36 protein-coding genes, 1 other RNA gene and 1 pseudogene are annotated in these 40591 nt (G+C 51.8%); 14 read left to right on the top strand and 24 right to left on the bottom strand.

The genetic code is table 11. From position 1 onward, the window contains the following. On the top strand, window positions 1–971 hold a 971-nt coding region (gene ygfZ, locus H7A81_RS08665; RefSeq protein WP_182057257.1), incomplete at its 5' end, for a tRNA-modifying protein YgfZ. Between the two features lie 133 nt (window positions 972–1104). Here ygfZ and H7A81_RS08660 read toward each other — a convergent pair. The 9 genes from H7A81_RS08660 to H7A81_RS08620 form a co-directional block, all read right to left on the bottom strand. Continuing rightward, entirely contained in the window at window positions 1105–1758 is a 654-nt protein-coding gene (locus H7A81_RS08660) for a hemolysin III family protein (RefSeq protein WP_034823189.1), read from the bottom strand. Window positions 1759–1935: 177 nt separating this feature from the next. Then, complete coding sequence (locus tag H7A81_RS08655) at window positions 1936–2679, bottom strand: SDR family oxidoreductase (protein ID WP_160868297.1); 744 nt, start codon at window positions 2677–2679, stop codon at window positions 1936–1938. Between the two features lie 186 nt (window positions 2680–2865). Next, a complete protein-coding gene (gene gcvP, locus H7A81_RS08650) occupies window positions 2866–5739 on the bottom strand; it encodes an aminomethyl-transferring glycine dehydrogenase (RefSeq protein WP_182057256.1) in 2874 nt (957 codons plus the stop codon). Window positions 5740–5838: 99 nt separating this feature from the next. Then, window positions 5839–6225: a glycine cleavage system protein GcvH gene (gcvH, locus tag H7A81_RS08645; RefSeq protein WP_034823193.1), complete on the bottom strand. Its 387-nt coding sequence runs from the start codon at window positions 6223–6225 to the stop codon at window positions 5839–5841. Window positions 6226–6244: 19 nt separating this feature from the next. Beyond that, window positions 6245–7342: a glycine cleavage system aminomethyltransferase GcvT gene (gcvT, locus tag H7A81_RS08640; RefSeq protein ID WP_182057255.1), complete on the bottom strand. Its 1098-nt coding sequence runs from the start codon at window positions 7340–7342 to the stop codon at window positions 6245–6247. 532 nt (window positions 7343–7874) lie between these two features. After that, entirely contained in the window at window positions 7875–9077 is a 1203-nt protein-coding gene (gene ubiI / locus H7A81_RS08635; RefSeq protein ID WP_160833073.1) for an FAD-dependent 2-octaprenylphenol hydroxylase, read from the bottom strand. A 20-nt stretch (window positions 9078–9097) separates the two neighbouring features. Further along, the gene (ubiH, locus tag H7A81_RS08630) at window positions 9098–10276 is read right to left on the bottom strand and encodes a 2-octaprenyl-6-methoxyphenyl hydroxylase (protein WP_182057254.1); all 1179 of its coding nucleotides are present in this window, start codon (window positions 10274–10276) and stop codon (window positions 9098–9100) included. After that, window positions 10273–11595 (bottom strand): Xaa-Pro aminopeptidase, encoded by a 1323-nt coding sequence (gene pepP, locus H7A81_RS08625; RefSeq protein ID WP_182057253.1) that lies wholly within the window; start codon window positions 11593–11595, stop codon window positions 10273–10275. Before pepP ends, ubiH begins: the two co-directional genes overlap by 4 nt. Window positions 11596–11643: 48 nt before the next feature. Beyond that, window positions 11644–12225, bottom strand: coding sequence for a YecA family protein (locus H7A81_RS08620; RefSeq protein WP_034823202.1), 582 nt, complete (start codon window positions 12223–12225; stop codon window positions 11644–11646). Window positions 12226–12395: 170 nt separating this feature from the next. Between H7A81_RS08620 and zapA the strand changes: the two genes are divergently transcribed. From zapA to H7A81_RS08605, 3 genes are all read left to right on the top strand, one after another. After that, a complete protein-coding gene (gene zapA / locus H7A81_RS08615; protein WP_034823204.1) occupies window positions 12396–12725 on the top strand; it encodes a cell division protein ZapA in 330 nt (109 codons plus the stop codon). A gap of 39 nt (window positions 12726–12764) precedes the next feature. Continuing rightward, a non-coding RNA gene (gene ssrS / locus H7A81_RS08610) (6S RNA) lies at window positions 12765–12948 on the top strand. Window positions 12949–13137: 189 nt separating this feature from the next. Next, a complete protein-coding gene (locus H7A81_RS08605) occupies window positions 13138–13743 on the top strand; it encodes a 5-formyltetrahydrofolate cyclo-ligase (RefSeq protein ID WP_097118032.1) in 606 nt (201 codons plus the stop codon). A 74-nt stretch (window positions 13744–13817) separates the two neighbouring features. Here H7A81_RS08605 and serA read toward each other — a convergent pair whose 3' ends face one another. The 3 genes from serA to rpiA all read right to left on the bottom strand — a co-directional run bounded on the left by serA (window position 13818) and on the right by rpiA (window position 16006). Next, window positions 13818–15056 (bottom strand): phosphoglycerate dehydrogenase, encoded by a 1239-nt coding sequence (serA, locus tag H7A81_RS08600; protein WP_182057252.1) that lies wholly within the window; start codon window positions 15054–15056, stop codon window positions 13818–13820. A 13-nt stretch (window positions 15057–15069) separates the two neighbouring features. After that, the gene (locus H7A81_RS08595) at window positions 15070–15264 is read right to left on the bottom strand and encodes a hypothetical protein (RefSeq protein ID WP_155287966.1); all 195 of its coding nucleotides are present in this window, start codon (window positions 15262–15264) and stop codon (window positions 15070–15072) included. Window positions 15265–15346: 82 nt separating this feature from the next. Continuing rightward, window positions 15347–16006: a ribose-5-phosphate isomerase RpiA gene (gene rpiA / locus H7A81_RS08590; RefSeq protein WP_058961895.1), complete on the bottom strand. Its 660-nt coding sequence runs from the start codon at window positions 16004–16006 to the stop codon at window positions 15347–15349. A 181-nt stretch (window positions 16007–16187) separates the two neighbouring features. Here rpiA and H7A81_RS08585 point away from each other — a divergent pair, with 181 nt between their 5' ends. Then, window positions 16188–17093 (top strand): LysR family transcriptional regulator ArgP, encoded by a 906-nt coding sequence (locus H7A81_RS08585; RefSeq protein ID WP_034823211.1) that lies wholly within the window; start codon window positions 16188–16190, stop codon window positions 17091–17093. A 106-nt stretch (window positions 17094–17199) separates the two neighbouring features. Here the strand turns inward: H7A81_RS08585 and H7A81_RS08580 are convergent, their stop codons facing one another. After that, entirely contained in the window at window positions 17200–17931 is a 732-nt protein-coding gene (locus H7A81_RS08580; RefSeq protein WP_045814671.1) for an oxidative stress defense protein, read from the bottom strand. 218 nt (window positions 17932–18149) lie between these two features. Here H7A81_RS08580 and H7A81_RS08575 point away from each other — a divergent pair, with 218 nt between their 5' ends. Continuing rightward, the gene (locus H7A81_RS08575) at window positions 18150–19457 is read left to right on the top strand and encodes an MFS transporter (protein WP_182057251.1); all 1308 of its coding nucleotides are present in this window, start codon (window positions 18150–18152) and stop codon (window positions 19455–19457) included. Here H7A81_RS08575 and H7A81_RS08570 read toward each other — a convergent pair. Continuing rightward, complete coding sequence (locus H7A81_RS08570; protein ID WP_034823215.1) at window positions 19444–20142, bottom strand: global regulatory protein; 699 nt, start codon at window positions 20140–20142, stop codon at window positions 19444–19446. The genes H7A81_RS08575 and H7A81_RS08570 overlap by 14 nt on opposite strands. 59 nt (window positions 20143–20201) lie before the next feature. Between H7A81_RS08570 and H7A81_RS08565 the strand changes: the two genes are divergently transcribed. Continuing rightward, complete coding sequence (locus H7A81_RS08565) at window positions 20202–22478, top strand: FAD-dependent oxidoreductase (RefSeq protein WP_370529943.1); 2277 nt, start codon at window positions 20202–20204, stop codon at window positions 22476–22478. Here the strand turns inward: H7A81_RS08565 and argO are convergent. The 6 genes from argO to tkt form a co-directional block, all read right to left on the bottom strand. Then, a complete protein-coding gene (gene argO / locus H7A81_RS08560; protein ID WP_160833069.1) occupies window positions 22457–23080 on the bottom strand; it encodes an arginine exporter ArgO in 624 nt (207 codons plus the stop codon). The genes H7A81_RS08565 and argO overlap by 22 nt on opposite strands. A 171-nt stretch (window positions 23081–23251) precedes the next feature. After that, a complete protein-coding gene (gene mscS / locus H7A81_RS08555) occupies window positions 23252–24121 on the bottom strand; it encodes a small-conductance mechanosensitive channel MscS (protein WP_182057249.1) in 870 nt (289 codons plus the stop codon). A gap of 188 nt (window positions 24122–24309) precedes the next feature. Further along, complete coding sequence (fbaA, locus tag H7A81_RS08550; RefSeq protein ID WP_034823221.1) at window positions 24310–25389, bottom strand: class II fructose-bisphosphate aldolase; 1080 nt, start codon at window positions 25387–25389, stop codon at window positions 24310–24312. A gap of 102 nt (window positions 25390–25491) precedes the next feature. Next, a complete protein-coding gene (gene pgk / locus H7A81_RS08545; protein WP_182057248.1) occupies window positions 25492–26655 on the bottom strand; it encodes a phosphoglycerate kinase in 1164 nt (387 codons plus the stop codon). 51 nt (window positions 26656–26706) lie between these two features. Further along, entirely contained in the window at window positions 26707–27726 is a 1020-nt protein-coding gene (gene epd, locus H7A81_RS08540) for an erythrose-4-phosphate dehydrogenase (protein WP_034823224.1), read from the bottom strand. A 352-nt stretch (window positions 27727–28078) separates the two neighbouring features. Beyond that, window positions 28079–30070: a transketolase gene (gene tkt / locus H7A81_RS08535; RefSeq protein WP_182057247.1), complete on the bottom strand. Its 1992-nt coding sequence runs from the start codon at window positions 30068–30070 to the stop codon at window positions 28079–28081. Window positions 30071–30343: 273 nt separating this feature from the next. Here tkt and H7A81_RS08530 point away from each other — a divergent pair, with 273 nt between their 5' ends. After that, window positions 30344–31099: a M48 family metallopeptidase gene (locus H7A81_RS08530; RefSeq protein ID WP_166932858.1), complete on the top strand. Its 756-nt coding sequence runs from the start codon at window positions 30344–30346 to the stop codon at window positions 31097–31099. Window positions 31100–31149: 50 nt separating this feature from the next. Here H7A81_RS08530 and H7A81_RS08525 read toward each other — a convergent pair whose 3' ends face one another. Beyond that, the gene (locus H7A81_RS08525; RefSeq protein ID WP_160868285.1) at window positions 31150–31560 is read right to left on the bottom strand and encodes a YidB family protein; all 411 of its coding nucleotides are present in this window, start codon (window positions 31558–31560) and stop codon (window positions 31150–31152) included. Between the two features lie 783 nt (window positions 31561–32343). Next, window positions 32344–33264, bottom strand: a complete 921-nt coding sequence (gene speB / locus H7A81_RS08520) for an agmatinase (protein ID WP_034823229.1) — start codon at window positions 33262–33264, stop codon at window positions 32344–32346. A 686-nt stretch (window positions 33265–33950) separates the two neighbouring features. On the opposite strand from speB, the gene H7A81_RS08515 reads away from it, so the two are divergent. Genes H7A81_RS08515 through H7A81_RS08490 form a run of 6 tightly spaced genes read left to right on the top strand, consistent with a single transcriptional unit; the run spans window position 33951 to window position 38963 of the window. Next, window positions 33951–34727: an ABC transporter permease gene (locus tag H7A81_RS08515; RefSeq protein ID WP_182057246.1), complete on the top strand. Its 777-nt coding sequence runs from the start codon at window positions 33951–33953 to the stop codon at window positions 34725–34727. Then, window positions 34724–35392 carry an ABC transporter ATP-binding protein gene (locus H7A81_RS08510; protein ID WP_182057245.1) on the top strand — a complete coding sequence of 223 codons (669 nt, stop codon included), beginning with the start codon at window positions 34724–34726 and terminating at the stop codon, window positions 35390–35392. The genes H7A81_RS08515 and H7A81_RS08510 overlap by 4 nt, the downstream gene beginning before the upstream one ends. 27 nt (window positions 35393–35419) lie before the next feature. Continuing rightward, a complete protein-coding gene (locus H7A81_RS08505; RefSeq protein WP_182057244.1) occupies window positions 35420–35584 on the top strand; it encodes a hypothetical protein in 165 nt (54 codons plus the stop codon). A gap of 14 nt (window positions 35585–35598) precedes the next feature. Further along, complete coding sequence (locus H7A81_RS08500) at window positions 35599–36603, top strand: stealth conserved region 3 domain-containing protein (protein WP_182057243.1); 1005 nt, start codon at window positions 35599–35601, stop codon at window positions 36601–36603. Window positions 36604–36606: 3 nt separating this feature from the next. Then, window positions 36607–37737, top strand: coding sequence for a lipopolysaccharide assembly protein LapB (locus H7A81_RS08495; RefSeq protein WP_182057242.1), 1131 nt, complete (start codon window positions 36607–36609; stop codon window positions 37735–37737). A gap of 50 nt (window positions 37738–37787) precedes the next feature. Then, the gene (locus H7A81_RS08490) at window positions 37788–38963 is read left to right on the top strand and encodes a hypothetical protein (RefSeq protein ID WP_182057241.1); all 1176 of its coding nucleotides are present in this window, start codon (window positions 37788–37790) and stop codon (window positions 38961–38963) included. A gap of 9 nt (window positions 38964–38972) precedes the next feature. On the opposite strand, the gene H7A81_RS08485 is transcribed toward H7A81_RS08490, so the two are convergent. Continuing rightward, window positions 38973–40220 carry a capsule biosynthesis protein gene (locus H7A81_RS08485; protein ID WP_182057240.1) on the bottom strand — a complete coding sequence of 416 codons (1248 nt, stop codon included), beginning with the start codon at window positions 40218–40220 and terminating at the stop codon, window positions 38973–38975. A gap of 21 nt (window positions 40221–40241) precedes the next feature. Continuing rightward, window positions 40242–40591, bottom strand: a pseudogene (locus H7A81_RS08480) (capsular polysaccharide biosynthesis protein); the annotation flags it as partial.

Raw genomic sequence — 40591 nt, 5'->3', positions numbered from 1 at the left:
CCCTTCCGCCACGCCAGCCTGCTGCGGCCTCACGCCTGCCATTAACCCTGATCTCCCTCGACGAGTGGGCGCTGGTGTCGGTGCAGGGCAAAGACAGTACGTCATATCTGCAAGGCCAGGTCACTTTAGATGTTGCTGCAATGGACGCCACCCAGCATCGTCCGGCAGCCCATTGTGATGCCAAAGGTAAAATGTGGAGTAACCTGCGTCTGTTTCATCGCGGCGAAGGTTACGCCTACATCGTCCGCCGCAATCTGCGTGAGCAGCAACTTAACGAACTGAAGAAATATGCGGTGTTCGCCAAAGTCACCATCGCTGCCGATGATGATGCAGTGCTGCTGGGTGTGGCCGGTTTTCAGGCACGCACGGCACTGGCTGATGTGTTTGCCACCCTGCCGGATGCAGAAACACAGGTGGTACAACAAGGCGAGAGCACGCTGCTGTGGTTTGAACACCCCGCCGAACGTTTCCTGCTGGTGACCACGCTGGCTCAGGCAGAAACGTTGAAAGAGAAGTTAGCCGGTGCTGCACAGTTCAATGACAGCACGCAGTGGCTGGCGCTGGATATTGAAGCGGGCATTCCGGTGATTGAAACCGCCACCAGCGCGCAGTTGATTCCGCAGGCAACCAACCTGCAGGCGCTGGATGCGATTAGCTTTAAGAAAGGCTGTTACACCGGTCAGGAGATGGTGGCGCGAGCTAAATTCCGCGGGGCCAACAAGCGTGCGCTTTACTGGCTGGCGGGCAGCGCCAGCAAAGTACCGCAGGCTGACGGATCGATGGAGCTGCAAATGGGCGACAAATGGCGTCGTACCGGCACCGTATTGAGCAGTGTGCAGCTGGATGACGGTAGCGTGTGGGTGCAGGTGGTGATGAACAACGACCTGGAGCCGGACAGTGTGCTGCGCGTGGAAGGTGATGAAGGCGGGAAACTGACGATTCAGCCACTGCCGTATTCATTGGTCGATTGATTTGCATTCCAGGTGCGCATGAATGCGCACCTTAAGTAACCCCGCATGTTTCCCCGTAAGGTCGCCATTTATGGCGACTTTGTCGAAAGTTACACCCGGTGGTGGCACTTTTTATATCAACCGCTCAGTAAGCTCAGGCGACATAAAAATAGATCGCGCAGAAGTGCAACACGCTGCCACCCAGCACAAAGCCGTGCCAGATAGCGTGGTTGTAAGGAATACGCCGCGAGACATAGAAAATCACCCCTAGCGAGTAGACAATCCCACCCGCAGCCAGCAGCCATACGCCACCGGCTGACAGCCTGGTCGCCAGCTGATAAATCACCACCAGCGACAGCCAGCCCATGCTGAGATAAGTGATCAGTGACAGTACTTTGAAACGGTGCGCAATGGTCAGTTTGAAGATGATGCCTGCCAGCGCCAGACTCCAGATCACCACCATCAACCCTTGCGCCAGCGGTGATTTCAGTCCCACCAGCAGGAAAGGGGTATAAGTGCCCGCGATCAGTAAATAGATGGCGCAGTGGTCAAATTTCTTCAGCCAATATTTCGCTTTCTGATGTGGAATGGCGTGATAGAGCGTTGAGGCGAGGAACAGCAAAATCATGCTGCCGCCATACAGGCTGTAGCTGGTAATCGCGATGGTGTCGGCTCGCATTTCAACCGCTTGTGTTAGCAGCAACACCAATCCAACAATGCCGAATATGCAGCCAATTCCGTGGCTAATGCTGTTGGCGATCTCTTCGGCTAGCGAGTAGCCCTGAGCAAGTATACGATTCTGTGCCATGCGCTAACATCCTGGAAAGAGGGTTAAGAACTGTGTTTTTTATCAACATCAGGGTAACCGGGAAAAATTTCAGAGTACACATGTACGCTAAAATAATTCTATGACAGGCGTGTGACAAATGGCCGATGGCAGCGCCGTTGATCACGCTGCCTTACAGTCGGATAGTCAATCAGAAGATTAGCGGCCACCTGCCGCATCAATAAAGGTGCCGGTGACGTAAGAAGCGGCATCGCTTGCCAGCCAGATAATCGCGGCGGCGATCTCTTCAGCCTGCCCCCCGCGCTGCATTGGCAGTGAGCTGGCAACACGATCAACTCTGCCTGGTTCCCCCCCATCCGCGTGCATCTCGGTATAGATTAAGCCCGGCCGCACGCTATTGACGCGAATACCCTGCGCCGCCACTTCCAGTGATAAGCCTTTGGTCAGCGTATCCATGGCCCCTTTTGACGCCGCGTAATCAACATACTCGCCCGGCGCACCGAGACGCGCTGCCGCTGAGGAGACATTGATGATCGAACCGCCCTGACCGCCGTGTGCGGTGCTCATGCGCTTCACCGCTTCACGACAGCAGATAAAGGTGCCCGTAACGTTGGTGGCGAACACGCGCTGAATACGTTCAGCATCGAGATCTTCTACGCGGCACTGCGTAAACAAAATCCCGGCATTATTGACCAGCACGCGCAGGTTGCCTGGCTGCTGATCAAGCTGTTGGAACATGCGCACGACCTGAGCTTCATCGGCGATATCCGCCTGCACGGCAAAGGCGCTGCCGCCCTGTGCTTCGATCTCAGTCACGACCTGCTGAGCTTCAGTGGCGCGCTTACGATAGTTAACCGCAACACGATAACCCGCCTGCGCCAGCATCAAGGCTGTTGCGCGTCCAATGCCACGGCTACCGCCGGTGACTAATGCCAAATCCATGTTGCCTCCAAATAGAAAAAGGGCCGATTTCTCGGCCCTTAGATTAGGGATCAAAATGTGTTTAGCCAAAATAATTTGAGTTGCACAAGGCAGCAGGCTCCACCCTTCCCGCAAGCCCATATAAGTCCGTTAGCGAGGTGAATGAGTGCCGCCAATACAACGGCGGCCCTGAGCATAACGGCTAAATTATTGGTATTCGCTCATTGGAACACAGGAGCAGAACACGTTGCGGTCGCCAAACACATCATCCAGGCGCTTAACCGTTGGCCAGTACTTGTTGGCACTGCCAGCCGGGAACACTGCCAGTTCGCGGGTGTACGGATGCGCCCACTCGCCAACGATCTCCATCTGAGTATGAGGTGCATTTACCAGCGGGTTATCGTCAGCGGGCCATTCGCCGTCGGCTACGCGGTCAATCTCCATGCGAATGGAGAGCATCGCATCGATAAAGCGATCCAGCTCGATTTTGCTTTCGGATTCCGTTGGCTCAACCATCAGTGTTCCAGCCACCGGGAAGGACATGGTTGGCGCGTGGAAGCCATAGTCGATCAAGCGTTTGGCAATATCCAGCTCGCTGATGCCGGTCTGCTCTTTCAGCGGACGAATATCGAGAATACATTCGTGCGCCACACGGCCATCGCGACCGGCATACAGAATCGGATAAGCCGATTGCAGACGGCTGGCAATGTAGTTGGCATTCAGAATGGCTACCGAACTCGCCTGCTTCAGACCCTCCGCGCCCATCATGCGGATGTACATCCAACTGATTGGCAGAATCGAGGCACTACCGAATGGTGCGGCAGAGACTGCGCCTTGCTGCGTCAGCACACCATCAATTTGCACCACGCTGTGACCCGGTACAAACGGAGCCAGATGCGCTTTCACGCCGATTGGGCCCATGCCTGGACCGCCACCGCCGTGCGGAATGCAGAAGGTTTTATGCAGGTTAAGGTGCGAGACATCTGCGCCGATGTAACCTGGCGTGGTGATGCCCACCTGGGCGTTCATGTTGGCGCCATCCAGGTAAACCTGACCGCCATACTGATGTACGATCTGGCACACTTCACGAATGGTTTCTTCGTACACGCCGTGGGTTGAAGGATAGGTCACCATGATGCAAGACAGCTTATCGCCAACCTGGGCGGCTTTCTCACGCAGATCGCCGAGGTCGATGTTGCCTTGTTTATCACAGGCCACCACCACCACTGCCATGCCCGCCATCTGTGCGGAAGCCGGGTTAGTACCGTGCGCAGAACTTGGGATCAGGCAGACATTACGTCCACCTTCGTTGCGGCTCTCGTGATAACGACGAATCGCCAGCAGACCAGCATATTCACCCTGCGCACCGGAGTTTGGCTGCATGCAGAGTGCATCGTAACCGGTGAGCTGTACCAGCCACTGTGACAGCTGGCCAATCATCTGCAGATAGCCTGAAGCCTGTTCTGCCGGGCAGAATGGATGCAGCTCGGCGAATTCTGGCCAGGTAATCGGGATCATTTCGGCAGCGGCGTTAAGTTTCATGGTGCACGAACCGAGCGGGATCATCGCCTGGTTCAGCGCCAGATCCTTTTTCTCCAGGCTGTGCATGTAACGCATCATCTCGGTTTCGCTGTGATGACGGTTGAACACCGGATGGGTCAGGAATTCGCTTTCACGTGACATGCCTGCCGGAATAGCGCTGTTTTCCGCGGCTACGCTGGTATCCAGAGCATCAATCTCCTGACCGTGCGCATCACCCAGCAGAATGGCAAACAGCGTCTGCACATCTTCGCGTGAGGTGGTTTCATCCAGCGTGATACCCACGCCGTTGAGCACGTCACTGCGCAGGTTGACGCCAAAGCTCAGCGCGCGATTCAGCACTTCGGCTTTATCGGCGACTTCAACCGTTAAGGTGTCGAACCAGCTGTTATGACGTAGCTTCAGTCCACCGTTTTTCAGGCCAGCGGCCAGAATACTGGTCAGACGATGAATGCGCGAGGCGATGCGCTTCAGGCCCGCCGGACCATGATAAACCGCATACAGGCCGGCGATGTTTGCCAGCAGCACCTGTGACGTACAGATGTTGGAGTTGGCCTTCTCACGACGGATGTGCTGCTCACGGGTCTGCATCGCCATACGCAGTGCAGTGTTGCCAGCAGCATCACGTGAAACACCAATGATACGACCCGGCATTGAACGTTTGTGCTCATCGCGGCTGGCGAAGAACGCAGCGTGTGGACCGCCGTAACCCATCGGCACACCAAAGCGCTGAGCGGAACCGAAAACGATGTCTGCGCCCTGCTTGCCCGGTGCTTCTAACTGCACCAGCGCCATGAAATCGGCGGCCACGCTCACCACCACTTTGCGGCTTTTCAGCTCGGCAATCAGTGCACGGTAGTCATGCACTTCACCGCTGGTGCCCACTTGCTGCAGCAGCACGCCAAACAGGTCGTCGTGATCCAGCGCTTTGCTGGCGCTGTCGATGATCAGTTCAAAACCAAAGGTTTCTGCACGCGTGCGCACCACATCCAGGGTTTGCGGATGGATGTCTTCGGCGATAAAGAATTTACCGGCATTTTTCAGTTTGCTGACGCGCTTCGCCATCGCCATCGCTTCGGCTGCAGCAGTGGCTTCATCGAGCAGTGAAGCAGAGGCGATATCCAGACCGGTTAAGTCCAGCGTCAGGGTCTGGAAGTTCAGCAGCGCTTCAAGGCGGCCCTGCGAAACTTCTGGCTGATACGGGGTGTACGCGGTGTACCAACCCGGGTTTTCCAGCATGTTTCGCAGGATAACCGGTGGGGTGATCACGGCACTGTAGCCCATGCCGATCCAGGATTTGTAGATTTGGTTCTGACTGGCAATGGCTTTCAGCTCTGCCAGCGCTTGCTGTTCGGTCGCGGCATCACCGACCGCAGGCGGGCCTGGCAATTGGATGTCGGCAGGCACGATGGCGCTGATCAGTGATTCCAGAGAGCTGGCACCAATCGCTTCCAGCATGGTGGCCTGCTGCGCGGGTGTAGGACCGATATGGCGCTCAATGAAGGCACCGTTGTGTTCAAGCTGGCTGAGAGTCTGGGTCATTTGCAGTAAATCCTGAATCGGGCTGGGTTACAAAAATGGCATTAAATCAGGCAGATAAAAAAGAAGGCGCTGCAATGCAGCACCTCCGATGACTACCGGTTACTCGTCGATAGCGCCTTTATAGGCATCGGCGTCGAGCATCGAATCAAGTTCTGAAACGTCGCTGGCTTTAATACGGAATAACCAGCCTGCGGCGTACGGTTCGCTGTTGACCAGCTCCGGTGCGTCGGCCAGCTCTTCGTTCACGGCAACGATTTCACCGCTCAGTGGGGCATAGATGTCTGAGGCGGCTTTCACCGACTCCGCGACGGCACAGTCATCACCGGCAGCGAAAGTGGCGCCCACATCAGGCAGATCCACAAACACCATATCGCCCAGCAGTTCCTGCGCGTGTTCGGTGATACCCACGGTGAAGGTGCCATCGGCTTCTTTACGCACCCACTCGTGACTATCGCGGTATTTCAATTCATTAGGCACATTGCTCATCGCCATTTCTCCTGAAAAATTACTGAGCGACCGGCTTGCCGGCGCGAACAAAAATCGGTTTGGTGACTTTCACCGGCATTTCACGATTGCGGATCTCTACAATCGCTTGCTCACCAATGCCCGCTGGCACACGTGCCAGCGCGATGCTGTAACCCAGCGTCGGGGAGAAGGAACCACTGGTAATAATACCCTGCTGTGGCTGACCTTGTTCATCGGTGAAACGCACCGGCAAGCCGTTTCGTAGCACCCCTTTTTCGGTCATGATCAAACCCACCAGCTTTTCAGTGCCATGTTCACGTTGCGCTTCTAGCGCCTCGCGACCGATGAAATCGCGATCGGCAGGTTCCCAGCTCACCGTCCAACCCATATTGGCCGCCAGCGGTGAAACACCTTCATCCATTTCCTGACCGTAGAGATTCATCCCTGCTTCCAGGCGCAGCGTGTCACGCGCACCCAGGCCAGCCGGTTTGACGTCTGCTGCCAGCAGTTTCTGCCAGAAATCGGCCGCTTCACTGTTCGGCATCGCAATTTCATAACCGGCTTCACCGGTATAACCGGTGGTGGCGATGAACAGGCTTTCGCTTTGCACACCAAAGAACGGTTTCATACCTGCCACCGCTTCACGCTGCGCCGCAGTAAACAACGTCTGTGCTTTCTGCTGCGCTTGCGGGCCTTGTACGGCAATCAGCGCCAGGTCGTCACGCTCGGTGAGTTCGACACCAAACGGCTGAGCGTGCTGTTTGATCCACGCCAAATCCTTCTCACGCGTCGCGGAGTTCACCACTAAGCGGAAAAAGTCTTCGGTCATAAAGTAAACAATCAAATCATCAATGACGCCAGCCGAAGCATTCAGCATGCCGGTGTAGAGGGCTTTGCCGGGTTGCGTCAGTTTGGCGACATCGTTGGCCAGCAGATAACGCAGGAATTCACGGGTGCGGACACCGTGCAGATCGACGATGGTCATGTGGGAAACATCAAACATACCGGCATCGTTGCGCACCACATGATGCTCATCCATTTGCGAGCCGTAATGCAGTGGCATCATCCAGCCATGGAAGTCCACCATGCGCGCACCGCATGCCTGATGCTGTTCGAATAGAGGCGTTTGCTGAGTCATAACCATCCTGTGAAAACAAGTGAGTGTGACGCGCCTGCGCCGCCTGTACAGGCTGACGCAAACGTTCTCTTTGTGCTGAAGTTACCACCGAATGCGGCGATTAACCATAAGGAAAACGAGGGCGAAACAGTACCCCCCTTCAGCACGCACCAAACCCACAGCAGCACAATTCACTGCATTTTTGTGATTAACCGCGCATAAAATACAATTAATAACGATAAACACAGCCTGATAATGGAACACACGCCTCAGTACGGGAAATAGGTCCGGCGACCCCGCGACACCTTCATTAGTTAAAGTAATGCGAATTGGCGAGTAAAATTAGAATAAATCAAACGAGGCGCAATTTGAGTGCAGAGGCGCACCAGAGCAGTGCATAGGGTGAAAAAGCTAATTAAATTGCGCTTGTCCAAACACAGCCTGCAACGTCCCAGTGCAGACGTAACTGTCACTTTAGGAGCGGCTTTTGGTATGACGAGACAGTGATTCATGCAAAAAAATGGCGCCTGAATCGGCGCCATTTAAAGAGAATTTAACGAATCCAACTGGGCATATCATTTAGCCCCATGGCCTGCTTCAGCATCATCGGTTTGACGCCCGGCAATGTGTCAGCCAGTTTCAATCCCACATCCCGCAGCAGTTTTTTCGCCGGATGGGTGCCGGCAAACAGCTCACGGAATCCCTGCATACCCGCCAGCATCATTGCTGCACTGTGCTTGCGGCTGCGCTCATAACGACGCAGATACAGGTGCTGTCCGATATCTTTGCCTTCCTGATGCAGGCGACGAATTTCACCGATCAGTTCTGCGGCATCCATGAAGCCAAGATTAACGCCCTGTCCGGCCAGCGGATGAATGGTGTGCGCGGCATCGCCCACCAGTGCCAGTCGGTGCGCGGCAAAGTTACGGGCATAGCGCGCCATCAGTGGGAAGGTTTTGCGCTCGCTTTCAACATGGCACAAGCCGAGGCGCATATCGAAGGCGACCGACAAATGCTGGTTGAATAACGCTTCTGGCATCGACTGCACGCGGGCCGCTTCCTGCGGTGAGAGCGACCAGACGATAGAGCACAGGTGCGGGTCTTGCATGGGCAGGAACGCCAGAATGCCGTCGCCATGGAACACCTGACGCGCAATCGCATCGTGCGGCATATCGGTGCGGATATTGGCGACCAGCGCGTGATGATCGTAATCCCAGAAGGTAATCGGGATATCAGCTTTGTCGCGCAGCCAGGAGTTTGCGCCATCAGCGGCAATCAGCAGGCGCGCACTCATCATGCTGCCGTCCTGCAAAGTGACAAAGGCTTCGTTGTCGCCAAAGGCCACCTGCTGCAACTGCGCAGGGGCAAATAAGGTGATATCGCTGCACTGACTGGCGCGCTGCCACAGTGCGCTGTGAATCACTTCGTTTTCAATAATATGGCCGAGATGGGATAAGCCTTGCTGCTCATCATCAAAGCTGATGGAACCAAAGCTGTCTTGATCCCACACTTCCATGCCGTGATAGGCACTGGCGCGCAACGCCAGGATGCTGGACCAGACATCCAGCTTTTGCAGCAGACGTTCGCTGGCAGCGTTGATCGCCGAGACGCGAATCGATGCGGCGCTCGCTGGATCAAATTGTGGCTCAGGTGCTTTCTCCAGCACGGCAACGCGCAGGCCGCTGCCCTGTAATCCGCAGGCGACGGCCAGACCTACCATACCGCCACCGGCAATAGCCACATCAAAAGTTTGCATTGCTGCCCCTTAATTCATGCTCAACGCTTCACCCAGCCGAGCGTGCGCGCGGCAAGTGGGTTTCGCAGCCATGGCAGATGGTCCATTGCCACCAGCCCAAGATTTCTTCCCGCCACTAAGGGCGCATAACGATTGGCAAACAGCCGCACCAGACCATCGGTCACGCCGATTGTCGCGGCGCGATCCGGTTGACGGCGTGCAGCGAAGTGCTGCAAAACGCCATAGCTGCCAACATCCTGCTGCTGACGATGCGCGCCTGCCAGCGTTTCCGCCAGCGACATCACATCGCGCAGGCCCAGGTTAAAACCCTGGCCCGCAATAGGATGCAGCGTTTGCGCCGCGTTGCCCATCAACGCCAGGCGATGCGCCACCTGACGCTCTGCGGTTTGCAGCCCCAGCGGATACACTTCGCGCTGGCCGGCATGGGTGAAACGCCCTAAGCGCCAGCCAAACGCTTTTTGAAGCTCGTGCAGGAAGGTCGCATCATCCCACTGTTTAACTATCGCTTCTGCCTCGACGGGATGGCACCACACCAGCGACATGCGATTGCCAGACATCGGTAACAGCGCCAGCGGACCGTGCTCGGTGAAGCGTTCAAAAGCACGCCCCTGATGCGGTTGCTGCGTGGTGATGTTGGCGATCACCGCCAGCTGCTGGTAATCGTCCCGCTGCCAGGTGATGCCACAGGACGCCGCGAGTGACGAACGTGAGCCATCGGCAGCCACCAGCAACGCGCCCTCTAACCGCTCGCCGCTGTTGAGGGTCACGGTGACCGACTCTGCTGTGCGCTCCACCGCCGTGACGTAATCCGGACAGCGCAGCGTTACACCTGGCGCACTTTTCAGACGCTGAAACAGGCGCTGGCCCACATCAAACAGCTCAACCACCTGCCCCAGCGCCGGGACCTGGTAATCCTCCGCCTTTAGCTGCACAAAGCCGGTGTGGCCACGGTCGGAGACGTGGATATCCGTGATCGGCGTACCGCAATCTGCGAGCGAGCGCCACACATCGATATCCGCCAGTTGCTGACAGGTGCCCGCCGCTAACGCAATCGCCCGGCCATCAAAGCCAGGATGTTTGCGGCTATCCGGCAGACTGCGCTCGACCAGCGTGACGGGCAGTTGGCCCTGCGTCAGATGCGAAATCGCCAGCGCCAGGGTTGCACCCGTCATGCCGCCGCCTGCAATCAAAATGCTCATGCGTGGCGTGCCGCTGCCATCAAGGCTTCAATCGCATCAGCATCTTTCACGACGCTGTCGGTCAGGTTTTCGTTGCCGTCAGCGGTGATCACGATGTCATCTTCGATACGGATACCGATACCGCGATACTGCGGTGGGACTTTCGCATCCGGCGCAATGTACAGGCCAGGTTCAATGGTCAGCACCATGCCCGGTTCGAGAATGCGGTCACGGCTTGGTGTACCGTAATGGCCGACGTCATGCACATCCAGCCCCAGCCAGTGACTCAAGCCGTGCATGAAGAACGGGCGGTGCGCCTGCTCTTCGAACAGCGTATCGATATTGCCTTCCAGAATACCGAGATCGACCAGACCGGTGATCATGATGTGCACCACTTCGTCATTGACGTCGTGGATGCTGATGCCAGGGCGGAACATCGACAGCGCTTTGTACAGCGAGGCCAGCACGATGTCGTAAATCTCGCGCTGAGGTTGCGTGAATTTGCCATTAACCGGGAAGGTGCGGGTGATGTCCCCGGCATAACCCTGGAATTCACAACCCGCATCAATCAGCACCAAATCACCATCGCGCATTTCACTTTCGTTTTCGGTGTAATGCAGGATGCAGCCGTTCTCACCCGATCCCACAATGGTGTTGTAAGAAGGGAAACGTGCGCCGTGGCGATTGAATTCATGGTGAATTTCGCCTTCGAGCTGATACTCAAACATCCCCGGACGGCAGGCTTGCATCGCACGAGTATGCGCCAGCGCACTGATTTTTCCCGCACGGCGCAGGATTTCAATCTCAGCTTCGCTTTTGAACAGGCGCATATCGTGCACCCACGGACGCCAGTCGGTGACAGTGGCAGGCGCGCTGAGATTCTGACGGAAGCCGCGACGCAGTTTTTCCAACGCGCTGAACACCCGTTGGTCAGCTTCTGCGTACTCACCCTGAGCGTGATACACCACATCAAGCCCGTTGAGCAGCTGATGCAATTGCTCACCGATGTCATCCCACGGTAAAGCGCGGTCAACGCCAAGCTTAGCGGGTGCGGCATCTTGCCCGAGACGGCGGCCAAACCAGATCTCAGCGGTAAGGTCGCGAACACGATTGAACAGCACGCTGTGGTTATGCTTGTCATCACTTTTGATCAGCACTAGCAGCGCCTGCGGTTCATTGAACCCGGTGAAATACCAGAAGTCGCTGTTTTGGCGGAAGTTGTATTCCGTGTCGTTGCTGCGGGTCACTTCAGGTGCAGCGAAAATCAAAGCGGCGCTGCCAGGTGCCATACGGGCAATCAGCGCCTGACGACGTTGCTGGAAAGTATCCAGTGTAATCATGTTTGCACTCCCTGTTGAAACGGGCACCACGCGCCCGCAATCACGCACTTAGTGTAACGTTGGCTTTTGCACTTCCGGCGCAGTTGGTGTGTGCTGACGAGTGAATGTGTCATGGCAAAGCAAGGCCGCCACGCGCACATACTCAATCACTTCTTCCAGCGACTGCTCCAGCTCTTCCTGATCTTCATCTTCGTCGTAACCGAGCTGCGCGATGGTGCGCAAATCATCAATCGCTTCGCCGGTTTCGCCAGTGACTTTATCCAGCTTCGGCTGCGTAACGCCTAAGCCGAGCAGGAAATGATTGACCCAGCCCGCGAGCGCATCCGCGCGATCGAAGACGGTGATATCATCATCTTCCGGCAGCATCAGCTGGAACATGAAACCCTCGTCTTCCAGCGTATTGCTCAGATTTTCATGCAGCGCCTGCAGCGGCTGTGACAGGCTTTGTGAAAACGCCATGCCTTCGTTGGTGAGGTCATGGACCATGGTTTTCCAGCGGGTGTCTTTGTTGCCACCACACAAAATGCCGGACAGCAATCCGTGCATTTCGGCTGGCGTCATGCCCACGCCCTGCTGAGAAAGGGCTGCGGCTAGCGCGTTGTAACCAGGAGTTTCGTTCTGTAAAGACATAGGCTTTGGTCGTCGTTGGCAGAATAAGTTCGTGTTATGCTACCACCAGGTGCCTCAGGGTTTCCAGAAAAGGGGTTGTAACTTATATCGCGGCTCTATATAGTTGCGCACCTCCCAACCCATTGACAGGTAAGGGAGATGCGAACAGAGTAATCAGTCAGGATGGTGGCATGTCTGCACAACCGGTAGATATTCAGATTTTTGGTCGTTCATTGAGAGTAAATTGTCCTCCCGAACAGCAAGATGCGCTGAATCTGGCTGCTGAGGATCTCAATCAACGGTTGCAAGATTTAAAAGTTCGCACTAGAGTCACCAATACAGAGCAACTGGTGTTCATCGCCGCCTTAAATATCTGCCACGAGCTGGCACAGGAAAAAGGCAAGACGCGCGACTATGCAGCAAACATGGAACAACGTATCCGCATGCTGCAGCAGACCATTGAACAAGCATTAGTTGAGCAAGGTCGCATAACTGATCGCCAGGGACCTAAATTCGAATAACACTTCATGGTACTCGTGTTAGAGTGACGGTGAAGTCAATTTTCTCTGAGATGTTTGCAAGCGGGCCAGTCCCCTGAGCCGATATTTCATACCAACAGAATGTGACGCTCCGTAACCTGTGAGCATGCTCGGTCCGTCCGAGAAGCCTGATGGTTGCGACGGCATATTCACCTTGAACCAAGGGTTCAAGGGTTACAGCCTGCGGCGGCATCTCGGAGATCTCCTCTTTCGTCCCCTTCGCCAGAGACTCATGTTTCATCAAGGCGGCAAGCAAATGAATCCCAATCAGCTTAACAAATTGAGTGATTGGGGTGCATGAGCGCAGTTAACCCCCCTGTACCTGAAGTATGACGCGAATCTCCCGCTTCGCATGATATAGTTGGCCAAATAGCCGACTCTGCCGGGGGGCATCATGACCGCACCTTCCCTACTTGATCGCCAGGACATTCGTCAGCATGTGCGCCATCTGCGTCGCAACCTTACGCCTGAACAGCAGGAACAAGCTGCCGATCTGCTCGCCGAGCACGCTATCAACTTTGCGCCTATCGCTAATGCCCAACGCATCGCGCTGTTTTTATCTGTCGATGGCGAAATCAACACCCGCCCGCTGATTGCCAAGCTGTGGCAGCAGAAAAAGCAGGTTTATTTGCCGGTACTGCATCCTTTCGCTCCCGGCCATCTACTGTTCCTGCGTTATACACCTGAGACCTCACTGACCCCGAACAAATTGCGCATCCCGGAACCGCCGCTGGATATCACGCAGATGGCCACACTCGATCAGTTGGATGTGATGCTGGTGCCATTAGTGGCATTTGACCACCAGGGGCAGCGATTGGGCATGGGGGGAGGTTTTTACGATCGCACCCTGCAGCACTGGCAGCAGCATGGCTTTTTACCGATGGGCATTGCGCACGATTGCCAGCGTGTTGAGGCATTGCCAGTCGCGGCATGGGATGTCCCCTTGCCTGCTATTTTGACGCCGTCAAAGCTGTGGCAGTGGGATAGCGCCGAACGATAAAACAAAGGGCGCCAAACGATGTGGCGCCCTGAGCAATCAGCAAGATGAACGGGCACGCATGGTGCCCTGAATCATCAGTACAGCAGACGGGCGCGAATGGTGCCCGGAATCGCTTTCATCAGCTGCAGCGCTTTTTCCGCCACATCTTCTTCTGCATCGATATCGATAACCACATAACCCATTACCGGCGAGGTCTGCAGATACTGAGCGGCGATGTTGATGCCCTGCTCGGCAAAGATCTGGTTAATCGCGGTCAGCACGCCAGGACGGTTCTCATGGATGTGCAGCAGGCGGCTGACGCTAGCAGCGTGCATCGGCAGAGACACTTCCGGGAAGTTAACCGCAGACAGCGTAGAACCGTTGTCAGAGTATTTCGCCAGCTTGCCCGACACTTCCAGGCCGATGTTTTCCTGCGCTTCCTGAGTCGAGCCCCCGATATGTGGCGTCAGGATCACGTTATCAAACTCGCACAGCGGTGAGTTGAACGGATCGCTGTTGGTCGCTGGTTCAACCGGGAAGACGTCGATGGCCGCGCCGGACAGATGCTTATTCGCCAGGGCGTTGCACAGGGCTGGAATATCAATCACGGTGCCGCGTGCGGCGTTGATCAACAGTGCGCCCGGCTTCATCAGCGCCAGCTCTTCAGCGCCAATCATGTTTTGCGTTGAAGCATTTTCTGGTACGTGCAGGCTGACCACGTCGCTCATATTCAGCAAATCGGACAGGTGGCGAACCTGTGTCGCATTACCCAGCGGCAGTTTGGTTTCGATATCGTAGAAGAACACGTGCATGCCCAGGCCTTCTGCCAGTACGCCCAGCTGCATACCGATATGGCCGTAGCCAATGATGCCCAGTTTCTTACCGCGCGCTTCGAACGAGCCGTTAGCCACTTTGTTCCAGATACCACGATGAGCTTTGGCGTTCGCTTCAGGGATCCCGCGCAGCATCAGCAGCATTTCACCAATCACCAGCTCAGCCACTGAACGGGTGTTAGAGAATGGCGCATTGAAGACCGGCACACCGCGTTTTGCGGCCGCATTCAGGTCAACCTGGTTAGTACCGATACAGAAACAGCCCACTGCGACCAGCTTCTCAGCCGCCGCAAAGATCTCTTCAGTCAGTTGGGTACGGGAACGGATACCAATGAAGTGCGCATCGCGGATGGAGGACTTCAGCGACTCCGCATCCAGTGCCCCTATGTGGAATTCGATGTTGGTGTAACCCGCAGCACGCAGATTATCCAGTGCACTCTGGTGAACGCCTTCCACCAGCAGGAACTTAATCTTGTCTTTTTCCAGTGATACCTTTGCCATTTCCCGACCCTATTCAGAATTCAACGAGGACTACCATAAGGTAGCCTTCTGCCAAAATATCAAAAATTTCGAGCGCGGCAATACAAACGATTGCCTGACCGCCAGCACGCGCCCACGTTGAGGCAGCACAAAGCCGTACAAAATCGTGGGATGCGAGTGCGCCGAAGTACGAACCTGCTGTTGATGAATCTTTTGTGACATAAGTCACCAAATTTCACCCCAGCAAGAAAAGATGTTTTGCAGATGGAAATAACCGGCGCAGCACTCGCGCCGGTGAGTACGCTATCAGATCAATAAGTGATGGTTTTCACACCCTCTGCCGTGCCGATCAACGCCACATCAGCACCACGCGCAGCAAACAAGCCCACGGTGACCACGCCCGGCAGTGCATTGATGGTTTTTTCCAATGCAATCGGGTCGAGAATACGCAGATTATGCACGTCGAGAATAATGTTGCCGTTGTCGGTCACCACGTTCTGACGATACTCCGGCTGGCCCCCCAGCTTCACCAGTTCACGCGCGACAAATGCACGCGCCATCGGAATCACTTCCACCGGCAGCGGGAAGTTACCCAGGATATCCACCTCTTTGGAGGCATCTGCAATGCAGATGAACTTCTTCGCCACCGCTGCGACAATTTTCTCACGCGTCAGCGCTGCGCCGCCGCCTTTGATCATCTGCATCTGTGGATTGATTTCGTCCGCGCCGTCAACGTACACCGACAGCTCATCCACATTATTCAAATCAAAAACCGGAATCCCCAGGGCTTTGAGTTTTTCCGTCGAGGCTTCCGAACTGGAGACCGCGCCTTCAATTTGATCTTTCATGGTGCCGAGCGCATCAATAAAATGCGCCGCTGTTGAACCGGTGCCAACGCCAACAATGGTGCCGGGTTGCACGTATTGCAGTGCTGCCCAACCAACCGCTTTTTTCAGTTCATCCTGGGTCATGGTATGTTTAAAACCTGTGCGACATCGAAGTGCGCGTAGTATAAAACAAGGCGTCGTGAAAATGCGCGGCTGTTAACGCATCGATTTAAGCCTTTGGAAGCCAGCCCGCAAAAATCCGCCGCAGCACAATATGACAGTTTTGTGGCATAGTACTTTCCATCCTGAACGAGAGAGAACAACAATGAAACGCCCGGATTATCGAACGCTTCAGGCGCTGGATGCTGTGATTCGCGAGCGCGGTTTTGAGCGTGCGGCCCAAAAACTCTGCATCACGCAGTCTGCGGTGTCACAGCGCATTAAACAGCTGGAAAATTTATTTGGTCAGCCGCTGCTGGTGCGTACCGTGCCGCCGCGTCCGACCGAACAAGGACAAAAACTGCTGGCACTGTTACATCAAGTCGAGTTGCTGGAAGAAGAGTGGCTGGGTGATGACAACGGCGGCACCACGCCATTGCTGCTGTCACTGGCGGTCAACGCCGACAGTCTGGCGACCTGGCTGCTTCCTGCGCTGAAAGATGTGCTGGCCGATTCACCGGTGCGCCTGAATCTGCAGGTCGAAGATGAAACCCGCACTCAGGAACGCCTGCGTCGTGGTGAAGTGGTTGGTGCTGTCAGTATTCAACCGCAGCCGCTGCCAAGCTGTCTGGTGGATCAATTGGGTGCACTGGATTATCTGTTCTGCGCCTCGCCAGATTTTGCTGCGCGCTACTTCCCGAATGGCGTCACGCGTTCGGCTTTGTTGAAAGCCCCTGCGGTGGCGTTTGACCATCTCGATGATATGCATCAGGCGTTTTTACAGCAGAACTTTGATCTGTCCCCGGGTAGCGTACCGTGCCACATCGTTAACTCGTCGGAAGCCTTCGTGCAGCTGGCGCGTCAGGGTTCGGTGTGCTGTATGATTCCGCACTTACAGATTGAGCGTGAACTGGCACAAGGGGATTTGGTGGATTTGACGCCGGGTCTTTATCAGCGTCGCATGCTTTACTGGCACCGATTTGCGCCAGAGAGCCGCTTAATGCGCAGCGTGACGGATGCGTTAATCGCGCACGGTCATCGCGTATTGCGTCAGGATACGGCGACAGCCTAATCCCAATTACCGATGAGCATAGCGGCGCAGTTTATCGCATGAATGGACAACAGTATTGCTGCCGTTCAGCGCCATAAATCACGCCGCTATGATTCAACACATCAGATTACTGAGCTGTATTCGGCTTAATCTCGAACACGACATCGACCTGATCGTCAAAGTGAATGCTCTGCTGCTCATAGGTCTGCTGCGCGGTGGTATCCGCAGGGGCAGCAGCCGCTTTGTACATGCGCGCCATTGGCATTGGCTGATAGTTCGCCACGTGATAGCGGATGCTGTATACCGGGCCTAATTTCGCATTAAAGCCTTCTGCCAGCGCACCGGCCTGCTGAGTGGCGTTAGCAATCGCCGCTTTGCGTGCCTGATCTTTATAGGCATCGGCATTCGCTACACCCAGCTCTACTGAACGGATTTCATTCAGGCCGGATTTCAGCGCGCCGTCCAGCAACTCATTCAGTTTATCCAGCTGACGCAAGGTCACCTGCACCTGACGCACCGCACGATAACCTTTCAGTACGGACTTCCCTTCTTTGGTGTAGTCATACTCGGGTTGCGTGCTCAGGTTTGCCGCATCAATATCTTTCTTTTCGATACCGTTCTTTTGCAGGAAATCGAAATATTGCGCCACGCGGTCATCAGCTTGTTTTTTCGCATCTGCCGCATCTTTCGAAGAAACATTCACCACGATGGAGAGTGTCGCGATATCCGGACGGGCATCAACGCTTGCCTGACCTGAGGTCACGACATGCGGGCCATTCGGGACTTCACCCGCTTGTACCATCGCTGACATTACGCCCGTGCTCATTACGGCGGCCAGCGCCAGTGCTTTCAGTTTCACGAAAGTCCTCCTTGAAGGTTCAATTTACAGGTCGCCACTATGGCTAAACCTAAAACACATTACTATGCGTGATGGTCTGAGTTTGAAATCACCAAAAAGTTCGGATAACGACGGCATTAACGTATCCGCGATCGCAAAACCAGGTAAACGGATTCGCGGAAATTTTGCCTTAGTGTTTCTATTAAAGAAACAATTCTAGCCTTATGGGGAGTTGTGGTATGACAGAGCAGCCAATTAACCAAAGCGCCATTGCTGTCCGCGCCGGACGGACGCGATTCCTGATGCTGGGTCTGGTGTTTATCAACATCATCATCAACTACATGGATCGTACCAATCTCTCTGTGGCCGCCACGCAAATGGCCGGTGAACTGCGCTTTACGCCAATGGAGATGGGGTTGATCTTCTCAGCATTTGGCTGGATCTATGCGGCGCTGCAGATCCCCGGAGGTTTTCTGATTGATCGTCTCGGCGCGCGACTGGTGTATGGCGTAGGACTGTTTGCCTGGTCATTGATCACCGCTCTGCACGCGCTCGCCAACAGCTTCGGTACGCTGTTTGGCCTGCGCCTGGGCGTTGGTGCTTTTGAAGCGCCGGTGATGCCTTCGAATAACCGCGTAATATCCAGTTGGTTCCCGGAACAGGAGCGTGCCAGCGCCATCGGCATTTACTCCTCGGCCCAGTTCGTTGGACTCGCCTGCATGACGCCACTTCTGTTTCACGTGCAGGATGCCTTTGGCTGGCGCGGACTGTTTCTGATCACCGGTGTGGCCGGGATGATCTGGGCGCTGGTGTGGTATCTGCTTTACCGTGAGCCACATGAGCATAAAGGCGTGTCAGAAGCCGAATTAAACTACCTGCGCAGCAACGGTGCCTTACTCGAGAGCCGTCAGCACACGCTGCAGCCGAAGGCCCGCTGGGCCGATCTGGCACAAATGTTCCGCAGCCGCAAACTGGTGGGTATCTATATCGGCCAGTTCACCATCTCCGCCACCTTTTGGTTCTTCCTCACCTGGTTCCCGACCTATCTGGTGGAGTATCGCCATATGGGCTTCATTAAAAGCGGCTATGTGGCTTCCGTTCCCTACTTCGCCGCTTTCTGTGGCGTACTGCTGGCAGGTTTCGCTTCGGATCGCATGATACGGAGAGGCGTGTCGCCCAGCGTGGCGCGTAAATTGCCGGTGATCCTTGGCCTGTTCCTGACGCTGTTTATTCTTGGCGCCAATTACACCGACGACGCCACGCTCATCGTGCTGTTTATGTCGCTGGCGTTTTTTGGCAACGGCCTCGCGACCATCACCTGGGTGTTTGTCACCGCACTGGCACCTCGCCATCTGATTGGCTTAGCGGGCGGCGTATTCAATTTCACCGGCGCGCTTTCCGCTATTGTGGTGCCGATTACCATTGGCGCGTTGATCGATGGCGACAATTTCGCGCCAGCACTCGGCTTTATTGCCGTGCTGGCCGCGATAGGCATTTGCAGCTATCTGTTCGTGGTCGGGAAAATCGAGCATGTCAGCGCGCACTGATCAGCACTTGCGCCAGCGACTGCAACTGCGTCACCCGCTGCTGCAGATGCGCATCGTCTGCCTGCCAGATTTTGGCAAACGCCAGCGCTGCGCGGTTGTTATTGATTGGCTGCGCCATGCTGATTTCGCCGTCATCACGGTGCCAGATCAAGTGGTTTGCATCACGCTTGCGCGCCAGCAACGGCGCCATCTGCGCCCACTGTTCGTCGGTAAATCGTGGACGCAACTGCTCATCACTCTCTGTCGCCAGCAGCGACACACCAATCACCGACTGCCACGCTGGCAGCATGCGGAAACCGGCCAGTGCCTGACTGGCGCTAGTGCGCTCGCCCGGTTCGGAGTGCCAGATGTAAATCACCTGGTCCTCCCACAACACGCCCAGCGCCACCACGATGTCGCGCGGCGCGTGTGCTTCCAGTTGCGGCAGCGCCTGGGCAAACAGCGAGGAGCCGCGAATCGCCTGCGCCGCCAGCGCATGAATCCCCGGGCCGGGCAAATAGCGGCGATGTTCGTCCTGAATCGTCAGGCCAATCGAGGCCATGGTCATCAGCAGGCGGTTAACGCGTGTGCTGTTCATGTCCATCTGTCGCGCCAGTTCACGGCAGCCCACGGCTTTATCGCTGGAAACCAAATACTGCAAGCAGCGAATCCCATCAATCAGGCTTTGGTTGGGTTGAGAAGACATAGTTCACCCTGTGGCGCTCAAAACACCAATCTTAGCTTCAGCATGACAGGAAGCAAATGATGCAGACTTTCTCTTCGCAAAATGCGCGCCACTTCCCAGAGCAAAAATTACAGGCCGATCTGTTGGTGGCGGGCGGTGGGCTCGCGGGCGTGTGTGCCGCACTGGCCGCCGCGCGTGACGGATTACAGGTGGTGTTGGTTCAGGATCGCCCGGTTCTGGGTGGCAACGCATCGAGTGAAGTGCGCTTGTGGGCCAACGGGGCGACATCGCATATGGGCAACAACAACCGCTGGGCGCGCGAAGGCGGCATCATGGGCGAGATCATGGAGGAGAACCTGTGGCGCAACAAAGAGGGCAATCCGGTGCTGTTCGATATGGTGCTGCTGGATTTGGTGCAGTCGCAGCCCGGATTAACCCTGTTGCTCAATACCGTGGTCACCGATATCGAGAAATCAGACCGTCATTTGCAATCGGTGCAGGCCTTCAACGCCATCAATCAGACCCGCTACCACGTTAAGGCCAGCCAGTTTATTGATGCCAGCGGCGATGGCGTGCTGGGATATCTGGCGGGCGCAGCGCATCGCGTGGGTGCGGAAAGCGTTGAAGAGTTTGGCGAAAAGATGGCGCCAGGCGAACATTTTGGCCACAAACTCGGCCACTCAATCTACTTCTACACCAAACGTACTTCGCAGCCGGTTCGCTTTGTCCCGCCCTCTTTTGCGCTTAAAGAGATTACCGCCATTCCGCGTTACAAACGCCTGACCTCCGATCTTAACGGCTGTGATTTGTGGTGGCTGGAATGGGGCGGACGGCTCGATACGGTGCACGAAAGCGAAACCATCAAATGGGAGCTGTGGAAAATTGTTTGGGGCGTTTGGGATTACATTAAAAACTCCGGCGAGTTCCCGGATGCCGATAACCTGACCATTGAGTGGGTAGGATTAATTCCCGGCAAACGCGAGAGTCGTCGCTTCCTTGGCGACACCCTGCTCTGCCAGCAGGACATCATCGAACAGCGCGATCACTACGACGCCGTCGCCTACGGCGGCTGGTCGATTGACCTGCATCCGGCCGATGGCGTCTACAGCGAACACGATGGCTGTCGCCAGTTTCACAGCAAAGGCACCTATACCATTCCATTCCGTGCGCTATACAGTCAGTCGCTGGATAATCTGCTGCTCACCGGTCGCTTAATTTCAGCCACCCACGTGGCCTTTGGCAGCGCGCGCGTGATGTGCACCTGCGGCGTACTGGGTGAAGTGGTGGGACGTGCGGCGGCAATCTGTCAGCAGCAGCAACTCACGCCAGCACAGTTAGCCCAGCCTGCTCACGTAACGCAACTGCAGCAACGCCTGCTGCGCGAAGGGGCATACATCCCACGCCAGCAGCTTGCGAACCCGGTCAGCGATGCGCAGATCGAGGTCAGTAGCACTCTGCAACTCAGCGCCCTGCCCGCCGATGGCGGTTGGCAGTCGTTGCAATCGCGCTGTGCGTTGCTGCTGCCACTGAAAGCCGGTGAGCGCTTACCGGCAATATCCGTGCAGCTTCGTGCCAAACAGACGCAGAAACTGCAGGTTTCGCTGCTCACCAGTGACAATCCGGCCAACACCTGCGGCGATCAGTACATCGCCAACCAGACAATCACGGTTAACGACCAGGGCAGCTACCGCCTGAGTTTTGATTACCGGGCGGATGTCGATCGCTATTTGTTTATCGCCTTCGAAGAGCAGCCAGAGATTGAAGTGGCACTTACCCGCCAGCGCTTGCCAGGCGTGATGATGGTGTTCAACAGCCTCAATCCGCGCGTTGCCAAACGCACAAGGCAGATCAATGACGGCGATTACGGCGTGGACGAGTTTGATTTCTGGCTGCCGCGCCGTGCGCCAAATCAGGTGCTGCTGGCGTTCGCACTGGAGACGCCGCTAAAACTCTGGCATCGCGATTATTTACTCAACGGCAAATTGCGTCCGGAACAGCACACCAACTGTTGGGTGCCAGCACTGGATGATGCTCAGCCGACGGTCACCTGGCGATGGGAACTACAGCAACACGCACGCCAAATCACCCTGCTGTTTGATAACGACTTCGACCATGCGATGGAGACGGTGCAGATGGGTCATGCACAGGCAGTGACGCCGCACTGCACCACACATTACCGGTTATGGCTGGATGAGATGTTACTGGTGGAAGTGAAGGACAATCATCACTCGCTATGCCATCACGTCGTGCCGCAGGATGTCAGTTTCCGGCAGATACGCTTAGAGCTGATTGCCAGTGCGGGCGCGCTGCCCGCACTGTACGGTTTACATCTGCATCAGAACGCGGCAATGCCCTGACGCGCTAACTGGATGGCGATAAACCACATCACACCGCCCACCAGCAGATTGATGATGCGCTGGGCGCGCACTGTGCGCAGACGCGGTGACAGCCATGCGGCTAACAGCGCCAGACCAAAGAACCAGATAATCGATGCGCTCACTGTGCCCAACGCGAACCACTGGCGCGCGGCGGTAGAAGGCAACTGACTGCCCAGGCTACCGAGCACCACGAAAGTATCGAGATAGACATGCGGGTTGAGCCAGGTCACCGCGACGATGGTGGCAATAATGCGCCAGCGGCCTTGCTTCATCACCGCATCATCGGCCAGCGTCACATCACCCTGCCATGCGCTGCGCAGTGCGCCCCAGCCGTACCACAGCAGAAACGCCACGCCTGCCCAGGTAATCAGCATCAGCATAATGGGGGATTGATTTAGCAGCGCACTGCCGCCGAAGATGCCGCCGCAAATCAGCACGATATCGCTCAGGGTGCACAATCCTGCAGTCATCAAATGGTAGTGGCGTTTAATGCCCTGGTTCATCACGAATGCGTTTTGCGGGCCCAATGGCAGAATGAGTGCAGCCCCAAGAGCAAGCCCTTGTAAATAAACAGATAACACGTTGATAGTCCTGAATAACGAGGTAATGCGATGCAGTATAGTGACGCGAGGATATTAGTGGAAATTGAAAGATTTAATCAGGCATTAGAGAAAATAATAAGGTCGCCATAAATGACGACCTTAATATGATGTTGTGCAGTTTACCGTTCAAAGCACAACGCTACTGAGTGATTACTCGGCTTGTGCAGCCTGCTGCTCACTTTTCACCTGGTGTAGATGCACATCCATCTGCGGATACGGAATGCCAATACCCTTCGCGTCCAGTGCACGTTTGAAGTTTTTCAGCAGATCCCAGTACACGTTTTGCAGGTCACCGCTTTTGCTCCAGCAGCGCACCACAAAGTTCAGTGAAGAGGCGGCCAGTTCGTTCAGACCGATCTGAATCCCCATGTCTTTCAGCACACGCTCATCGGCTTCGACGACTTCACGTAACAGCTCGATCACCTGATCAACGTCCGCATCATAGGCCACACCGATAATAAATTCGTTACGACGAATCGGCTCACGCGAGAAGTTAACGATGTTGGCGGCGATGATTTTACCGTTCGGGATCACCACGATTTTGCCATCCACGGTTTTCAGCGTGGTAGAGAAAATCTGCACGTTTTGCACGGTACCCATCACGCCCAAATCAACGAACTCACCGGTTTTGAACGGACGGAAGGTCACCAACAGCACACCCGCTGCGAGGTTGGACAGAGAGCCTTGCAGTGCCAGGCCGACGGCCAAACCGGCGGCACCCAGTACGGCAATCACCGAGGCGGTTTGCACGCCCACGCGACCCAGCGCCGCGATCAAGGTGAAAGCGATAATGCCGTAGCGCACCAGGGCAGAGAGGAAGTCTGCAACGGTAGCGTCGATGTGACGCGCCTGCAACACGCGATTGATCGTATTTGAAACGATACGCGCAATGAACATACCAATAATGATGGTGATGATCGCCGCAACGATATTCACCGCATAGCTCAGGATCAGTGCCTGATTGCGTACCAGCCAGCCGCCGGCACTGTTAATGCTATCGACGACATTTAAGTCTTCCATTTGTTAGCCCTGTTGTTGAGTTTCCCGCAGGAAAATGCAAAAACGGCCAGATTAGCTCCGGCACTCCCGTGTACAAGGGTAAACAAAAATGGCATGAAGCGCCAAAGATGGGCTGAATTTACTCACTATTCCGAATCGAATGCATAAAAAAAGGCCCTTTCGGGCCTTTTTTGTACTGTAAGGAAAAATTACAGCACGTCGACAGCGTTCAGCTCTTTGAAAGCCTGCTCTAAACGCACAACCATTGAAGCCTGTGCAGAGCGCAGCCATACGCGTGGATCGTAGTATTTCTTGTTCGGGCTATCCACGCCATTTGGGTTACCCAACTGGCCTTGCAGATAGTCTTCGTTCTTTTTGTAGTACTGCAGGATGCCGTCCCAGGTCGCCCATTGGGTATCGGTATCGATGTTCATTTTGATTACGCCGTAACCAATTGACTCTTCGATTTCTGCAGCAGAAGAACCTGAACCACCGTGGAACACGAAATCCAGCGCGTTGTGCGGCAGATTGTGTTTCTTGGTCACGTATTCCTGAGAATCACGCAGGATGGTTGGAGTCAGTTTCACGTTGCCTGGCTTGTACACGCCGTGCACGTTACCGAATGAAGCGGCGATGGTGAAACGCGGGCTGATTTTGCTCAGCTCGGTGTACGCGTAATCAACGTCTTCTGGCTGGGTGTACAGGGCAGAAGCGTCCATGTGGCTGTTGTCCACGCCGTCTTCTTCGCCACCGGTGCAACCCAGTTCGATTTCCAGAGTCATGTCGATTTTCGCCATGCGCGCCAGATACTTACTAGAGATCTCGATGTTTTCTTCCAGTGATTCTTCTGACAGATCGATCATGTGAGAAGAGAACAGCGGCTTACCGGTTTTCTTGAAGTGCTCTTCACCGGCATCCAGCAGACCATCGATCCATGGCAGCAGTTTCTTAGCACAGTGGTCGGTGTGCAGAATCACTGGCACGCCATACTGTTCAGCCATCAGGTGCACATGGTGCGCACCGGCGATAGCGCCGAAGATTGCTGCACCCTGTGGCTTGTCGGTTTTGAAACCTTTACCGGCGATGAAGGCAGCACCACCATTGGAGAACTGAACGATGACCGGCGCTTTAACTTTGGCCGCAGCTTCCAGTACCGCGTTGATGGAGTCCGTGCCGACGCAGTTAACTGCTGGCAGAGCGAATTTGTTTTCTTTCGCTACTTGGAAAACTTTCTGAACGTCATCACCAGTGACAACGCCGGGTTTTACGAAATCAAAAATTTTAGACATGGTTGTGTCCTGTTTCGTTACCGTTCATCCCACAAAGGGACGTCGATTTTTTGCCCAGGATGGGCAAGCCTTCAGACGGCGCCGAAGCGCCGCCCCCAAAAATTACTGCTTAGCGCGCTCTTCCAGCATCGCTACAGCGGGCAGTTTTTTGCCTTCCACGAACTCGAGGAATGCGCCACCGCCTGTAGAGATGTAGGAGATCTTGTCTTCGATACCGAACAGATCAATCGCTGCCAGGGTATCGCCGCCGCCCGCAACAGAGAACGCGTCGCTGTCTGCAATCGCGTTCGCCACGATTTCGGTGCCTTTGCGGAAGTTCGGGAATTCAAACACGCCAACCGGACCGTTCCACAGGATGGTTTTTGCCTCTTTCAGCAGTTTTGCCATCGCCTGTGCGGTTTCGTCACCGAAGTCCATAATCTCTTCGTTATCCGCCACTTCGGAAACCTTTTTCACGGTTGCCGGAGCAGTTTCAGAGAATTCCGTTCCGACGCGAGAGTCGGTTGGAACCGGAATGCCGTGCTCGTCACGCAGCTTTTTCGCCGCTTCAACGAAGTCTGGCTCGTACAGTGATTTACCGACCTTGTTGTCGATAGCCACGAAGGTGTTAGCGATGCCGCCGCCGACAATCACGGTATCCGCGATTTTCACCAGAGACTGCAGCACGTCGAATTTGGTCGATACTTTAGAACCACCCACAACCGCCACCAGCGGACGCTGTGGGTTGCTCATGACTTTACCCAGCGCTTCCAGCTCAGCAGAGAGCAGAGGGCCAGCACAAGCGATAGGGGCGAACTTGCCCACACCGTGGGTTGAAGCCTGCGCACGGTGTGCAGTACCGAAGGCATCCATCACGAACACGTCGCACAGGGCGGCATATTTCTTCGACAGCGTCTCTTCGTCTTTCTTCTCGCCTTTGTTAAAGCGCACGTTTTCCAGAACCACCAGCTCACCCGCGCCGACTTCAACGCCGTCGAGGTAGTCTTTCGCCAGGGTAACGGTGGTGCCGTTCAGTTTGTCTTTCAGGTAGTTAACAACCGGCAGGAGCGAGAACTCTTCGTTGTATTCACCTTCGGTCGGACGACCCAGGTGAGAGGTAACCATCACTTTCGCGCCCTGTTTCAACGCCGCTTCGATGGTAGGCAGAGAAGCACGGATACGTGCATCTGACGTCACTTTCCCTTCTTTCACTGGTACGTTGAGATCGGCACGGATCAGAACGCGTTTGCCAGCAAGATCCAGATCGGTCATCTTAATTACAGACATGGTGAACCCTCTCGTTGATTCTCATAAGTTTTGCCAGACGCAGTCCGCGTCTTACCTGAAACCGCTTGCGGCCATTGCTAACGTGGTGTCGATCATGCGGTTAGCAAAGCCCCATTCGTTGTCACACCAAACCAAGGTTTTGATCAGGTGATGACCACTGACCCGCGTTTGTGTGCCGTCCACTATGGCACTGTGCGGATCATGGTTAAAATCTACTGAGACTAACGGTAATTCCGTATAGTCAACTATACCACGAAACGCCCCTTCTGACGCGTTTTGCAGCAACGCATTGACCTCACACGCCTTCACGGCTTCACGTACCGAAACGCTCAAATCAATGGCTGTCACGTTGATCGTGGGCACGCGCACAGCGATGGCTTCAAAGCGGTCATTAAATTTCGGAAAAATACGGGTAATGCCCGCAGCAAGACGCGTATCCACCGGAATGATCGATTGGCTGGCGGCACGGGTACGACGCAGATCGCTGTGATAGGCGTCAATCACCTGTTGGTCGTGCATTGCCGAGTGAATCGTGGTCACGGTGCCCGATTCAATGCCGAAGGCGTCATCCAGCAACTTGATCACCGGAATAATACAGTTGGTGGTGCAAGATGCGTTGGAGACAATGCGGTCAGTTTGTTTAAGAGCTTGTTCGTTAACGCCGAACACTACGGTGGCATCCAGGTCATTACCGCCCGGGTGGGAGAACAACACCTTCTTCGCGCCCGCTTGCAGATGTGCTTCGCCATCTGCGCGGCTGCCATACACGCCGGTGCAATCGAGCACGATATCGACGTTCAGTTCCTGCCATGGCAGTGCATCGATATCGGCCAGGTGCAGAATGCGGATGGTGTCGTCGCCTACGAACAGCTGATCGCGCTCCTGGCGCACATCCCAGGCAAAGCGGCCATGGCTGGTGTCATACTTCAGCAAATGCGCCATGCCGGTGGCTTCAGCCAGTTCGTTGATCGCTACCACGGTAATTTCAGCGCGGCGGCCGGTTTCATACAACGCACGCAGCACATTGCGTCCGATACGACCAAAACCATTAATTGCTATGCGAACGGTCATCTCACTTCCTGCAACAACAGCCAAAAAAACGTGCCAAATACCTTGAGCGTTTCGCTGCGTTTTGTACAGGGAATTATTGCCCGCTTAACGTTGCAAAATGATGCCACTCAATTGCAACTGAAACGGTTCAGCTAGAATAAAGCATGCGCGGAATAACAGGAATGATTGCGATCAATTGCGCTGCTGATTATTGGATCTACGTCACATATTTCGCACGTAAAAATTATTACTGCAGGAATAATTGAAGCGTTTCAGGTTGAAGGCGGGTTCTGAAATGAAAAAAGGTGCGCATAAAGCACACCTTCGTTAGCGATCATCTAACCTGCCGGGTCGCCCTTACGACGACCGCTGATTACAGAATAGATTTCGCGGTGTTCACCACGTTCTCAACGGTGAAGCCGAACTCTTTGAACAGCAACTCTGCCGGAGCAGACTCACCGAAGGTGGTCATGCCGACGATAGCGCCATTCAGGCCGGTGTATTTGAACCAGTAGTCCGCGATACCCGCTTCGATTGCCACACGCGCAGCAACCGCTTTCGGCAGTACAGATTCACGGTAAGCCGCGTCCTGCTTGTCGAAGGCATCGGTTGAAGGCATAGACACCACGCGCACTTTGCGGCCTTCGCTGGTCAGCTTGTCATAAGCGGCAACCGCCAGTTCCACTTCTGAACCGGTGGCGATCAGGATCAGCTCTGGCGTACCTTCGCTGTCTTTCAGCACATAACCACCGCGTGCCACGTTTGCCAGCTGCTCAGCGGTACGATCCTGCTGCGCCAGATTCTGACGAGAGAAGATCAGAGCTGATGGGCCGTCTACGCGCTCGATAGCGTATTTCCAGGCAACCGCAGACTCAACCTGGTCACATGGACGCCACAGGCTCATGTTTGGTGTTACGCGCAGGCTGGCCATCTGCTCAACCGGCTGGTGCGTTGGACCATCTTCACCCAGACCGATTGAATCGTGGGTATAAACCATGATCTGACGAATCTTCATCAGTGCAGCCATACGTGCCGCGTTACGCGCGTATTCTACGAACATCAGGAAGGTTGCGGTGTACGGCAGGAAACCACCGTGCAGCGCCAGGCCGTTAGCGATCGCGGTCATACCGAATTCGCGCACACCGTAATGGATGTAGTTACCGGCTGCATCTTCGTTGATTGGCTTAGAACCAGACCACATAGTCAGGTTGCTTGGCGCCAGGTCAGCCGATCCCCCCATGTATTCCGGCAGGATCTTACCGAAGGCTTCAATCGCGTTCTGAGAAGCTTTACGGCTGGCGATTTTAGCTGGGTTAGCCTGCAGCTGTTCGATGAACTTCTGCGACTCAGTTTCCCAGTTAGCTGGCAGCTCGTTGTTGGTACGACGCGTGAACTCAGCAGCCAGTTCAGGATGAGCAGCAGCATAAGCAGCGAACTTCTTATCCCATGCGGATTCTTTCGCCTGACCAGCTTCTTTCGCATCCCACTGCGCGTAGATGTCTGAAGGAATTTCAAACGGCGCGTGGTTCCAGCCCAGCTGTTTGCGGGTCAGTGCGATTTCGTCGTCACCCAGCGGTGCGCCGTGTGAATCGTGGGTACCGGCTTTGTTCGGAGAACCGAAACCGATGATGGTTTTGCACATCAGCAGTGAAGGTTTGTCAGATACGGCTTTAGCTTCTTCAACCGCTTTTTTGATAGCGTCAGCATCGTGACCGTCTACGCCACGCACTACGTGCCAGCCGTAAGCTTCGAAGCGAGCGGCGGTATCGTCAGTGAACCAGCCATCAACGTGACCATCGATTGAGATGCCGTTGTCATCATAGAAGGCAATCAGTTTACCCAGTTTCAGGGTACCGGCGATGGAGCACACTTCGTGCGAAATACCTTCCATCATGCAGCCGTCGCCCATGAACACGTAGGTGTTGTGGTCAACGATGTCATGGCCTGGACGGTTGAACTGTGCGGCTAAAGTGCGCTCAGCGATGGCGAAGCCTACAGCGTTAGCGATACCCTGGCCCAGTGGACCGGTGGTGGTTTCAACGCCAGCGGTGTAGCCGTATTCTGGGTGGCCTGGAGTTTTAGAGTGCAGCTGACGGAAGTTCTGCAGCTCGCTCATCGGCAGGTCATAACCGGTGAGGTGCAGCAGGCTATAAATCAGCATGGAGCCGTGACCGTTAGACAGCACGAAGCGGTCGCGATCTGCCCACAGCGGGTTAGTCGGATTGTGGTTCAGGAAGTCACGCCACAGCACTTCGGCGATGTCCGCCATGCCCATAGGGGCACCAGGATGTCCCGATTTGGCTTTCTGTACTGCATCCATACTTAACGCGCGAATGGCGTTGGCAAGCTCTTTACGAGAGGGCATCTTCTACTCCAGGTCGGATTAATGCTCCGCCGCGCTTAACGTATTGTAATTAATCAGTTATCAGGCGAAGCGAGAAAAAAGTCGCACATCAATGTACATGAAAATCGGGGCAAAAGTACATGCGTCGACGTGCTAAATAGCGGGTAAACGGTTGCAATTCGGGGCTTGTCTGCTAGCCAGTGAACAGGATGCGCGCTATAACCAAAGCGTTTGAACACCGTTCTCAATTTCAGGTGTTTGTTTTATCTACCTTGTTACGCAAAGGACCTCTCAATGAAAATCCGCGCCACAATTCTTGCTGTGGGAATCGCTTCGCTGCTGAGCGGCTGCGAAGGAATGGACAATAACGCGCTACTGCAATCCGGCGCGCAGGCCTATCAGGCTTATACGTTGAATGATTCACAAGTGAAGCAGCTAAGCGATCAGTCTTGTGCCCAGATGGACAAAGACAACCAGCTCGCACCTGCCAATAGTGAATATCAGCAGCGCCTGAACAAAATCGCCGCTGCGCTGGGCGATAACATCAATGGTGTGCCAGCCAACTACAAAGTCTATCTGACCAAAGATGTGAATGCGTGGGCGATGGCCAACGGCTGCATCCGCGTCTACAGCGGCTTGATGGATATGATGACGGACAACGAAGTGGAAGGCGTGCTCGGCCATGAAATGGGCCACGTTGCGCTCGGCCATACGCGCAAAGCGATGCAGGTTGCCTACGCCACCACGGCAGCACGCACCGCTGCGGCCTCGGTTGGCGGCGTGATTGGTCAACTGTCGCAATCCCAGTTGGGCGATCTAAGCGAGAAGCTGGTCAATGCGCAGTTCTCGCAGACTCAGGAATCGCAGGCAGATGATTACTCTTATGACCTGCTGAAAAAGCGCGGTATTAATCCACTTGGCTTAGCCACCAGTTTCGAGAAACTGGCGAAAATGCAGCAAGGCCAAACGAGTTCGATGTTCGATTCGCACCCGGATTCCGCAGCTCGTGCACAGCACATCCGCGATCGTATTGCGGCAGATGGCAAATAATCGGCCATAAAAAGGAGCGCCATGTGCGCTCCTCTCTTCAACTTCAACAGCTAGCGCTTAAACAGGTCATCCACCATCGAACCTAAATCCATTTGGTTGTTGTGCAGACTCTGCTCATCCAGCTGACCTTGCGGCGACATCTTATCGATCAGCTGCGGTAACAGCGCCGCCAGCGTGCCAGATGCACCATTCACATCGGTGCCCAGCTTATCGGCCAGCGACTGCAACTCCTCCTGACCGAAAGCATTCTGAATCTCACCGCCGCCGACCTGCTGATTGCCACCAGTGCCGATCCACGAACCCAGCACCTCGCCAAGCCCGCCTTGTTGAAACTTCTGCAGCAGCACTTCGATTCCGCCCTGCTCCTGCACCCAATTCCAGATCGCCTGCAACTGACCCAACTGATTGCCCTGACCGTTGCCGTTCCCCAGCGAACCTACTAATTCATCCAGAAAGCCCATGGTGACCTCCAAAGATTCTCTAACCGTAATTAACGAAGCGATTAATGACGTACGCATCAAAGTATAGCCACGCGCAGCCGATAACGAATTGTCACCGTTAAGTTGTTGAGCCGTTGATGCGAGAAGCGTGACAATGGTCTGAACTCGCCAGACGAGGCCATGTCATAGTGAGCATGGTCTACACTGACCGTTAGTTTTCAGGCGATATCAGAGAGAGTCACCGGAGCACTACATACTATGTTGACCATTCTGATTATTCTCGCCGTCGTTATCGCGATTGTGCTAATCGGCGCGTATCTGGTGATACGTTCCGCAGCCAAAGATGTGAATGACGATTACTAGGAACCGGGGACGTCGAGGGCAATGGATCGCCCCATCAGCTATCACCCTTTCTTAATCACTCCGCGCCGCTCAAAACAAATCCCAACCCACTTCACAGATTGACATCATTGCTATCAATGCGCGTTGAGAAAGGACGATAAACATCAGTAGACGAATTCGCGTGGAGAATGAGAAAGCAGAAACGTGATGAGAAAGCTCAGAAGCGATGAATGTCCCTGGAAGGATGATTCTGAATTAGCGGGCGAAGCAAGATTTCTGTCATAAATAAAATGTAGCGTGGTTCAAAGACTCTGACTGGAGCCACTTATGTTGACAATTATCATCATTAGCGCAGTGACGTTATTAGCGGTTGCCGGATTCGCCGTAGTGCGTTCAGCCAGCAACGATATCAACAACAACTATTAAGTTGAGGACAAGGCCATCGCCCTGCCCTCATCTGGATTAACCTTTATTTGCAGCCTGCACGTGCAGCATATCCAGCGCCAGCGTAGCAGCCGCCAGTGAAGTCAAATCAGCGTGGTCATAACCCGGTGCCACTTCCACCAGATCCATCCCGACGATGTTCATACCCTGTAAGCCACGAATCAACTTGGTAGCTTTATCGCTGGTCAGTCCGCCGATCACTGGCGTGCCAGTGCCCGGTGCGTGCGCCGGATCCAGACAGTCGATATCAAAGGTCAGATACACCGGCAGATCGCCCACGGTGCGTTTCACTTCAGCCAGAATATCATCGACGCTGCGGTCATTAACCTGTGCTGCATCCAGCACGTTGAAGCCAAGGCTCTTGTCGAACTCAGTACGGATACCAATCTGCACCGAATGATTCGGATCGATCAGACCTTCTTTCGGCGCGGTGAAGAACATAGTGCCGTGGTCGAAGGTTGGACCGTTAGAGTAGGTATCAGTGTGCGCATCAAAGTGCACCAGTGCCATCTTACCGAAGTGTTTGGCGTGGGCGCGCAACAGCGGCAGCGTAACGTAGTGGTCACCCCCAAAAGTCAGCATACGCTTACCGTTTGCCAGCAACTTCTCAGCGTGAGCCTGCAGTTTGTCAGAGAGATCCTGTGAATCACCGAATGCGTAAACGAGGTCACCGCAATCCACCACGTTCAGGCGCTGACGCAGGTCAAAATCCCACGGCCAGCGGCAACCTTCCCATGCGAGGTTAGTAGAGATCTGACGAATCGCGCCCGGCCCTAAACGGCTGCCCGGACGACCTGAAGTTGCGGCATCGAAAGGTACACCAGTGATCACCCACTCAGCATCGCTGTCGTAAGGCTGGAAGTTCACCGGGAAGCGCATGAAACCGAAGGCGTTAGAAACCAGGGAGTTATCGTACTGATTGCCCAGGGTGTTATACATAACTTGTCCTCTTTAGATCCGTGAGTCGGTTAGCCACTAAAATATAGGTAAAAAAAATCCCCTCCGCGTCGTTAGGCCCGACGAGGAAGGGATTTGTTATGCGTGATTATCGCGAAGAATCAGGCGACCTGCAATCGTCACATTTCAAATGTAACAACTACTACTTTTTGTAAAAAACAGTCGATTGTCTCGTGAATGAATTGATTAGCAGTGTTGATTTCATGATGCAGAGTAAGGTCAAGAACAGAATCGCACTTAAGCATTAAAGTCATTATATTCAGTCAGTTGAGTTAAATCAGGTGCAATGATTAGTTCAATAGGCCTTACAGATAATTTGCAAAATATTAATAGACGAAAACGTTTAGGATTATTTCGACATGATCTGTAACTTACCTCGTCAAAATTAGGGAAAATTCTTACAGACAAGCAGGGACCAGCTGTTCAAGTGGATGGATCCATATCAACGACAAACCATCTAATTGTTCAAAATGGCATCACGCCTTTCGCGTATTCATCAGCTCTAATCTTTTGAATTTGCGTAAAATCTGCTGATTAATTCAGCTCCCCGTCTGAAAAACTATAAACCTCCCCCCTACACCGCCTGTATTGCGTCCAGTGCATTGGTAGCTGTTAAGCCAGGGGCGGTAGCGTGTAAAAATCCCACCCAATTCAAATGAGTTAAATCAATGGCCAGAAGTGGATTCGAAGTCCAGCAAGCTGCCGTTAAGGCCTTGTTTTTGCGTGAAATACGCACCCGTTTTGGAAAGTTTCGCTTAGGCTATTTTTGGGCAATTCTTGAGCCGTCTGCGCATTTACTCGTGCTGCTGGGCATATTTGGTTTCATCATGCACCGCACCATGCCGGACATCTCGTTCCCGGTATTTCTGCTGAACGGCATTATCCCGTACTTTATTTTCAGTAATATTACAAACCGCTCAGTGGGTGCGATTGAAGCTAACCAAGGGCTGTTTAATTACCGTCCGGTAAAGCCAATCGACACCATTATTGCCCGCGCATTGTTAGAAACCGTGATTTACGCCGCCGTTTATATTCTGTTGATGGTGGTTGTATGGATGGCAGGCGAATACTTTGAAATCACCAACCTTCTGCAATTAGTTGCGACATGGGGATTGCTGATTCTGTTTTCTTGCGGGATTGGATTAATCTTTATGGTCGTGGGAAGAACCTTTGCTGAAACCCAAAAGTTTTTACCCATACTGCTTAAGCCACTCTATTTTATTTCCTGCATTATGTTCCCTCTGCACTCCATACCAACAGATTATTGGCCTTATTTACTGTGGAACCCTTTAGTTCATGCAGTTGAACTCAGCCGTGAAGCGGTAATGCCGGGTTATGTGAGTGAGGGCGTGAGTCTTAGTTATCTCGCGATTTGTACCTTAGTCACGGTATTTGCTGGCCTTGCGTTATATCGCAATCGTGAAGAGGCAATGCTTACCTCATGATTAAAATAGAAAATTTAACGAAATCATACCGCACGCCTCAAGGCCGCCATTATGTTTTCAAAGACCTTAATATTGAGATACCAAGCGGTAAGAGTGTGGCACTTATAGGTCGTAATGGTGCTGGTAAATCAACATTACTTCGGATGATTGGCGGCATCGACCGTCCGGATAGCGGTTCCATCACCACCGATAAAACTATTTCATGGCCAGTAGGACTTTCTGGTGGCTTTCAAGGCAGTTTGACAGGGCGGGAAAATGTAAAGTTCGTCGCCCGGTTATATGCCAAGCAGGAAGAACTAAAAGAAAAAGTAGCATTTGTTGAAGAGTTTTCCGAACTTGGAAAATATTTTGATATGCCAATAAAAACTTACTCTTCAGGAATGAAGTCTAGGTTAGGATTCGGCTTGAGCATGGCATTTAATTTTGACTACTACCTAGTAGATGAGGTAACTGCCGTAGGTGATGCTAGATTCAAGAAAAAGTGCATAGATATATTTAAACAAAAAAGTTTGCACTCAAATATTTTGATGGTATCTCATAGCCTTAAGTCTTTACGTGAACAATGTGAAGTAGCAATATTTATTGGAAGAGGAATGAACTTCACTTTCCACGATAATATCGATGAGGCAATTGAAAAGTACCTTAGTGAAGAAAAGAACCATTAATTTGACATATATTATTAGGAGTTAGTCATGGGTAAACTTAAAAAACTAATTTTCAGGCCTGGTGTTTTCTTTAGGGATGCCTTGATAAAAAAATATCCAATTACAGTATCTGATGGACAAAGAAATGTTTCATTAGGTTCAAATAAAAAGGAAAAAATATCATCCGAGAAATTCCAGACGGGCATAGAATAATTGATTGCGGCAACTTGGCAGTCAGTTTTCCGATTGACATTGTATTTACTTGGGTGGATTCTGAAGATCCAAATTTCATTGAGGTTTTTAATCAGCATGCTCCTAAGGATGCTCAAAAATCTGTGCTATCAAATACTGCGCGCTTTAAATCCCTTGATGAATTGAAATATGCACTACGTTCAATTTTTGAATATGCCAGCTGGGTTAATAAGATTTACATTGTAACAAATGGTCAACACCCTCAATGGTTAAATATTAACCACCCAAGAGTTAGAATTGTAAGCCATAGTGAAATTTTAAAAGAAGAATATCTTCCAACGTTTAACTCTCATGTTATTGAAAGCGCGATTCATCATATCGAAGGATTATCCGAGCATTACATCTATTTTAATGATGATATGATGCTTTTGAGAAATGTTAAACCAGAATATTTCTTTACCGGATCTGGTTTAGGCTTTATGTTTACTTCAAAAGTAAAACTACCAAGTGCTCCTGTAAACCAGACATACGACTCTGCTACTGAATGGGGAGCAAAAAATGCTAGAAGAATGATCTTTTCTCAATATGGTGCGTATCCCGATCAAATGTTTGCGCATACATTCTACCCTCAATTAAAATCTGTTGCCTATTTGTGTGAATCAATGTGGCCAGATGAGTTTGATGCATGTAGACGTAATAAATTCCGTGCCATGAATGATATTTTATGTACTGGTTTTCTCTTCCCTCATGTAGCTCAGATAACTGGAAAAGCTATTTTCACTAAAACAAGACTTTTCTATTTTAACATTAGAAAAAGAATAGCTTTAGATTATTACAGAATGCTTAAAAGCAAAAAAGGTAAAGACACAATACCTTACTCAATGTGCCCAAATGATAGGTCTTCTGATGATAGTCAAGACTTTAATGATTACGACAAGCATCTTAAGGAAGCATTACAATCTTTTTATAACATCCCATCTCCGCTTGAAATATTAAACAGAGAGAGTCGTGAGTCTTCAAAAGAAAAGGAATTTAGTTAAAAGATGGAGTCTATCAATATAGTTGAACACAGTAATGCAAAAAATGTACTTATTATTTTTTCTGCAAGACACACTCCAAAAGGAAAATTCACTTTCTCTAAAAGATTAAATAAAATTCCAGCCACAAAAATTTTCATAAATGATTTATCAAATAGCTGGTATCAGAATGGTGTATCGGAATATCCTACATATAGCAACTTAATAAGTTTTCTCGATGAAAAAATTAGCTATTATTTGAAACAAGGGGGTAAGGTATGGACATTAGGATCAAGTATGGGTGCCTATGCCGCTCTTAAATTTGGCAGCCAATTGAATGCTGACCGAATTGTAGCTTTCAGCCCAGAAGATCAATTGGGCATGAAGTATTCCAAAAGTGAGGAAAATAAAGTATTAGTTTCTGAAAACAACGTTCCATTATCTAGTCTGACTTATAAAGAAAACTCTGATGTTATCGTAATAAGCAATAATGGTGACCCTGTTGATTATTATTCAGCTAATAAATTAAAGGATGGGATACCAGATTCAAAAGTATATATCTTAAACAACTTTAAACACAATGTTCTTAGCGAGCTAAGTGAGAATATCATAATTGATAATATTCTTTATGAAATGATCGTAAAAGGTTCATCAAAGAGTTTAGCTCATATTACCAAGTCTAAAGTTCATGGTTCTGAATTTGCAGAAACATTTAAAGAAATAAATGAAAACTTAATAGGCGGGTTAGAATTTAAAGAAAATTACATTGAAACCGTAGAGAAACTCATAAAGGAAAATCCTGGATGGGGATATATTAATTATCTTTATGCGCTTTGCTTAGATAAGAAAGGATTTCATTCTGCGGCTATGAAATATTATGAATCCTGCTATAAAATCTCACCTTATTTAGGCCGACCTATTATTAGGCTTGCAGAACTACATTCGTTTCGAAATGAACACGAAGACGTTTTACGCTACTTAGAACCATTCTGTAAAAACAAATATAATATTAAGGCAACAAAAATACTTACTAAAACATATTTAAAGCTTGGGTTAATCAGTAGTGCTATTGACGCATTTGATCTATTTATTAACAAGACTAAGAACAATAAAGATAAAAAAGCCATTGAGATTTTAAGAGCCAACCTAACCAAATAACAATAACATTGAAGGTCAGATGTATTCTGACCTCAAACTTGATTCAAAAAATGATTACTCGAAGAACATTATTAAAAGTATCCGCACTTCTATCATTGAGTTATTACAAATCATCCATATCTGCAATGGTAAACTTTCATAAACCAATTGAAGAAATATCTTGCAATGATGTGGAGTCGATTAAAAAATTAAAATTAAAAGATGGAATGATAATTAGAACCAGCGGTTATTACCATGCTCAGGATGATGGTGCGATGACTTATATTGTCAAAAAGCGTTTAACTTCAAATGATAAATATTGTATAAAAATAAATGATCACTATTACATTATACCATTAATAAAAGATTTTATATCTTTTAAACAACTTGGGCTTAAGATGGATGGGCATCATGATAATACCGATGATTTAAGGAAGTTCCTATCAATTAGTGGTAAATATTTTTTCAATCCTGGAATATTGATTGTTAAAGATTATATAGAGCTCAACTCAGATATAACCATTATTGGTTCTGGAATGCAAACATCCATTATTGAATATAGAAACTCAAAAAACAACTGGCTATTTATCAACGGGGAAAAAGGAAATTTAGATTTTCTCGAAGGTAATGGATATAACGGAAGAGGAAACATTGTACTCTCTAAGTTTTCAATTAACTTAAGAGGTGACATTGCTGAAGGAAGTCGTAGTGCAATGATTTTCGGTCGTGCTAAAAATATATTAATTGACCAAGTTCATTTTTATAACGGGAAGAACTCCCACAGGATAGAATGTAATTCCCAACTTAACTTTACAGTTCGCAACTGTATATTTTCAAATACTGTAATTTCACAAGATGGCTCGCATGAAGAAATAAACATTGATTTTAATAATCATGCCGGCTTTCCAGCCTATGGAAATTGGGATAACACTCCTTGCTTAAATGTTAATATCGTTTCATGTAAGTTTATTAATGTTCAAAAGGGTGTTGCGTCACATAGTACTCCACCAAAACATCACAGTAATATCAACGTAATCGATTGCTCTTTCCAAAATACAACTTCTCATGCAATTCAATTTGAAGGGATTGATAATTCAACCATAAATAACTGTCACTTCTTAGATAGCGGTGAATCTGACATATCACTAATCAACTCAAATAAAAACAACATAATTAACATCAAATCCAACAATAAAACCACAATAACATCGAATAAAAACAGCCATGGAAACAATTCCATTTATTGATTAGGCCCACTACTCTTTAACAAGTGGTGGTATTGATAATCTTACTGATTTCAATCGTATCTTACTTTCTTCATTAAATTGATTGGCAGTATAATAAACCATATTAACCTGTGTGTTCACTAGCAAATATTCACGGAATTTTTTAAATAGCTTCACATCTGGCTTAAAATCAGACGTCCAGAATTGGTTAAGATGCCCTTGGTAGGTCAATCCCTTCATATCGTAAAGCGCGTTTCCCATCACCTTTAACGGTTTATTATGAATTAGCGCAGAAATCCCCGCAGTACTATTAATCGTGATTGCCGCTTTAGCATGAGTCAATAAATCAGGCATTGGTAAATCATGCACATAAATCACTCGCTTACTTACATCGTACTCTTTGCTGAGTTTATTAATTAACGGACCATATAAACGGTGCCCACGATCCATTGGATGATGTTTAATCACCAAGAACTCGTTACGCGGAGCCTTCTTTGAAAATGAGAAGATCACATCATTGATATAGTCGCGCACATCCTCATACGGACTATGGTTACGAATCTGGCTGTCGTTATATACCTGCAAGATAGCGAGGAAATAGCGTTGATCAAGACTATTCTGCAAATGTGATAACACATCACGCTGACGCCAGCCGTACCACTGTTTACGCCAATATGCCCTAATCCAACACTGCGCCTCATACCACGGCGAAAATGATTTATGGTGGCGATACTGATGAAACTCATGGCGGTAACGCCAGCCCACAAGGTAATACCAAGTCGCATGGCCAATACGCTTTGCGGCTGATGGCTTCAGTTTCTCAACCTGCATGGCTGGCATTTCTGGTAGGCGGCGATAAAAATCCGGATCGCGAGGAAGGGATGAGAACGCATTCACCCCGCCCTCTTCTACCGTAATGAAGTGTGGGCGCAAATAGCCCTCTTCAAATGCGATAAAACGAATCCCTTTCGCTTGTGCCCAGCGCTTGGCAGCCTGATGCATCGGGCGGCAATCGCCAAAGCAAAGAATCGTATCAAAGTCATATTCTTTGTGCGTATCACGCAGCCATGAAGGAAATTCTTTTGGTGTTTTGAGATAAGGCAGATATTTACGCTGGCGACAGTAAAAACGATCCCCACCGTTAAATATTACATTAACAGCTTCACGCTCCAGCGATTCAAGCCACTCGGCGACGTCATTGAAGAAAGGTCCCATTGGTCCCTGCAATAGCAGATATTTCTTCCCAGACAACAACATTTTCAAAGCGTTATTGTGCATTGCTATCAACCTTTTATTATTTTACTTAAAGGGTCTAATTTTTATTTGCATTAAGGTCATGGCTTTACGTAATTGTCTGGAAAAATATTCCAGCCTACTCTTCTGAATAACCATCCTTCCACGCGGCGCGTGAATCAAAAACTCTGCCGCTTCTTCCGCGCTAATAGCTGCCAAACGCAGCGGATGGATATACGTCGGATAGGCAATCAATGCCTGGTAAATCACATCCGCAAGCCCCAACTTGCGTTTGCGCCTTGCACAGACATGCTCATCATTGGTTAACCCCCATCCGGCATAAAATGGCAGGCCATAGCAATGCACTTGCTTGCCATGCAACAGCGCCTCAAAGCCGGAGAGTGAAGTCATGGTAT

This window comes from Pantoea sp. ME81, from assembly GCF_903970985.1.
GTDB classification, from domain to species: Bacteria; Pseudomonadota; Gammaproteobacteria; order Enterobacterales; family Enterobacteriaceae; genus Pantoea; species Pantoea communis.
Note: the sequence above shows the minus strand (reverse complement) of the source record. Positions and strands in the feature narration are given on the sequence as shown.

Coding starts and splice junctions, on each gene's coding strand:
- H7A81_RS08585 (WP_034823211.1), top strand. CDS start 16,188: ATGAAACGCCCGGATTATCGAACGCTTCAGGCGCTGGATGCTGTGATT.
- epd (WP_034823224.1), bottom strand. CDS start 27,726: ATGACCGTTCGCATAGCAATTAATGGTTTTGGTCGTATCGGACGCAAT.
- H7A81_RS08505 (WP_182057244.1), top strand. CDS start 35,420: ATGGGTAAACTTAAAAAACTAATTTTCAGGCCTGGTGTTTTCTTTAGG.
- H7A81_RS08655 (WP_160868297.1), bottom strand. CDS start 2,679: ATGGATTTGGCATTAGTCACCGGCGGTAGCCGTGGCATTGGACGCGCA.
- ubiH (WP_182057254.1), bottom strand. CDS start 10,276: ATGAGCATTTTGATTGCAGGCGGCGGCATGACGGGTGCAACCCTGGCG.
- H7A81_RS08565 (WP_370529943.1), top strand. CDS start 20,202: ATGCAGACTTTCTCTTCGCAAAATGCGCGCCACTTCCCAGAGCAAAAA.
- H7A81_RS08510 (WP_182057245.1), top strand. CDS start 34,724: ATGATTAAAATAGAAAATTTAACGAAATCATACCGCACGCCTCAAGGC.
- pepP (WP_182057253.1), bottom strand. CDS start 11,595: ATGATTACACTGGATACTTTCCAGCAACGTCGTCAGGCGCTGATTGCC.
- H7A81_RS08515 (WP_182057246.1), top strand. CDS start 33,951: ATGGCCAGAAGTGGATTCGAAGTCCAGCAAGCTGCCGTTAAGGCCTTG.
- H7A81_RS08620 (WP_034823202.1), bottom strand. CDS start 12,225: ATGTCTTTACAGAACGAAACTCCTGGTTACAACGCGCTAGCCGCAGCC.
- speB (WP_034823229.1), bottom strand. CDS start 33,264: ATGTATAACACCCTGGGCAATCAGTACGATAACTCCCTGGTTTCTAAC.
- serA (WP_182057252.1), bottom strand. CDS start 15,056: ATGGCAAAGGTATCACTGGAAAAAGACAAGATTAAGTTCCTGCTGGTG.
- H7A81_RS08605 (WP_097118032.1), top strand. CDS start 13,138: ATGACCGCACCTTCCCTACTTGATCGCCAGGACATTCGTCAGCATGTG.
- H7A81_RS08660 (WP_034823189.1), bottom strand. CDS start 1,758: ATGGCACAGAATCGTATACTTGCTCAGGGCTACTCGCTAGCCGAAGAG.
- ubiI (WP_160833073.1), bottom strand. CDS start 9,077: ATGCAAACTTTTGATGTGGCTATTGCCGGTGGCGGTATGGTAGGTCTG.
- H7A81_RS08525 (WP_160868285.1), bottom strand. CDS start 31,560: ATGGGCTTTCTGGATGAATTAGTAGGTTCGCTGGGGAACGGCAACGGT.
- H7A81_RS08490 (WP_182057241.1), top strand. CDS start 37,788: ATGATTACTCGAAGAACATTATTAAAAGTATCCGCACTTCTATCATTG.
- H7A81_RS08495 (WP_182057242.1), top strand. CDS start 36,607: ATGGAGTCTATCAATATAGTTGAACACAGTAATGCAAAAAATGTACTT.
- H7A81_RS08575 (WP_182057251.1), top strand. CDS start 18,150: ATGACAGAGCAGCCAATTAACCAAAGCGCCATTGCTGTCCGCGCCGGA.
- H7A81_RS08570 (WP_034823215.1), bottom strand. CDS start 20,142: ATGTCTTCTCAACCCAACCAAAGCCTGATTGATGGGATTCGCTGCTTG.
- gcvT (WP_182057255.1), bottom strand. CDS start 7,342: ATGACTCAGCAAACGCCTCTATTCGAACAGCATCAGGCATGCGGTGCG.
- gcvH (WP_034823193.1), bottom strand. CDS start 6,225: ATGAGCAATGTGCCTAATGAATTGAAATACCGCGATAGTCACGAGTGG.
- H7A81_RS08485 (WP_182057240.1), bottom strand. CDS start 40,220: ATGCACAATAACGCTTTGAAAATGTTGTTGTCTGGGAAGAAATATCTG.
- rpiA (WP_058961895.1), bottom strand. CDS start 16,006: ATGACCCAGGATGAACTGAAAAAAGCGGTTGGTTGGGCAGCACTGCAA.
- mscS (WP_182057249.1), bottom strand. CDS start 24,121: ATGGAAGACTTAAATGTCGTCGATAGCATTAACAGTGCCGGCGGCTGG.
- zapA (WP_034823204.1), top strand. CDS start 12,396: ATGTCTGCACAACCGGTAGATATTCAGATTTTTGGTCGTTCATTGAGA.
- H7A81_RS08530 (WP_166932858.1), top strand. CDS start 30,344: ATGAAAATCCGCGCCACAATTCTTGCTGTGGGAATCGCTTCGCTGCTG.
- gcvP (WP_182057256.1), bottom strand. CDS start 5,739: ATGACCCAGACTCTCAGCCAGCTTGAACACAACGGTGCCTTCATTGAG.
- fbaA (WP_034823221.1), bottom strand. CDS start 25,389: ATGTCTAAAATTTTTGATTTCGTAAAACCCGGCGTTGTCACTGGTGAT.
- pgk (WP_182057248.1), bottom strand. CDS start 26,655: ATGTCTGTAATTAAGATGACCGATCTGGATCTTGCTGGCAAACGCGTT.
- tkt (WP_182057247.1), bottom strand. CDS start 30,070: ATGCCCTCTCGTAAAGAGCTTGCCAACGCCATTCGCGCGTTAAGTATG.